35 protein-coding genes and 1 pseudogene (1 of these 36 only partly in view) are annotated in these 44,382 nt (G+C 70.7%); 15 read left to right on the plus strand and 21 right to left on the minus strand.

Features of this window, described 5'->3' with window-relative positions; translation table 11 throughout:
* The 5 genes from AB0O28_RS26225 to AB0O28_RS26245 all read left to right on the plus strand — a co-directional run.
* Nucleotides 1-1,012, plus strand: partial view of a cellulose binding domain-containing protein gene (locus AB0O28_RS26225; RefSeq protein ID WP_363644498.1) — the 3' portion only. Its footprint begins 494 nt before the window's first position; 1,012 of the gene's 1,506 nt are visible here — the last part of the coding sequence; its start codon lies off the left edge, out of view; its stop codon occupies nt 1,010-1,012.
* Between the two features lie 9 nt (nt 1,013-1,021).
* On the plus strand, nt 1,022-2,494 hold the full coding sequence (locus tag AB0O28_RS26230) for a cellulose binding domain-containing protein (RefSeq protein ID WP_363644500.1): 1,473 nt from the start codon (nt 1,022-1,024) through the stop codon (nt 2,492-2,494).
* Nucleotides 2,495-2,556: 62 nt separating this feature from the next.
* Nucleotides 2,557-2,820 (plus strand): hypothetical protein, encoded by a 264-nt coding sequence (locus AB0O28_RS26235; RefSeq protein ID WP_363644502.1) that lies wholly within the window; start codon nt 2,557-2,559, stop codon nt 2,818-2,820.
* Nucleotides 2,821-3,061: 241 nt separating this feature from the next.
* On the plus strand, nt 3,062-3,304 hold the full coding sequence (locus tag AB0O28_RS26240) for a hypothetical protein (RefSeq protein ID WP_363644504.1): 243 nt from the start codon (nt 3,062-3,064) through the stop codon (nt 3,302-3,304).
* A 248-nt stretch (nt 3,305-3,552) separates the two neighbouring features.
* Nucleotides 3,553-6,552, plus strand: coding sequence for an N-6 DNA methylase (locus AB0O28_RS26245; protein ID WP_363644506.1), 3,000 nt, complete (start codon nt 3,553-3,555; stop codon nt 6,550-6,552).
* Between the two features lie 62 nt (nt 6,553-6,614).
* Here the strand turns inward: AB0O28_RS26245 and AB0O28_RS26250 are convergent, their stop codons facing one another.
* Complete coding sequence (locus AB0O28_RS26250; protein ID WP_363644508.1) at nt 6,615-7,313, minus strand: AraC family transcriptional regulator; 699 nt, start codon at nt 7,311-7,313, stop codon at nt 6,615-6,617.
* A 300-nt stretch (nt 7,314-7,613) separates the two neighbouring features.
* Between AB0O28_RS26250 and AB0O28_RS26255 the strand changes: the two genes are divergently transcribed.
* A complete protein-coding gene (locus AB0O28_RS26255; RefSeq protein ID WP_363644510.1) occupies nt 7,614-8,282 on the plus strand; it encodes an alpha/beta hydrolase family protein in 669 nt (222 codons plus the stop codon).
* A gap of 48 nt (nt 8,283-8,330) precedes the next feature.
* Here the strand turns inward: AB0O28_RS26255 and AB0O28_RS26260 are convergent, their stop codons facing one another.
* Nucleotides 8,331-8,894, minus strand: a complete 564-nt coding sequence (locus AB0O28_RS26260) for a carboxymuconolactone decarboxylase family protein (RefSeq protein WP_363644512.1) — start codon at nt 8,892-8,894, stop codon at nt 8,331-8,333.
* 166 nt (nt 8,895-9,060) lie between these two features.
* On the opposite strand from AB0O28_RS26260, the gene AB0O28_RS26265 reads away from it, so the two are divergent.
* Complete coding sequence (locus tag AB0O28_RS26265; RefSeq protein WP_363644514.1) at nt 9,061-9,186, plus strand: hypothetical protein; 126 nt, start codon at nt 9,061-9,063, stop codon at nt 9,184-9,186.
* Between the two features lie 10 nt (nt 9,187-9,196).
* Here the strand turns inward: AB0O28_RS26265 and AB0O28_RS26270 are convergent, their stop codons facing one another.
* The 5 genes from AB0O28_RS26270 to AB0O28_RS26290 all read right to left on the minus strand — a co-directional run bounded on the left by AB0O28_RS26270 (nt 9,197) and on the right by AB0O28_RS26290 (nt 14,501).
* On the minus strand, nt 9,197-10,402 hold the full coding sequence (locus AB0O28_RS26270) for a cytochrome P450 (protein ID WP_363644516.1): 1,206 nt from the start codon (nt 10,400-10,402) through the stop codon (nt 9,197-9,199).
* A gap of 267 nt (nt 10,403-10,669) precedes the next feature.
* Complete coding sequence (locus AB0O28_RS26275; protein ID WP_363644518.1) at nt 10,670-11,284, minus strand: hypothetical protein; 615 nt, start codon at nt 11,282-11,284, stop codon at nt 10,670-10,672.
* Between the two features lie 183 nt (nt 11,285-11,467).
* Complete coding sequence (locus AB0O28_RS26280) at nt 11,468-12,007, minus strand: helix-turn-helix domain-containing protein (protein ID WP_363644520.1); 540 nt, start codon at nt 12,005-12,007, stop codon at nt 11,468-11,470.
* Between the two features lie 131 nt (nt 12,008-12,138).
* Nucleotides 12,139-12,495 carry a nucleotide pyrophosphohydrolase gene (locus AB0O28_RS26285; protein WP_363644522.1) on the minus strand — a complete coding sequence of 119 codons (357 nt, stop codon included), beginning with the start codon at nt 12,493-12,495 and terminating at the stop codon, nt 12,139-12,141.
* An 11-nt stretch (nt 12,496-12,506) separates the two neighbouring features.
* Nucleotides 12,507-14,501 (minus strand): N-6 DNA methylase, encoded by a 1,995-nt coding sequence (locus AB0O28_RS26290; protein ID WP_363644524.1) that lies wholly within the window; start codon nt 14,499-14,501, stop codon nt 12,507-12,509.
* Between the two features lie 146 nt (nt 14,502-14,647).
* Between AB0O28_RS26290 and AB0O28_RS26295 the strand changes: the two genes are divergently transcribed.
* Entirely contained in the window at nt 14,648-15,127 is a 480-nt protein-coding gene (locus AB0O28_RS26295; protein WP_363644526.1) for a hypothetical protein, read from the plus strand.
* A gap of 311 nt (nt 15,128-15,438) precedes the next feature.
* Here the strand turns inward: AB0O28_RS26295 and treZ are convergent, their stop codons facing one another.
* The 3 genes from treZ to glgX form a co-directional block, all read right to left on the minus strand.
* Complete coding sequence (gene treZ, locus AB0O28_RS26300) at nt 15,439-17,136, minus strand: malto-oligosyltrehalose trehalohydrolase (protein WP_363644528.1); 1,698 nt, start codon at nt 17,134-17,136, stop codon at nt 15,439-15,441.
* Nucleotides 17,137-17,164: 28 nt separating this feature from the next.
* Entirely contained in the window at nt 17,165-19,363 is a 2,199-nt protein-coding gene (gene treY / locus AB0O28_RS26305) for a malto-oligosyltrehalose synthase (protein ID WP_363644530.1), read from the minus strand.
* A gap of 201 nt (nt 19,364-19,564) precedes the next feature.
* On the minus strand, nt 19,565-21,718 hold the full coding sequence (gene glgX, locus AB0O28_RS26310) for a glycogen debranching protein GlgX (protein ID WP_363644532.1): 2,154 nt from the start codon (nt 21,716-21,718) through the stop codon (nt 19,565-19,567).
* A 208-nt stretch (nt 21,719-21,926) separates the two neighbouring features.
* Here glgX and AB0O28_RS26315 point away from each other — a divergent pair.
* Nucleotides 21,927-23,129: pseudogene (locus tag AB0O28_RS26315) on the plus strand (RNA-guided endonuclease TnpB family protein).
* A gap of 227 nt (nt 23,130-23,356) precedes the next feature.
* Here AB0O28_RS26315 and AB0O28_RS26320 read toward each other — a convergent pair.
* Nucleotides 23,357-24,133 carry an MBL fold metallo-hydrolase gene (locus tag AB0O28_RS26320; RefSeq protein WP_363644534.1) on the minus strand — a complete coding sequence of 259 codons (777 nt, stop codon included), beginning with the start codon at nt 24,131-24,133 and terminating at the stop codon, nt 23,357-23,359.
* 85 nt (nt 24,134-24,218) lie between these two features.
* Nucleotides 24,219-24,590 (minus strand): helix-turn-helix domain-containing protein, encoded by a 372-nt coding sequence (locus AB0O28_RS26325; protein ID WP_363644536.1) that lies wholly within the window; start codon nt 24,588-24,590, stop codon nt 24,219-24,221.
* 76 nt (nt 24,591-24,666) lie between these two features.
* Between AB0O28_RS26325 and AB0O28_RS26330 the strand changes: the two genes are divergently transcribed.
* Both AB0O28_RS26330 and AB0O28_RS26335 read left to right on the plus strand, forming a co-directional pair.
* Nucleotides 24,667-25,527 (plus strand): SDR family oxidoreductase, encoded by an 861-nt coding sequence (locus AB0O28_RS26330; RefSeq protein ID WP_363644538.1) that lies wholly within the window; start codon nt 24,667-24,669, stop codon nt 25,525-25,527.
* Nucleotides 25,528-25,672: 145 nt separating this feature from the next.
* Nucleotides 25,673-26,278 carry a hypothetical protein gene (locus tag AB0O28_RS26335; RefSeq protein WP_363644540.1) on the plus strand — a complete coding sequence of 202 codons (606 nt, stop codon included), beginning with the start codon at nt 25,673-25,675 and terminating at the stop codon, nt 26,276-26,278.
* Nucleotides 26,279-26,281: 3 nt separating this feature from the next.
* Here AB0O28_RS26335 and AB0O28_RS26340 read toward each other — a convergent pair whose 3' ends face one another.
* From AB0O28_RS26340 to AB0O28_RS26350, 3 genes are all read right to left on the minus strand, one after another.
* Nucleotides 26,282-29,623 (minus strand): BTAD domain-containing putative transcriptional regulator, encoded by a 3,342-nt coding sequence (locus AB0O28_RS26340; protein WP_363644542.1) that lies wholly within the window; start codon nt 29,621-29,623, stop codon nt 26,282-26,284.
* 76 nt (nt 29,624-29,699) lie between these two features.
* Nucleotides 29,700-31,025: a HAMP domain-containing sensor histidine kinase gene (locus tag AB0O28_RS26345; protein WP_363644544.1), complete on the minus strand. Its 1,326-nt coding sequence runs from the start codon at nt 31,023-31,025 to the stop codon at nt 29,700-29,702.
* 24 nt (nt 31,026-31,049) lie between these two features.
* Nucleotides 31,050-31,733 (minus strand): response regulator transcription factor, encoded by a 684-nt coding sequence (locus AB0O28_RS26350; protein WP_363644546.1) that lies wholly within the window; start codon nt 31,731-31,733, stop codon nt 31,050-31,052.
* Between the two features lie 157 nt (nt 31,734-31,890).
* Between AB0O28_RS26350 and AB0O28_RS26355 the strand changes: the two genes are divergently transcribed.
* Nucleotides 31,891-32,520 carry a hypothetical protein gene (locus AB0O28_RS26355; RefSeq protein ID WP_363644548.1) on the plus strand — a complete coding sequence of 210 codons (630 nt, stop codon included), beginning with the start codon at nt 31,891-31,893 and terminating at the stop codon, nt 32,518-32,520.
* Between the two features lie 140 nt (nt 32,521-32,660).
* Here AB0O28_RS26355 and AB0O28_RS26360 read toward each other — a convergent pair whose 3' ends face one another.
* Nucleotides 32,661-33,377, minus strand: coding sequence for a DUF305 domain-containing protein (locus tag AB0O28_RS26360; RefSeq protein ID WP_363644550.1), 717 nt, complete (start codon nt 33,375-33,377; stop codon nt 32,661-32,663).
* 390 nt (nt 33,378-33,767) lie between these two features.
* Here AB0O28_RS26360 and AB0O28_RS26365 point away from each other — a divergent pair, with 390 nt between their 5' ends.
* The 3 genes from AB0O28_RS26365 to mscL all read left to right on the plus strand — a co-directional run bounded on the left by AB0O28_RS26365 (nt 33,768) and on the right by mscL (nt 36,954).
* On the plus strand, nt 33,768-34,772 hold the full coding sequence (locus AB0O28_RS26365; protein WP_030510556.1) for a LacI family DNA-binding transcriptional regulator: 1,005 nt from the start codon (nt 33,768-33,770) through the stop codon (nt 34,770-34,772).
* Nucleotides 34,759-36,243 (plus strand): serine/threonine-protein kinase, encoded by a 1,485-nt coding sequence (locus AB0O28_RS26370; RefSeq protein WP_363644552.1) that lies wholly within the window; start codon nt 34,759-34,761, stop codon nt 36,241-36,243. The genes AB0O28_RS26365 and AB0O28_RS26370 overlap by 14 nt, the downstream gene beginning before the upstream one ends.
* 282 nt (nt 36,244-36,525) lie before the next feature.
* Nucleotides 36,526-36,954, plus strand: coding sequence for a large conductance mechanosensitive channel protein MscL (mscL, locus tag AB0O28_RS26375; protein ID WP_363644554.1), 429 nt, complete (start codon nt 36,526-36,528; stop codon nt 36,952-36,954).
* A 73-nt stretch (nt 36,955-37,027) separates the two neighbouring features.
* Here mscL and AB0O28_RS26380 read toward each other — a convergent pair whose 3' ends face one another.
* The 5 genes from AB0O28_RS26380 to AB0O28_RS26400 all read right to left on the minus strand — a co-directional run bounded on the left by AB0O28_RS26380 (nt 37,028) and on the right by AB0O28_RS26400 (nt 44,037).
* Nucleotides 37,028-39,010, minus strand: coding sequence for a glycosyl hydrolase family 28-related protein (locus tag AB0O28_RS26380; RefSeq protein WP_363644556.1), 1,983 nt, complete (start codon nt 39,008-39,010; stop codon nt 37,028-37,030).
* Nucleotides 39,007-40,575: a glycoside hydrolase family 13 protein gene (locus tag AB0O28_RS26385; RefSeq protein WP_363644558.1), complete on the minus strand. Its 1,569-nt coding sequence runs from the start codon at nt 40,573-40,575 to the stop codon at nt 39,007-39,009. The genes AB0O28_RS26380 and AB0O28_RS26385 overlap by 4 nt, the downstream gene beginning before the upstream one ends.
* 42 nt (nt 40,576-40,617) lie before the next feature.
* A complete protein-coding gene (locus AB0O28_RS26390; RefSeq protein WP_363644560.1) occupies nt 40,618-41,595 on the minus strand; it encodes a carbohydrate ABC transporter permease in 978 nt (325 codons plus the stop codon).
* An 11-nt stretch (nt 41,596-41,606) separates the two neighbouring features.
* Nucleotides 41,607-42,530, minus strand: a complete 924-nt coding sequence (locus AB0O28_RS26395; protein WP_363644562.1) for a sugar ABC transporter permease — start codon at nt 42,528-42,530, stop codon at nt 41,607-41,609.
* 127 nt (nt 42,531-42,657) lie between these two features.
* Nucleotides 42,658-44,037 (minus strand): extracellular solute-binding protein, encoded by a 1,380-nt coding sequence (locus tag AB0O28_RS26400; protein ID WP_363644564.1) that lies wholly within the window; start codon nt 44,035-44,037, stop codon nt 42,658-42,660.
* Nucleotides 44,038-44,382: the final 345 nt, after the last annotated feature.

Raw genomic sequence — 44,382 nt, forward strand, 5'->3', positions numbered from 1 at the left:
CACGCCGAGCCCCTCCAGCAGCCCCTCCAGCAGCCCTTCCGCGAGCCGGACACCGAGCCCCTCGCCCACTCCGGCCCCGCGCGGCGGCGACGGCAGCCCGTCCGACCCCGACATCACCTACGTCGGGCGGTGGGACACCGCATCGAGCACCGGGTACGTGCCGAACTGGACGGGCGCCTATCTCGTGACGGCGTTCACCGGGACCACGGTGAAGATCAAACAGCGCGACGCCGTCAACATGTACGTCAGCATCGACGGGGGCGCCGACGTGTTCTACGCCGGCGTCAAGGGCACCGTGAACCTGACCCCGGCCCCGCTGCCCGCCGGCACGCACACGCTGCGCGTGTCCTACCGCTCGGGGGACACGGTCTTCCAAGGGCTGGTGCTCGACCCGGGGGCGACCACCGTGGACCCGCGCCCGTCCACCAAGCTCATCGAGTTCGTCGGCGACTCCATCACCGCCGGATATCTCGATTCGAAGCTCGCGCTGTCGGCGTACGGCTGGGTCCTGGGCGAGAAGCTGCACGTCCGGCACACCCAGATCGCGCGCGCCGGCTACTGCCTCGTCGCGCAGGAGGGGTGTGTCGGGCAGAGCACGCAGTATTTCAAGCTCGGCAGCACCGGCGCCGCGGACTGGGACTTCTCCCGCTACACCGCCGACGCCGTCGTGATCAACCTCGGCACCAACGACATCGGCCACCACGTCACCGGCTCCGCCTTCCAGTCGGCCTACACCGCCTTCCTGCGTGCCATCCGGGCGAAGTACCCGAATGCGGCCCTGTTCGCGATGGAGACGTTCAAGCAGCGCTACGTCGCCGAGACCAAGGCGGCGGTGGCGGCGCGCAACGCCGCCGGCGACGCCAACGTCTACTACATCGGCACCGAGGGCTGGCTGACTCCGGGCGCCGACTACGCCGACGGCGACGGGCATCCCAGCGACGCCGGACACATCAAGATCGCCAACCGCCTCGCCCCCGTCATCGCCCCCAAGATCGGCGTCCCCGTCCCCTAGGGAGTGTCCGTGCCCTACCCGACTAGAGGGGCTCTTCGCTCCTCGCTCGCCGCCACACTGGCCGCGGCCCTCGCCGCGGTCTCGATCACCCTGCCTCCCCGTGCACATGCCGCCACCGGCGACGGCTCGCCGACCGATTCCAACATCTCCTTCACCGGGCGGTGGGACACCACCGACCCCACCGCGTACACGCCGCACTGGGCCGGCGCCTACCTCACCACCGGCTTCACCGGCACCACCGTGAAGCTCAGGCAGCGCAACACCATCGACCTGTACGCCAGCATCGACGGAGGGCCCTACACCTACTACACGAACGTGAGCGGCACGGTGAACCTGACCCCGGCACCGCTGAGAGCCGGCACCCACACCCTGCGCGTGTCCTACCGGGTCGTGGCGGGCTCCTATCACGGTGACGCCGTCTTCCGGGGGCTCGTCCTCGATCCCGGCGCCGGTACGGTCGCCCCGCCGGTTCCGCGCACGCTCATCGAGTTCGTCGGCGACTCCATCACCGTGGGCACGACGACGTCGAAGAACGCGCTCACCGCGTACGGCTGGCTCATCGGAGAGCGGCTGGGCGCGCGGCACACCCAGATCGCCCAGGGAGGAGCCTGCCTGGTCGCCACCGCCGACGGCTGCGTCGGCCTGGAGAAGCAGTTCGTCAAGCTCGACCCCAACACGTCCACCCCCGGCTGGGACTTCTCCCGCTACACCGCCGACGCCGTGGTGATCAACCTGGGCACCAACGACTCCGGTCATGGGGTTCACACACCGGAATTCCAGACCTCCTACACCAACCTGCTCCGGCAGGTGCGGGCGAAATACCCCAAGGCTGCCATCTTCGCGCTCGAGACCTTCAGCAAGCGGTTCGCCGCCCAGACGCAGGCGGCGGTCAAGACCGTCAACGACTCCGGCGACGCCGACGTGTACTACGTCAACACCGAGGGCTGGCTGACCAGCGCGGACCTCAGCGACTCCGTGCATCCCAACGACGCCGGTCATCGAGCGATCGCCGACCGCCTGGCCCCGATCATCGCGGCCAAGCTCGCCGGGGCCCCTTCGCCGTCGCCCAGTCCGTCACCCAGCCCGTCGCCCAGTCCGTCGCCCAGTCCGTCGCCCACCCCCACGCCTGCCCGGAGCCCCACGCCGACACCGGCCACGACGGGAAGCTGCACGGTGACCTACAGCGTCACCAACCAGTGGCAGGGCGGTTTCCAGGGCGATGTGACGATCGCGAACACCGGCGGCGCGGCGGTCGACGGCTGGAGGCTGACCTGGTCCTTCCCCAACGGACAGCAGATCAGCCAGGCATGGAACGGCGCCTACAGTCAGAGCGGGAGCACCGTGACCGTGACCGACGCCGGCTGGAACGCCGCCATCCCGGCCGGCGGCACGGCGACGTTCGGCTTCATCGCCGGTCAGTCCGGCACGAACGGCGAGCCGACCGCCTTCGCCCTCAACGGCACGCCCTGCGCCGTACGCTGACCACGACCTGCCGGGCGAGAGCGACGCCCGGCCAGGGAGCCGGCACCGTCGACGGGGCCGGCATGGGGCTTGCGCTCGCGCCGATCATGGCCACCGTCCTGTCCCGGGTCGCCCCGCGGGACGCCGGCAGCGCCGCGGGCGCCCTCACCACCGCGCAGCAGGTCGGCGGCGCGCTGGGCATCGGCATCATCGGCATCGTCTTCTACAACGCCCTGTCCGGCGGCGTCGCCGTGGCGTTCCAGCACGGGCTCGTCTACCTCATCGTCGTCACCCTGGCCATCGCCGCTCTCGTCCGATGGCTCCCGCGTGCCAGGGCCGCCGCCTGACCGCCTCACGTCCTGGGCGCCGGACCCATCGGTGGCGCGTCAGGGGGAATCTCAGGGTGATCCCGGACGACACGGTGATCGATCTGGCTAGAGTTACGGAAGATTGATCGCGAAGGCAGACGATTCCAGCTCCGGCTTCCGGACCGGTGAACAGCCCGATCGCGCGGGGCGGAACAAGCGCGGAAGCCTTCGACGAGGACCGGCAGTACGCGGGCATCACAACGCACTTTCAGGAGCAAGGGTGGCCAGTTCAGAACGGAAATTCAGCCACTTCGCGAACACGCGGCACAGAAACTGGAGGATCATCGGAGTCGCCGATTCGGTGGACGACCCCGGGGTGCGGTCGGTCGAGATCTTCCAGGGCCCGGACGGCAACGAACCGCGGCTGGTGCTTGACCCCGAGGATGTGCCCCAATTCGTCGCGGGCCTCATCGCCACGGTCATGCCCGGCGACCTGACGGCGGAAGCGGACTGGGAAGACTGAGCGACGTCATCGGGATTACGGCCCACGTGGTGAACAGGGGCCGGTCACAGCCGGATTTCGCACCGGTCGCCCGAAAGGAATCCCGGCGAGTGACCGCCCCGTCGCCGGATCGCCCGTAGCATGGTTTCTGCGACGGAGCACTGACCGCCGGCGCGAGAATAAGCACCCTTTTCGACGGTGATCTGTCATGGTAATTCTCGTTGGTGCCGTCTGATATCGCAGGACCCTTACACGACACCCTTCAGCGTTTGTCGGACCGAAGCCGCGCCAGAAGCGAAGCGAATATCCAGGCAGACATACGGCAGCTTCTCCTCATCGGTGGTCTCGGTCTCGCCGAGGACGACCTGGATGTCCACCTTGAAACCCGTGCGGGGCGAGGCCGGATCGACATCGAGGTCGGCTACACGGTCATCGAGGTCAAGAAAACCCTGACCAGTGCGGCAGTGGTGCGGGACGCGGAAGCGCAGTTGGGCGGCTACGTGGCCGCCCGCAGCCGGGAGACCGGCCAGCGTTACGTCGGCGTCCTCACCGACGGCAGCGAGTGGCGGGCCTACCAACTGCGCGACTCGGTGCTCACCGAGGCGTCCCGGTACGTCCTCAAGGCAGGACGCCCCGATCTGACCGCACTGCTCGGCTGGCTCGAAGGAGTGCTGGCCACTCGGCACGACATAGCGCCTACACCGTACGAGATCCGGGAGCGCCTGGGCGCCGGAAGCGTCTCCTACGACCTGGACTACGCCGCGCTCACGGCCCTCTACGAGGTCCACGGCGAAACCCCGACCGTCCAGCTCAAGCGCCGGCTCTGGTCCGACCTGCTCCGAGGCGCCTTCGGCACCCAGTTCACCGGCGACACCCGGCTCTTCCTCGAACACACGCTGCTGGTCAACAGCGCCGAGATCATCGCTCACCTCGTCCTGGGCATCGATGTGCTCGACCTGCAACCGGCCACGCTGCTGAGCGGCGGCCAGTTCCGCGACGCCCGCATCTCGGGTGTGGTCGAGCAGGACTTCTTCGACTGGGTGCTGGAGGTCCCGGGCGGTGAGGTGTTCATCCGGACGCTCGCCCGCCGTCTGGCCCGGTTCGACTGGCGCAAGGTCGAACACGACGTGCTCAAGGTCCTTTACGAGTCCATCATCGACTCCGGGACACGAGCACGGCTCGGTGAGTACTACACACCCGACTGGCTGGCCGAGCAGATGGTGGAGCAGGTGGTGGCGGACCCGCTCGAACAGCGCCTTCTCGATCCGGCGTGCGGCTCTGGAACGTTCCTGTTCCACGCCGTACGACGATTCCTGAACACCGCTGAACGGGCAGGCGTGCCGCTGCCCGAAGCTCTGGAGGCCGTGACGCGAAACGTCTGCGGGGTCGACCTCCATCCGGTGGCCGTCACGCTCGCCCGCGTCACTTACCTGCTCGCGATCGGCAAGGAACGTCTCCTCGCCGACAACCGCGGCAGCATCCACGTGCCCGTCTACCTCGGCGACAGCATCCAGTGGAGGCGGGAAGAGACGAACCTGTTCACCGATGGTGAGGTCATCATCCCCACGACGCCGCAGGCAGCCCAGATAGACGGCGACCGATTGCGGTTCCCCGAGGCCCTCCTCCACGACACGGCGAGCTTCGACAACCTCATCGAGGAGCTCGCCACGCTCGCGGCATCGCCACGCCGCCGTGGCAGGACACCTTCGCTCACGGCCCTTTTCAACCGCAGAGCCATTCCCGCGGAGCATCACGAGATCATCAGGGAGAGCTTCGGGCAACTGTGCCGGCTGCACGACGAGGGGCGTGACCACATCTGGAGCTACTACGTACGCAACCTGACTCGGCCCCGCTGGCTGACGCGGCCGGAGAATCGCGTCGACGTACTCATCGGCAACCCTCCGTGGCTGGCGTACCGGCGGATGCCGCCGGACATGCAGAAGAGGTTCCGCGAGCTGTGCGAGGGGCGCGGCCTGTGGCACGGCAAAGAGGTCGCCACGCACCAGGACCTGTCCGGTCTGTTCGTATCCCGGACGATCCAGCAGTTCCTCAAGGTCGGCGGGGTCTTCGCCTTCGTCCTGCCCAACGCGGCTCTCGACCGGGGTTACTTCGCCGGCTTCCGGTCCGGCCTCTATCCGGACGACTCCGAACTGACCGTCGTCGCCTTCACCCACTCCTGGGACCTGCGCAGGCTCCGGCCGCACTTCTTTCCGCGCGGCGCGGCCGTCGTCTTCGGCCGGCGTACGAAACCGGTGGACGGCGCGCGGCCCCTGCCCACCTCGACCCTCCGATGGAGGGGGAGGCTGCCGAAGCAGGGGCACACCTGGGAGGCCGTAGCTCCGTATCTGGCCTTCGAACCCGCCGACCTCGTTTCGAATGATCCGGCTGTGTTGGAGTCGCCCTACGAGCCCCGCTTCTTCCAGGGCGCGAGCATCGTCCCCCGGGTCCTCTTCCTGGTCGGGCGGAAGCCGACCGGCCCCCTCGGCCTGCCGTCCGGGCGGCGTGCTGTCAGGTCCGAGCGCAGCAGCAAGGAGAAGCCCCCGTGGAAGAACCTGCCGTCGCTGGACGGCGTGGTGGAAAGCGAGTTCGTCCGGTCTGTTCTCCTGGGGGAAAGCGTCCTGCCATACCGGCTGCTCCGGCCGCGAGAGGCCGTCCTCCCGCTCGATCACAATCAGCTGCTCGACGGCGAGCACCCGCGCATCGACCTCTACCCCGATCTCGCCCGCTGGTGGCGCCGAGCCGAAGCGGCCTGGCAGGAGCACCGATCGAGTGATCGGCTGAGCCTCGTCGAGCAGCTCGACTTCCGCCGGAAGCTCACCCAGCAACTCCCCGCCGCACCGCTTCGGCTCGTCTATGCCAAGGCGGGCATGCACGTCGCCGCCGCACTGGTCGACGACCCAAGGACGATCATCGATCACAAGCTGTACTGGGGAACGGTGACGAGCCCCGCTGAGGGCCACTATCTGTGCGCCATCCTCAACAGCCCGGCGTTGACCGCATTGGTCCGGCCTCTCATGTCGTACGGCAAGGACGAACGCGACATCGACAAGCACGTGTGGAAGCTGCCGATCCCGATCTACGATTCGGCGAACCAGGTTCACGTCCGGCTCTCCGAACTCGGGCGTCACGAGTCCGAAGCGGTGGCGGACCTGGACCTGGACGAGGGCGCCGACTTCGTCTCGCTCCGACGCCTCACCCGCAAAGCACTCGCGGCCGGACCGTACGCGGACGAGATCGAGGAACTGGTCCTCGGCCTGCTCGCTCAGTGATCGCCTCGGCTCGTCGAGGACGAACCTCCATACGCTCCGCACGACACCGGTGCGAGTACGAATCACCCCGAGGACCTGACCACCGTCGGGAGCCGAGGTGCCCGGGCGCTGGTCCGGCGACTGGTTCGGTAGCGGCCCGGGGTGGTTCCGATGATGCCGGTGAACGCCGCGATGAAGCCGCTGGGGTTGGCCCATCCGCATGCGTGGGCGGTCCGAGTGATGTCGTGGCCGTCGGCGAGGAGCACGAGCGCGTGGTAGATGCGTAGCTGCGTGCGCCATTCGTAGAAGGTCAAGCCCAGTTCGTCGCGGAACAGCCGGCTGAGGGTGCGTGTGCTGGCTCCGACCGTCTTCCCGAGCTCGGCCAGCGAGGAGTTGTCCGCCGGATTCTCGTGCAGCGTCCGGGCAATTGCTCGCAGTCGATCGTCCCGTGGCTCCGGCAGGTGCAGTGGCTGTTCGTGTGCTTCGCGTAGTTCATCGACGAGCACTCGAAGGAGGCGAGAGCGCGCGGAGCGGCTGTAGCCGGGCGCGGCGTCGTCGTAGTTGCGGGGGCCGGTCAGGGCGAGCAGGACCTCGCGGGCGAGCCCGGAGGCCAGGAACACGGCGGGATGGTCTGGGATGAGCCGGGCGACGGACGGCGCGAGAAAGACGATCCGCATATCGGTGTCGCCGTGGGCGCGGTGGTAGTGCGTGAACCCGGCGGGGGTCCAGGCGACCCGGTTGGCGGGCACGATCGACGTGCCGCGCTCGGTGTGAACCGCCAAGACGCCACTGGCTGCGTAAACCAGGTGTCCCCGTGCGTGCGACTGCACTGCGCTTGTTTCGCCGGATGGCCAGAGGTGGCGCCCGCCAGACGGCCACACATGTGACGTCTCACCGGTGATCCGGCGATGTTGGCGGCGAACAGGCATCAGTCGGCATTCTATCGGTGGCCGGCCTCACCTCGATCTTGTGACACTGCCTCCATGCGGAGTGGTCTTCAGCCGCGCAGAGCGCTCAGTCGAACCACATGTCGCCGGGGCGGCGTGCCTCGGCACCGCGGAGTGAAAGAGGAGGAGAAACGCATGGCGACGTTCGTCCTCGTGCCCGGCGGTTGGCACGGCTCCTGGTCGTTCGAGGCGGTGGTTCCGCTCTTGGAGCGTGCGGGTCATGCCGTTCACGCCTTGACACTTACAGGGCTGCGGTCGGACGACGACAACGCGACGGTCGCGACCGCCAACCTCGACACGCACGCCGACGATGTGTTGCGGCTCCTCGATCGCGCCCGCATCACCAGCGCGACGCTGGTCGGCCACAGCTACGGCGGGATGGTGATCGCCGCCGCCGCCGATCGCGCCGGCGGCCGGGTCTCACGGCTGGTGCATCTCGACGCCTACGTACCGCGCGATGGCGAGTCGTGCTGGTCGTCGACGACCGAGCGCTACCGGGAGGCGTTCGCCGCCGGCGCCGCGGCCACCGGCTACGCCGTCCGGCCGCCGGACGGCGGCGATCCCCGCCGCCGTCCTCATCCCCTCGCCTCGTTCCTGCAAACGATCCGGCTCACGGGCACGCTCGCCCAGGTCCCCCGCCGGGAGTTCGTCTACTGCTCGGGGTGGGAAGACCGGACGCCGTTCGCCGAGCTCCGCACCCGGCTCCACGCCGATCCCGAGTGGCAGGTCCACGACCTCCCGACCGGCCACGACGCGATGCACGAGGCCCCGGAGGCGGTCGCCGCACTACTGCTCGGAGCGTGACATCCTCCGGTTGACTCGTGGTGATGCCGTACCCCTGGCGGTGGAGCGTCAGTCTTTCCCGGGGACGGGGATCTCACAGCGTTCTTTGAAGCCCTGACTGGTGAGTCCGAGGGCGGCGTTGAGACGCGCTCGCTGGTTCTCCACCGCGACAATCGCGGTGAGCTCCACGACCTGGGGTTCGGTGAGGTCCCGGAGCAGGCCGCAGACCATCTCGTCGGTGACGGCCGGCGGGGTCTCGGTCATGGCCTCCGCGTAGGCGAGCACGCGGCGTTCGAGCTCGGTGAACAGATCGCTGTCCCGCCAGGCCGAGATCGCCTCGACCTTCTCTGCCGGGATTCCGTGGCTGACGCTCGCCCAATAGCCGTAGTCGATGCACCACGAGCACCCGATGCCGAAAGCGGCGGCCATGACGGCCAGTTCTTTCAGCTCCTGATCGACGGCGTTCCACCCGGCCGCGTTCTTCTCCAACTCGACGATGGTCGCCAGCACCTGCGGCTGGTGGGCCATCGCCCGCATCGGCTCGAGAGCGGCGCCCAGTCTCCGCTGGAAATGCCGCTCAATCCTTTCGAGGAGTTCCGTGGAAGGCGGGGTGAGGGAGATGCGCGCTGTCATTGTCGCTCCGCTCGTGCTGGGTTCCGGTATCGAAATGACTATCAGGCCAGACCGTCAGCTATCGACTGTATTGTTTCCCCATGACTGGGCTGGATTCCCAGGCAGACCTTCACATTCACCTGCAGGACGGGTATATGAGAAAACCCCGCAACGTCACACGTTCATCGTGAGCTATGGGGCGACCTGCACGGCCGGGGCCTCGCGATCGTCCAGGCGTTTCTCGCACCAGTGGGGCTGGGCCCTCACTCCGTACGGCAAGTCCGTCTGGTTCCAGCTCCGCGCCTGGCTCTGAGCGCGCTGTCTCACCAGGTCAGGGGTAGCCGCTCGAGACCGTGGAATGCCGTGCCGCTCCGCACCGGGACCTCGTCGGCCGCCACGGCGAGCCGCAGGCGCGGCAGGCGCGTCAGCAGCGCGGGCAGTGCCACGATCATCTCCAGGCGGGCGAGCTGCTGCCCCAGGCACTGGTGCGGCCCATAACCGAAGCTGAGCTGCCCGCCGGCATCGCGCCTGATGTCGAGCGCGCCGGGCGCGGGAAACCGGGCCGGGTCACGGTTGGCCGCGGCCAGGGACAGCGTCACCGACTGGCCTGCCCTGATCAGCCGGCCGTCGAGCTCCACATCCGCGCACGCCGCCCGCACCGGACCGATGCGCACAACGCTCAGGTAGCGCAGCAGCTCCTCGGTGGCGCCGGCGGCGAGAGACAGGTCCGCACGCAACGCGGCGAGCTGATCAGGGTGCCTCAGCAGCGCGAACGTTCCCAGAGCCAGCATGTCGGCCGTGGTCTCGTGCCCCGCCACGAGCAGGAACATGGCGATCGCGGCCGCCTCCTCGACGGTGAGGCGGTCCCGTTCGCCGCCGCCCGCGAGGACGCTGACGATGTCGTCGGCCGGATCGTCCCGCCGTCGAATCACCAGGTCGCGGGTGTAGTCGAGCAGGTCACGCATCGCCTCGCGCACCTGCTCCGGCGTGGAGTCGAGGCCGAGCAGCACAGTGGCGCACCGCTCAAATCGGGAGTGATCGTGGTACGGCACCCCGAGCAGCTCGCACAGCACCAGCGCGGGGACGGGCACGGCGAACTCACGCACGATGTCAGCCGGCGGTCCGAGGCGTTGCAGCGCGTCCAGCCGTTCGGTGGTGATCTGCCTGATCCTGGGCTCCAACCGCCTCATCCTGCGCAAGGTCAGCGGACCGGCCAGCCGTCGCCGGAACCGGGCATGCCCGGGTGGCTGGGCGATCGTGAGCAACCCCGGGATGTCCGCCAGGATCTCCTCGATGCCGCGCTCGTCCGCCGGCGGATGCAGCAGCGTCGGATCACCGCTGAACCTCGCGTCGGCGAGGACGGTGCGGGCGGCGGCGTATCCCGTCACCAGCCACCCCACGTGGCCGTCGGCGTACCGCAGCGGCCTGACCCGGTCCCCGTCCTCCCATCGCAGATGGTCGGCGGGCGGATCGAAGGCGTTCTCGCGGCCCAGCCGGATGGTCGCGGGGCTCGGCGCGGTATCGGTCATCGTGACTCCTCTCGCCGCGCAGGCGGGACACCGCCGGAACGCCGGCCGGCGATGCCGCTGAGACGACGCCGCCCGCCCGCGTTCCTTGGCCTCGGCGAAGGTGAAGGAACCGTCTCAATCGGTGGAGAACGCGCGGTGAAAGCCTGTGGTCACGCGGTCTCCCGGGGCGTACGCATTCGTACGTCGGCCTTCACCGTTTCTCCCATTCTGTCCGGCGGAGGCAGGCGTGAACCAATCCATGGCACGAGGGCCGCGAGGGCGGGCGATTCACGCCCGGAACGCCGGCCGTCCGCCCGCGCCTACGTCGCCGTGGTCAGCGAGGGTGCGTGGACAACCGGGCATGTAGCGCACCTCCGCCTCGGAGTCGGCGGAGGACAACCACAGACGGAACTCACCGTCGTCGACCTCGCCGTAGGCCCTGTTGACGCCGGGCAGCATGCTGCCGAGAGCGGTATCCGCGTCCCGGCCCGAACGCACGACCCGGCGCGGGTCGAGGTCCGTCCCCGATTCCCGGTGTTCCCCTTCCGCTTGGCCGCCGGAGTCGCGCTGGGATCGCAGGAGCATGAAGCCGCAGGGCTGATGGAATCGGCCCACGGCGGTGCCGTCGCGCGCGACCGTCAACCTGATCAGATGGCCGCCCCAGCCGGTCATCCAGGGCAGCACGATCGCTCCGCCCGGCCGGGTCCGCGCCACCCACGCGTGCGGCACCCTCCGCACGCCACACGTCACATGGACCCGGTCGTACGGCCCGCCCTCCGGCCACCCCTCCGCGCCGTCGCCCAGGACGAGCCGCAGCGAGTGGCCCGCACCCTTGAGGTTCCCGGCCGCCGCCTCGTGCAGGGCCGGGTCGATCTCGATGCTCATCGGCCATCTTTTTCTCATGTTTCCCACCGTCCGGATTAGGCCCGATTGGTGTCGCCCGATCACCGTCCGGCGTCTGCCATCGGCAGCCGTGATGGAGAGAACCGCTTTCGCCACGGCAAGGGTATGCGCGAAGCGGGACCCAACCAGCTATCGGAAACAGCCACTTCCCCGTGACGGAGGAATAGCCACCGGGCAAAAGGCTTACCCGGTCGCCTCGGCCTCTCCGGCCATCAGACCGTCCACCAGCAGGCTCAGGTATCGATCGACCAGCTCGGCCGGCCCGGCCGTCTGCCTGGCCGCCCACGCGACCGCGTTGGTGGTGGCCGGCAGCTCGCCCGCATTCAGATCCCGGCGCACCTGGCCGGACCGCTGTGCGCGCGCCAGCAGGTCGGCCGCGGCGGCACGAAGCCCCTCGCAGGAGGCATGCAGACGCGAGTCCGGATCGCGCAACGCCTCCATGACCGACGCGGGGAGCCCCTCGTACCGGGTCGAGGCGATCGCCAGCCGCCGCAGCCAGGAGACGAGCGCGCCGGCCGGGTCCGGCGCGTCAAGGGACTGCAGAGCCTGGGCACGCAGCGTGTCGAAGCCCTGGCCGAGCAGCGCTTCGAGCAATGCCTCGCGGCTGGGAAAGTGCCGGTACAGCGTGCCGATCCCCACACCGGCGCGGCGTGCCACCTCCCGCAGTGAAGCGTCCGTGCCCTGTTCGGCGAAGGTGGCCCGGGCGGCGGCCCGGCGGCTCACGCACGCCATCGTGCAGCGTCCATGGAAGCGCCGCCTGGTCGAGGATCTCGCCTTCGGTGTCGCCCACGAGATGTTCGGCATCTCCGCCGATCGGCTCCGGAGCTGACGCGGGACACGAGGCGGCATCGTCCTCACGAAGTCAGCGGGGGCGCCTTTCTGGCGGAGCCGCGATAGGTCTCGGCGTCATACCTGCGCTCGTTCTCGTCCAGCTTGGCGTTCGCGGCCTCGGCGAGGTCGACGCCCAGCGTGTCGGCCAGCCTGACCAGATACAACGTCACGTCCCCGAGCTCGGCGCGAACCCTGCGCAGGGCGTCCTCGTCGAGGTTCCGCGACTCCTCGGCCGTCAGCCACTGGAACTCCGCGACCAGTTCCCCCGCCTCGCCGGCGAGGGCCATCGCCAGGTTCTTGGGCGTGTGGAATCTCTCCCAGTCCCGGACGCGGACGAACTCACGCAACCGGGCGGCCAGATGCTCCAGTTCACCGCTCACGGCACCCGACCCTACTCACCCGGCCGTACCGCACCGTGGGTGAGGCCGTCGGCCACCAGTTGGGCCAGGTCCTCGCCGAGCGCCGCCGCTTCGCGCAGGGCCGACCGGAACTCCGCCAGGCGGCGGAACGCCTCGCCGTACCGGCGCTGCTCCTCCATCGGCAGCAGCGGCACCTCCGCACGCCGTACGTCCACCCGGTAGCGCGAGGACATGGAGGTGTAATGACGCATATTGACGGCCGCGCAGAGGAAACCGGCGAGGAAGTCGGGGTCGAGCACCTCGGGGTCCGGCCGTAGCAACGACAGGTAGGGGCCGAGCAGCGCGTCGCCCTTCGTCAGGACCCGCGCGACCGGGGCGGTCACGATCTGTGGCACCACGACGTCGCCGGGCCGCGTGAGGATCGGCTTCACCCCGGCGTGCTCCGGGGTGCCCGTGGCGGGGCGGCCGTCGAGCACGTCCTCGACCGTGAGCACAGGCGCCCCCCGCGAGGGCTCCTCTCCCGGCCGGGGCGGCGCCTGCTGCTCCAGGACGAGCATCCCGCGCCGCACCAGTTCCGGCAGCGGGACCAGGACGAGCTCCTCCGGCGGCGGTCCCCCCACCACGGGGATCAGCCCGGCGATGGTCCCGAACAGCTCGGCGAGCCGGGAGCGGGCCCCGGCGATGCGCTCCGGCGACAGGTCGTCGCCCGCGGTGGACAGATAACGGGCGGGGGTGAGGTCCACGTCCTCGTCGAGCAGGTCGACGAGCGGGACCGACCTGCTCACGCCCGGCTCGTCCAGCTCGCGCCCCTCGCCGAAGTCCCGCCACGCCTCGACGGCCACCCGGGCGTAGTCGTCCGGCCTGCCGGAGGTGTCGACCATCAGTACGTGACCCGGCGTGCCGCCGTCGGCCGCCTGGCACAGGATCCACAGCGTCAGGCCGACCGCCACGTTGGGCACGGTGCCCTGCGGGAGCGCGATGACCGCGCGCAACGCGCCGCGCCGCAGCAGCTGGGACCTGATCCGCCGCCCCGACCTGCGGGCGGCGACGGCCGGGGGCATGAGGAGCACGGCCACTCCGCCCGGGGCCAGGTGCGCGAGCGCGTGCTGCACCCAGGCCAGCTCGGGCTCCACGCGCGGCGGCAGGCCGTACTCCCACCGGGGATCGGCCGTCAGCTCCTCGTATCCCCAGTTGCGGTCGTTGAACGGCGGGTTGCACACCACCGCGTCCACCAGCTCGCAGGGGAAGGCGTCCGCGCGCAGGGAGTCGCCCGCTCTGACCCGCGCGTTGTCGCTGCGCAGCGCGAGCCGTACGGCGGTGAGCCGGGCGGCCACGGGATCGATGTCCTGGCCGAGCAGCCGGGCTCCCGGCGACCGCTCGAGGGCTCGGCCGAGGATGCTGCCGGAGCCGCAGGCCGGGTCGAGCACGGAGCCGAACCCGTCGCCCACGAGGTCGAGCGCGAGCGCGACGATCTCGGCGGGCGTGGAGTAGACGCGTCGGGTGTGCACCTCCAGGTAGCGCTCGCGCAGGAATTCGAAGGTGCCGCGGGCGCCGCGTCCGGCGGCCAGCCTGGCGATGGACCGGACCAGCGGCACCCGGGCCACCGGAACGGTCTCGGGAAACGCCTGCGTGCTGACGGTCTTCGCACACGTCGCACGCACCCGGGCCGGAAGTTCCCGCGCGAGAGTCTCGTCGTCGCGGGCCGAGAGCCCGTCCCAGTCGTCCGCCTCGTGCTGGACGTACACGAGGAAGGCCCCGAGGTCGGCGATCAGGTCGGCGAGGTCGTCGTCGTCGACGGTCGTGCGCAGATCCTGCCAGAGCCACTCGTCCGGGGGGAGTTCCCTGCCCTCCGCGTGGCCGCGCAACCACTCCCGGATCTCCGCCAGTGAGAACGCCGGGCTGGTGGACGTGCCTCCCACCGGCTCGGGAAAGTCGTCGTGCCGGCGCCGCCAGTTGCTGACCGCCGCACGTCCGACGCCGGCCAGACGGGCGATGTCCGCCGCGGTGACGTGTACGTCTCGCCGCACGCCGGTCCGCCTTCCGCCAGTTCTGTGATTCGACCGGACCATATCCGATGCCCCCGACACAGGCAACGTCCCGGCAAGGTCTGGTTGATTGCGTCAACACATGCTCTAATGGACGCCAAGAGCCGTCATGGAAGGGAGCCAGGATCGTGAGCACCCCTATCACGCGCCTCAGGTCGCTGCGCCGCGGACGCGCGATCCATCTCCTCGACGTGGAGAACCTGACCGGGACCGCCCTCCCGACGACCCATGACGTACGACAGGTGATGGGCGCCTACCAGCGCACGGTGCCGGTCGGGCCGCTGGACCAGTTCATCGTGGCGGTCAACCACAACGCCCTCGTCCCCGTGGGGATCGCGCTTCGCGGGGTGCAGCTGCTGGCCCGCTCGGGCCCGGACGGCGCCGACCGCGCCCTCGACGAGGCGGCCCGAACGGCGCGGGTGGACCTGCGGTTCGAGCGGGCGGTGATCGGGTCGGGCGACGGCTACTTCACCGACCTGGCCCTCTGGCTGGCGGGCCGCGGCCTGCACGTCACCGTCGTCTCCCAGCGCGCCTGCCTGAGCTGGCGGCTCTACACCGCGGTCCCCGACACTGTCACCTTCGAGTTGCCCGTCGCCCAGGCCGCCTGATCACGGCCCGAGCATCCGAAGGGGTATCTCGACCGGTTCTCCAGCGACTAGGGCGAAGTGGTCCCGCTCCGTGAGCTGTCCAGCCCGGGTGGCGGCCGCGTCACCTCCTACCGCAAGCAGGCCCGTGACGGGATCCTGCCGCCGGTCCTGCTGAGGTGGCCTGACCGCCTGCGTCATCGTGGACGGCCACGACCGGCTGGTCGCCGCCCTCGCCGAGGGCGCGGAGCCTCCGCTCCTGGCGCTGCTCCGTACCCACGACCGCCGGACGCATCCGTGGCTCTGACACGCACGCCCGGCATCCGCGGGTCGGCTCACACCTCCGCGATGGCCAGGGAGCGTCCCGGCAGGTCGAGAACGTCATCGGCCAGGCGGGCGGACTCGTCGGAGGCGAGCAGGAGCCGCGACGCGGCCAGCCGTACGGGAACCGCGCCGTCGGCGAAGTTGGCGGCGATCCGCAGCGAGCCCCGCTCGATCACCACGACGCGCCGGTCCTCGTCCACCTCCACCCGCACCCGGTCGAGCCGGGGATCGGTGAGGTCGGGGTGGGACCTGCGCAGCGCGATCAGGTCGCGGTACCAGCCCAGCAGCGAGGCGTGCTCGTCCTTCGACAGCTCCTCCCAGTCCAGCTTGGAGCGCAGGAACGTCTCCTCCTCGCCCGGCTCGGGGGCCTTCCAGTCATAGCCGAAGCCCTCGAACTCCTTCCTGCGCCGCTCGCCCTCGCCCTCCGCAAGGTGCGGCTCGAAGTGGTCGGTGAAGAAGTAGAACGGCGTGGTCGCCCCCCACTCCTCGCCCATGAACAGCATCGGCGTGAACGGCGAGGTCAGCAGCAGGCCGGAGGCGAGGCGGAGCTGGTCGGGCCGCATGCGGTCGCCCTCGGGCCGGTTGCCGATCTGGTCGTGGTTCTGCGCGCAGCAGACGAAGCGGTGGCCGGGAATCCCGGTCGCCGGCCTGCCGTGGGAACGGCCCCGGAACGACGAGTAGGTGCCGTCGTGGAAGTAGCCCGAGGTGAACACCTTGGCCAGGGACGACAGCGTGGCGAAGTCGCCGTAGTAGGCGTTGGTCTCCCCCGTGACGTTCGCGTGGATGGCGTGATGGACGTCGTCGTTCCAGCTCGCGTGCATGCCGAGGCCGCCGGCCTCGCGCGGGGTGACCATGCGGGGGTCGTTGAGATCGGACTCGGCGATGAGCGTCAGCGGGCGGCCCACGGCGGCGGACAGCGCGTCGACCTCGGCCGACAGCTCCTCCAGGAAGTGGACGGCGCGCTTGTCGTGCAGGGCGTGCACGGCGTCGAGGCGCAGCCCGTCGACGTGGTAGTCGCGCAGCCACTGCAGGGCGTTCTCGATGAAGTAACGCCGCACCTCGTCGGAGCCGGGCCCGTCGAGATTGACCGCGTCGCCCCAGTAGGACCCCTTCGCGTCGTGGAAGTAGGGCCCGAACTTGGCGAGGTAGTTGCCCGAAGGACCGAGGTGGTTGTAGACGACGTCGAGGATCACGCCGAGACCGGCCCGGTGGCAGGCGTTCACCAGGCTCTTCAGCCCGTCCGGCCCGCCGTACTCCTCGAAGACCGCGTAGAGCTCGACGCCGTCGTACCCCCAGTTGCGCTTCCCCGGCACGGGCGGCACCGGCATGATCTCGACGAAGTCGACGCCGAGGTCCACCAGGTGCTCCAGCCGATCGGCCACCCCCTGGAAGGTGCCCTCGGGCGAGAACGTCCCGACATGCAGCTCGTAGATCACCCCGCCGCGCAGGTCACGGCCGTGCCAGTCCTGGTCCGTCCAGGCGAACCTGTCGTGGTGGTAGACGCGGCTCGGGCCGTTCACCCCGTACGGCTGCCGCCGCGTCCGGGGATCGGGGAACGGCCCTTCGCCGTCCACGAAGAAGGCGTAGTCGAGGTCGTGCTCGTCGCCGGGGGCGGTCCACCGGCCGCCGTCGCCCCGCGACAGGTCGTGCCGGGCACCCCCGTATTCGACCTCGACCCGCGCCGCCTCGGGCGCCCACACCTCGAACATGCGCATCTCCCCCTATCGGACGAAGCCGTCAGCCTTCGAGAATCGCGACCGGATACGCGGACAGCAGGCCGGCCATCCGCACCTCACCGGTGTGCTCCGCGCCGGTGAGCAGGTCGCGCCAGCGCCCCGGCGGCAGCGTGATCGTCTCGCTGCCCCAGCCGCCCCTGCGCTCCAGCCCGACCGGCAGCCGGGTGGCGACCACGACGGCCGCCGTCCCCTGCCCGGGGACACCCCGCGTGAACGCGATCGCGTGCTCCCCCGCCTCGATCGGCGCGTACGGCGCCTCGGGGTCGAGCCGCTGCCGCAGGCCGAGCGCGGCGGCGGTGACACGGATCTTCTGGCCGTCCCAGCTGTCGTCGGGCTCGGCCAGCAGACGGCGGCGCCGCTCGAAGTCCACCGGCCGCCGGTTGTCCGGGTCGACCAGGGAGAAGTCGGTGATCTCGTTGCCCTGGTAGACGTCAGGGATACCCGGCATGAGGAGCTGGACGGCCTTCTGCCCCAGGGAGTTGACCCGGGCGTACCGGTCCACGACCTCGGTGAAGGAGGCGACGGAGTAGCCGCAGGCGTCGATGGCCCGCAGGGCGAAGTCCCTGATCCCGTCCTCGTACGCCGGGTCGGGGTTCAGCCAGGAGATGGACGTCTTGGCCTCACGCGCCGCCTTGAGGAGGTAGTCGGTGAAGCGGTCGACGGAGATCGGCCAGGCCGCCATCAGCGACTGCCAGGCCAGATAATCGAGCTTGGGGTCGAACGACACGGCCGCCGTCCAGGAGTCGACGGCCATCGCCCACTCCTCGGGCATCTCCGACAGCACGGCCAGCCGCGCGCGCACGTCCTCCGACCGTTTGGTGTCGTGGGTGGACAGCGTCGTCATCGTGCGCGGCGACAGGCCCGCGCAGAATTCGTGGAACTCGGCCGGCGACACCCCGAACCTGTCGGGCTCCCCGCCCACCTCGTTGAGGCAGGCCAGCGGATACCACCGGTAGAGCGCGGTGTCCTCCACGCCCTTGGCCATCACCGGCCCGCAGGTCTGCTGGAAGCGGACGACCGCCTCCGGCGGGCCGTACAGGACGAGGTCGGCCACCTTGGCCACCGCTGCGGGATCGGTCCTGGTGGCCGCCAGCCCGGCCGCCTCCCGGATGATCGCCTCCGCGTCGGCGGGCGGCTGCTCGCCCGGGTTCACGTACGCCCGGTAGACGGGCATCGCGGCCAGCAGCTCCACGACGGCCTCGCGCAGCGCGGGGTCGCCGAGGTCCTCGGTCAGCCGGTCGACCTCTCCCGCGAAGAACAGGTCGATGACGTGCTTCTTGGCGTCGTGCCGCACGGTCTCGTAGTCGTCGCGCACGCCGGTGTGCCGGCCGAACGTCTCGATGAGCGCGTCGCGGCCCGCCGGGTCGGCGAACAGCCGGGTGACCATGTTGAGCGCGTCGTACCCGGTGGTGCCGTCGCACGGCCAGTCGGAGGGCAGCCGTTCGCCGTCGATGAGGATCTTCTCCACCCACAGCGGCCCGGGCACGTGCGGGCGCAGCCGCCGCAGGTAGCCGCGGGGATCGGCCAGGCCGTCCGGGTGGTCGACGCGCAGCCCGTGGATCACCCCCTCCTCGATGAGGCGGAAGGTGACGGCGTGGGTGGCCTCGAAGACCTCAGGGTCCTCCACGCGCAGGCCCATCAGCGACGACACGTCGAAGAACCGCCGATAGCCGGGGCTCTCCCGCCAGTGGGCCAGCCGGTAGTGCTGGGCCTCCAGCAGCTCCGGCAGCGGCAGGTGCCCGGTGCCCGGCCTGATCGGGAACGCGTGGTCGTGGTAGCGCAGCACCTGACCGTCCACGCGCAGCGCCTCGTCGGCGTCGTCCCCGAGCAGCGGCAGCGTGACCGGCCACCGGAAGTCGAACCACCGGGAGGCCGGCGACCCGGGGCCGTCCCGCAGCGCCGCCCACAGCTGGGCGTTGTCCGACTCCGGCACCGGCACCGTCATGTGGTTGGGCACGATGTCGGACACCAGCGGCATGCCCTCGGCCGCCAGCGTCCGAAGGCCCTCCTCACCGCCGAACTCGTCGCGTACGCGGCCGTGGTCGGTCACGTCGTACCCGTGCTGGGAGTTCGGGCAGGCCTGGAGGATCGGCGACAGGTAGAGGTGGCCTGCCCCCAGCTCGCGGAGGTATCCGACGAGGCTCGCGGCCTGGGCGAACCCGAAGTCAGGCGTCAGCTGCACCCGATAGGTAGAAGTCACCGAACCGCCTTTCGCAGCGCGTTCCCGAGTGTTCATAGTGCACGGCACGAATGCGCCCCTGCCAGCACCGTGAGGGCCGGCAGGGGCGCCGGGCTGGAACCCCTCTTGCCCGGTGCCCGGCGGGCTAACACCCGAAGAGCACTTTATTGCGGCATAACCGCTGGTCAGCCCAACTGTTGGCCCACGGGGCCGGCGTACGGCTCACACGCGCCGCAGCACCCGCACCGAGCGCCCGTTCACGGGAACGGCCTCGCCGGCCCGGCACACGCGTGACTCGCTCAGCACCGGCATCGCCGTGTCCAGCTCGGTCGCCCACAACTCGCCGTAGTCGTCGGGGATCGTGAACTTGATGACCTCGTGGTGGGCGTTGAACAGCAGCAGGAACGAGTCGTCGCTGATCCGCCGGCCGCGCCGGTCGGGCTCGGTGATGGCGTCGCCGTTCAGGAACACCGCGAGCGCCTTGGCGTAGCCGTTCGTCCAGTCGGCGTCGGTCATCTCCGTGCCGGACGGCGTGAGCCAGGCGATGTCGCTCAGCTGGTCGTGCGATCCGCGTACGGGACGGCCGTAGAAGAAGCGGCGGCGGCGGAAGACAGGGTGGTCGCGGCGCAGCCGGGCGACGCGCCGGGTGAACTCGAGCAGCTGGCGCTTCTCCCGCGTCCCCGCGTCGTCCTTGGCACCGGAGTCCCTGGCGCCGGCCTCCAGGATCGCGCCCCAGTCGACCCAGCTGATCTCGTTGTCCTGGCAGTAGGAGTTGTTGTTGCCCTGCTGGGTGCGGCCGATCTCATCGCCGTGCGACAGCATCGGCACGCCCTGCGACAGGAACAGCGTGGCCAGGAAGTTGCGCTTCTGCCGCTCGCGGAGCTGGGCGACCGGCCCGGTGGCCGGGCCCTCCACCCCGCAGTTCCAGGAGCGGTTGTCGTCCGCGCCGTCGCGGTTGTCCTCGCCGTTGGCCTCGTTGTGCTTGCCGTTGTACGACACCAGGTCCTGCAGCGTGAAGCCGTCGTGGCAGGTGACGAAGTTGATCGACGCGGCGGGGCGGCGGCTGTCGTCCTGGTAGAGGTCGCTCGACCCGGTCAGGCGGCTGGCGAACTCCGGCAGCGCGGCGGGCTCGCCCCGCCACAGGTCGCGGATGGTGTCGCGGTATCGGCCGTTCCACTCGGTCCAGCGGGCCGGGAAGTTGCCGACCTGGTAGCCGCCGGGGCCGACGTCCCACGGCTCCGCGATGAGCTTGACCTGCGACAGCACCGGGTCCTGCTGGACGAGGTCGAAGAACGCGCTCAGCCGGTCGACCTCGTGCAGCTCACGGGCGAGCGAGGCCGCGAGGTCGAAGCGGAAGCCGTCCACGTGCATGTCGCGCACCCAGTAGCGCAGCGAGTCCATGATCAGCTGGAGTGCGTGCGGGCTGCGCATCAGCAGGCTGTTGCCGGTGCCGGTCGTGTCCATGTAGTACCGCCGGTCGTCCTCGACCAGCCGGTAGTAGTTGGCGTTGTCGATGCCCCGCATGGACAGCGTCGGGCCCAGGTGGTTGCCCTCCGAGGTGTGGTTGTAGACGACGTCGAGGATGACCTCGATGCCCGCCTCGTGCAGGGCCTTCACCATCGCCTTGAACTCCAGCACCTGCCCGCCGCGCTGCCCCGAGCTGGAGTAGGCGTTGTGCGGTGCGAAGAAGCCGATCGTGTTGTAGCCCCAGTAGTTGGACAGCCCCCGCTTCTCCAGCATGTGGTCGGTCACGAACTGGTGGACCGGCATGAGCTCGATCGCGGTGACGCCGAGCGAGAGCAGGTGATCGATGATCTCGGGGTGCCCCAGGGCGGCGTACGTGCCCCGGATCCGCTCGGGGATCTTCGGGTGGCTGATCGTCAGGCCGCGCACGTGGGCCTCGTAGATGACCGTGTCGTGGTACGGCGTGGCCGGCGGCCGGTCGTGCCCCCACCCGAAGAACGGGTTGACGACGATCGACCTCGGCACGTACGGCGCCGAGTCGCTGTCGTCCCGGCTGTCCGGCTCCCCGAAGCGGTAGCCGTACACCGCCTGGTCCCACTGCACCGAGCCCTCCACCGCCTTGGCGTACGGATCGAGCAGCAGCTTGTTGGGGTTGCAGCGCAGGCCCTCGGCGGGCGAGTAGGGCCCGTGGACGCGGTAGCCGTACCGCTGGCCCGGCCCCACCCCCGGCAGGTAGCAGTGCCAGACGAAGCCGTCCACCTCGGTCAGCGGGACGCGCTCCTCGTTGCCGTCGTCGTCGAACAGGCACAGCTCGACGCGCTCGGCCACCTCCGAGAAGAGCGCGAAGTTCGTGCCCGCGCCGTCGTACGTCGCTCCGAGCGGATAGGAATCCCCCGGCCAGATCTCCCTCATCGGACCTCCTCGCCCTCCGGCTCGGCGGTCATGCCGGGAAGGTCCCGGAGCCCACCGGCTCTATGGTCGCGCTCGCTCGCGGTCCGTCCCCTCGCGGAGACCCCGTCTGCGAGATCGTGGTATTGAGTGTCGTTCCCAGAGCGCGAAGCGTTCATCGACTTTGCTCCTTTCGCTGACCAAGAAAACGAAGGGACAGTAAAATCCGAACATGCGTACGGCCTACAAGATGCGGGTCTACCCCACCCCCGAACAAGCAACGGTGCTGAACCGCACGTTCGGCTGCGTACGCCTGGTCTGGAACACGGTCCTCGCATGGCGGCAGGCCCGCTACCCCACCTAGGGCGTGACAACCTCCTACGCCGAAACCGACCGGTACCTGACCAAGCTGAAACGCGGCGGCGAACACGACTTCCTGTACGAGGTGTCCTCGGTCCCGCTCCAGCAAGCTTTGCGGCACCAGTACACGGCGTTCGTGAGCTTCTTCGCCGGACGCACCAAATACCCGCGGTTCAAGTCCCGCCACGGCCGCCAGTCGGCCACCTACACGCGCAGCGCGTTCCGCTGGCGCGACCGGCAACTGTATCTGGCGAAGATGGACGCGCCGCTGAAACTCGTGTGGTCCTGGCCCCGCCTGGACCCGGCGACGATCAACCCTACGACCGTGACCATCACCCGTGACCCTGACGGCCGCTGGTACGCCTCCCTGGCTGTGGAGGAAGCCACCGAACCCGAGCCGCTTCCGGCAGGCGGGGCCTCGGTCGGCATCGACCTGGGCGTGAGCGACTTCGCCGTCCTGTCCACCGGGGAGAAGATCCCCAACCCGCGTCATCTGGACCGCAAGGCCAGGAACCTGGCCCGCTACCAGCGACGTACGGCCCGCAAGCAGCGCGGGTCGAACAACCGGGCCAAGGCCAGGGCGAAGGTCGCCCGCGCCCACGCCAAGGTCCGCGATGCCCGCGCCGACTTCCTGCACAAAACCAGCACCCGGCTGGTCCGCGACCACGACCTGCTCGTTATCGAAGACCTCAATGTCAAAGGCATGGTCCGCAACCGGCACCTCGCCCGGGCGATCTCCGATGCCGGGTGGGGCAAGTTCCGCCGCCAACTCGAATACAAGGCCGTCAAGCACGGCCGACTCCTGGTCGTGATCGACCGCTGGTACCCCTCGTCCAAGACGTGCAGCGCGTGCGGGCACCTGCTTGCCACCCTCAACCTTTCCACCCGGCACTGGATGTGCCCGGGCTGCGGCACCCGGCACGACCGGGACGTCAACGCCGCCAAGAACATTCTGGCCGCTGGTCGAGCGGTGTCCGCCTGTGGAGCTGACGTAAGTCCGCAAGGGTCCTCCCTTCGGCGGTCTGCAGTGAAGCAGGAAACCCAGCCCGTGAGGGGTGGAATCCCCTGCCATTAGGCGGAGGAGGAAGTCAAAAGACATCGTGCCTGCCCAGAAAAGGCTCCGACAGTCTCGCCACGTTAACTGCGTGTATGGCAACGGGGTGGACCGGCCATCGGCGGGCAAAGCACCCGTGACCTGGCCGGACTCGCCGGGCGCGGCCATGGGACGGCCTCCCGGCCGGATCGTGGCCGCGTCACCGTCCGTCATCGGCGCGCGTCACCGGCGAGGGTCATCGGCAGCGGTCACCGGCAAGGGGCCCCGGCGGGCGTCACCGGCGGGGCGGGCGGCGCCCCGGCGAGGCCGCGTACGGCGTCGATCACCCCGGCGACGCGGTCACCGGTCGCGGTGGGCCCGTGGGCCGAGGCGATCGCGATGATCTCCATGGCGGCGATCCGGTCGACGTGGCGGCCGAAAATCCGTGGGTCGAGCCAGTGGTGCCAGGGGCTGAGCGCGGCGGCGAAGGCGCGCACGGCCTCCAGGTGGTCGTCCGGGGGGAGCTCCCCGGCGTCCGCGGTCGCGGCCCGCGCCTCGGCGCCGAAGCAGTCGGCCGCCCAGTAGACGCCGCTGCGGTCGTCGTACAGCCCGCGGGTCGCCGGCGCGTCGTAGAACGGGGGCCGCACCGCGGTCAGCCGCCGGTCGCCCGCGTCGAACGACTCGTCGTCGGCGATCCATCGCGTACGGCCCGGCGGCGGCGCGAAGCCGCGACCCGGGCGCACGGGCGCCCCCGTGACCAGCGTCGCGGCCGGGCACATCTCCAGCGCGATCTCCAGGTTGCCCGCGTGGTCGGGGTCGTCGTGGCTCAGGAAGATCCACCGCACGTCCCGCGGCTCCACGACCGAGAAGACGTCCTCGACCCAGCGCTCGCGGTTCCCGGCGGCGCCGGTGTCCACGATCACCGGCTCGCGCCCGGTGATGACCATCGAGTTGGTGTGCGCGTAACCCGCCGCGGCGGGTTCGATCACCGGGACCAGCACCGCGTCGGGCGCGATCCGCCAGGGACCTGTCAGCTGTGTGTCCATGCCCCCAGGCTCGGCGGGCGGTCTTGTTCCGAACTTGGCGCGGGCTTGCCCGGGTCACCGTCGCGAGCGTCACCGTCCCGCGTGGTCACCGTCCCTCGTGGCGCTCCCGTGCGGCGACGACCTCGGGCATGCGCTCCTCCGTCCAGGCGAGGAGGGGAAGCAGGCGCTCGGCGGCCTCCCGGCCGAGGGGCGTGAGGCTGTATTCGACCCTGGGAGGGATCGTGTGCTCGGCCTCCCGCAGCACCATGCCGTCGCGTTCGAGTGCCTGAAGGGTCTGGGACAGCATCTTCTCGCTGACCCCGTCCACCCGGCGGCGCAGCGCGTTGAAGCGGTAGGGCCCCTCGTACAGGGCCGCCAGCGCCAGGATCGCCCACCGGCCGGTGATCGTCTCCAGCACCGTGCGCGAGGTGCACCTGCGCGAGAAGACGTCGGCGACGAGGTCCTCGAACTCCTCCATGGCCGTCAGCTTACGCTCCCGTAGTACTTTCTGATAGAAAGCACTAACTAAAGTAAAGCACTGCGGAGGAGAAACCATGATTGTCGTGACCGGAGCCACCGGGCACCTCGGCCGGCTGGTCGTCGAGGAGCTCGCCGCGCGCGTGCCCGCCTCGCGGATCGTCGCGGCGGTGCGCAGCCCGCAGAAGGCGGCCGACCTGGCCGAGCGGGGCATCGAGGTGCGCGAGGCCGACTACGACCGTCCCGCCACGCTGGGGCCGGCCTTCGAGGGAGCGACCAGGGTCCTGCTCATCTCCGGCAGCGAGCCGGGCCGGCGCGTCGACCAGCACAAGGCCGTGGTGGACGCGGCCCGGGCCGCGGGCGTCGAACTGCTCGCCTACACGAGCATCCCGCACGCCGAGACCACCCCGCTGGGCCTCGCGCCCGACCACAAGGCGACCGAGGAGCACATCCGCGCGAGCGGGCTGCCCTTCGCCTTCCTGCGCAACGGCTGGTATCACGAGAACTACGTCGCGGCGGCCCGGCAGGGCGCGCGGAGCGGTGTCATCGCGGGCAGCGTCCGCGACGGCCGCGTCGCCTCGGCGGCCCGCGCCGACTTCGCCGCCGCCGCGGCGGCGGTCCTGACCACCGAGGGACACCAGGGCGCGGTGTACGAGCTGACGGGCGACGTCGCCTGGACCATGCCCGAGTTGGCCGCCGTGGTCTCCGAGCTGGCCGGCACGCCGGTCGAGTATCGGGACCTGCCCGTCGCGGAGTACGCCAAGGCGCTGGAGGCGAGCGGCATGCCCGCACCGGTCGCGGCCCTGTTCGCGCAGGTCGACGCCGGTATCGCGGACGGCTGGCTCGGCGACACCCCCGGCGACCTGTCCCGTCTCATCGGCCGGCCGACCACGCCGCTGCGTGACACCCTCGCGGAAGCCCTGAAGAACGGCGAGTGACCGGCGGCGGCCGGGGACCCGCATGGCCCCGGTCGCCCACCGCCGTCGCCGTGCCGGGCAAGCGGTTCGCAAGTCATGTCGGCCCGCTGCAAGCGGCCGGTCGTACACCTGAGGCGTTCACCCCGTCCAGGAAAGGACCAGTCCGATGGGCCGCGCCTCCCGTTCCCCCCTCGGCCTCGCCACCGCTGTCGTCACCGCTGCCGGCGCCGCGGCCATCGCCTTCGCGGCCGGCGTCTCCCCCGCCGCCGCGGCCACCTGCGACCCCGCCCTCGTGGCCCCCTCCGGCAGCCTGGTCGGCGACCTGTGGCGGTCCAACGGCGGCGGGAACAGCGTGTACGGCTGCCCCATCACCAAGGAGTACGGCTTCGCCGGCAAGCGCGGTTCCTACCAGGAGTTCCGCAACGGCAAGATCGTTTGGTCGCCCGACCTCGGTGGAGGCGCCCTCGTCCGCGCCTACTCCGCGCAGGGCAAGGCCGTGTTCCGCTGGAGCGGCCTCGGCCGTGACTGGGACTTCTTCAACGTCCGCTGGAGCATGGACGGCGGTCCCGCCACCCAGGTGAAGGTCGGCAGGCTGACTCCGTGGAGCGGCGCCTACTCCATCGACCCCTACTGCGGGAACGGCGTCTGCAGCACCACCAACGGCCACGCGGTCGGCCGGATCGCCTTCGTCGTCCAGGGCTGCGATCGCGGCACCTTCGGCTCCGACTGCGGCCCGTGGAGCATCGCCACCTCCGTCAGGCTCGCCCACTGACCGTCACACGCGGGTCTGCAGGGCCAGGATCGGCTTCTCGTGCAGGGTGGCCCCCGAGTGGCGGACGAGGGCGAGCGCGTCCCGCAGGTGACGCCGCGCGGTCTCGCGGTCGTCGCGGGCGAGCGCCAGGCGGGCCAGGCACAGGTCGGTCACCGCCCAGCCGAGCAGGCGGCCCCGGTGTGGCAGGAGCAGCTCGCGCAGCGCGGACGCCGCGGCCGTGTCGCGCAACGCCAGGCATGCCTCGCTCAGCAGGTCGGGAATGAACCGGTAGGCGAAATCGCCCCGCACCCCGGCGAAGTCGTCGCGGGCCAGACCGGCGAAGACCTCCAGGGCCTCCTCCCTCCTGCCGAGGTCGAGCAGGGCCGCGCAGCGCAGCACCCGCCATCCCGGCTGGCCCGGCCGGCGCGCCAGCGCCTCCTCCGCCAGTGTCAGCGCCGCCGCCGCGTCACCCCGCATTCGCGCCGCGAGGCAGCGGAACACGCCGGCCCGGCTCTCGGCGTGGTCGCGGCCGAGCGCGCCCTCCGGATGGAGCCGGGCCGACTCCTCCGCCTCCTCCAGGGCGCGGCCGGGGTCACCGCGAAGGTAGGCGTGGATCGCCGACAGCCAGGCGCTGAGACTGAGCAGGGCGGGCTGCCGGATCCTGCGCGCGGTGTCCGACAGCCAGGTCAGCAGCCGGTACGCCCGCTCCAGCTCGCCCTGTTTGACCAGCTCGACGTGTTCGGCCTCGCGGGCCAGCCATTCGGCCACCAGGTCCCCGCTCCTGCGGGCCACCTCGGTCATCTCGTCGATGGCCGCCTGCCGCTCGGCGTGCCCGGCGACCCCGCGCGAGAGGATCTCGTACGCGCTCAGCGCGCGCAGCAGCGACCCGTCGTCGCCCCGCAGGCGGGCCTCCCGTACGGCCTCCGCCGCGAGCGCGACGCTCTCCTCTACCGGCCGGGTGAAACAGCCCGTGATGGCGAAGGCCGCCAGGAGCTGGGACCGCCACGGCGAGCCCTCCTCCTGGCTCCGCAGCGCCCGCTCGATCCGCCCGGTCAGCGCGCTGCCCGCGGCCCATTCCTCGTACATCGCCCACGACAGCGGATCGGAGAACCCGAGCGCGGCGCGGGCCAGCCGGTCGTCGTCCCCGAGAGCGTCGGCGATCTCGGCCGCCTCCTCCAGCGAGGCGTGGACCTGCGTGCTCATCCCGGCCGCCGACTGCGCCTCTGCGAGGCCGAGCAGCAGGTCGCATCGCAGCGCCCGGCTCCCGCTCGCGGCGGGCACCGGAAGCTGACCCGTGAGGGCGACGGCGTGCCGCAGGTGCTCGACGGCGTCCTCGTAGGCGAACTGGGCCATGGCGTGGGCGGCCGCCTGCCGGGCGTACTCGATCGCCTTGGCCGCCATGCCGGAGATGACCAGCCCCTCGCGGTAGTGGTGCGCCAGCTCCGCCAGGTGCGTGCCGCGCCGTTCGAGCACGGCCGCGATGGCGGCGTGCAGGCGGCGCCTGCGCAGCGGGGCGAGGCCGTCGCGCAGCACGTCGCGAACGATGTCGTGGGCGAACCGGTAGACGAGGTCGTGCTCGGTGAGCAGGCGCGCCCGGACGGCCGCGTCGAGCACGTCGAGCACCTCGTCGCGCGGCACGTCCATCACGTCGTGCACCACGTCGAGCAGGACGTCCAGCGGCGCGTCGCGGCCCAGCAGCGCCGCCGCCGACAGGACGCCGGGCGCGCCGGGAGGCATCGCCGCCATCCTGCCGCGCAGCACGTCGGCGACCGCGGCCGGCGCCTCGCCGCCGTCCAGGTGGACGAGTTCGCCGAGGAAGAAGGGGTTGCCGCCGGTCCGTCTCGCCACCTCCGCCGCCCGCGTGGCGTCCCCGCCCGCACGCCGCAGATACTCGGCGATGGCGTCCTCGCCGAGGCCGCCCAGTGTGATCCGCTCGACCTGCGGCAGCCGTACGAGCGTGGCGAGCGTTCGGGACAGCGGCCCGCCGACCTCCGTGTCGCGGTACGTCGCGATCACGGTCAGCCCGGGGCACGCCCGCGTGGTGGCGAGGAACTCCAGCAGGCGCAGGGACGAGGCGTCGGCCCACTGAAGGTCGTCGAGGACGACCAGCACTCTGCTCTGCGCCGCGGCGTGCTCCGCCACCAGGCGGGCGAACGCCTCATACAGCGCGAACTCCCCGGTCGCGCCGAGCACCTCGGCCAGTTCGCCGTGCCGTCCGGTCAGCTGCCGCGCGGCCTGGGCCCAGGGCCAGAACGGCGGCGCGCCCGTGCCGTCCCAGCAGCGGCCGAAGACCGCCACCGGCGCGTGCGCCGCGGCGTCCTCCGCCAGGCTGGTCTTGCCGATGCCCGGCTCGCCCGCCACGAGCACGATCCGCGTGCCGTCCGCGGCGACGGCGCGGCGCAGCACGTGTGATTCGGCGGACCGCCCGATGAGCGCGCCCTCCTGCCGTCCGGCGCCGCCCGTGTCCGTCCCGGCACCGGTGACGGAAGGCGCCGTCGCGGGGGCCGCGGCCGCGGAAGCCACGGTCATGGGGGCTGCGGTCTCGGGGGCCACGGTCTCGGGGGCCACGGTCTCGGGGGCGCGGGGAGCTGCGGGCGGGGGCCTCAGCGAGGGGTCCTGCTCCAGGATCCGCCGCTCCAGCTCCCGGGAGCCCGGGTCGGGGTCCAGGCCCAGCTCGCCGACGAGCAGCCGGCGGCCCTCGGCGAGCAGGGCGAGCGCGTCCGCCTGACGACCGGCCTGGTAGAGGGCGTGCGCGCCGAGCCGGCGCAGCCGCTCACGCAGGGGATGCGCCGTCACGAGCCTCGTCAGCTCGGGCACCAGCGCCCGCCCCGCCCCGAGCGCGAGCTCGGCCTGGGCCACGTCCTCGATGATCGAGAGCCTGAGCTCCGCGAGGTGGGCGATCTCGTCGCGCGCCCAGGGCTCGTCCTCGAACCCCGCCAGCGGCTCGCCCCGCCATTCGGCCAGGGCCAGGCGGAGCCGCTCGGCGGCTCCCGCGTGGTCGCCCGCCTCGAGCAGCCGCCTGCCCGCCGCGACGGCGGCCTCGGCGCGGCCCAGGTCCAAGCTTTCGGGTGGCAGCTCGAGCGCGTACCCGCCCGGCCTGCTCACCAGCACCGACGCCCTCGCCCTGCGCACCCGGCCGGGTTCGAGCACGCGCCGCAGCTTCGACACGTACGCCTGGACCGTGTTGACCGCCCCCGGCGGCGGCTCCTGCTCCCAGAGCGCGTCCACGATCCTGGCCATGCTCACCGGACGCGGCGCCGCCAGCACGCACAGAGCCAGGACCGCCCGTTGCTGGGACGGGCCGACGTCGAGCGGCGCCCCTCCGTCGTCGAGCACGACGACCGGGCCGAGCACGCGGAACTCCAACGCGATCTCCTCCGGTTGCGGTCCCCCGAATGTATCCCGCCCCGGTCGGTATTTTCGGACGATCTACGACAAAGGGTCAGTGACGGGAACCGCGGGCGCGGGCGCGCCTCAGCAGACCGCGACGCGGGCTCGCGGCCCGGCCGTCGGTACGCAGCCACACGTTGACGCCGGTCCCTCCGAGCGCCGACGGCTCGACGCGCACCCCGCCGCCCGTCGACTCGGCCAGGCGCCGGGCGATGTCGAGGCCGAGCCCGGTGGAGCCGGCCCCGCTGTTGCCCCGCCGCAGCGCCTTCTCCGGATCGGGGATGCCCGGGCCCGCGTCCGCGACGAGGATGCCCACCATGCCGCTCCCCCGGTGCAGGGTGACGCGGAAGGCCGTGCCCTGCGGCGTGTGACGGAAGACGTTGCCGAGCAGCGCGTCGACCGCCGCACCGAGATCGGCCGCGGCGACCGGCACCGGACTGGGCTCGTCCGCGCCGACGAGCTGCCACGGCCGCGCCTGGTCCTCGGCCAGCGCCGACCAGAAGGCGAGCCGTTCCCGCAGCACGAGCGCGGCGTCGCAGCGTGCCGGTGCGGGCCGGGACGGCCGACGGGCGGCCTCGATGATCTCGTCCACGGCCTGTTCGAGCCGGTCGATGGCGAGCCTGCGCTGCTCGGCCTCGGGACCGGTGCCGCCGAGGTTGAGCCGCAGCGCGGTCAGCGGGGTGCGCAGCCGGTGCGACAGGTCGGCGGCGAGTTCGCGCTCGGCCGCGAGCAGTGCCGCCACCTGGTCGGCCATCGTGTTGAACGCGCGTCCCGCGGCCACCAGCTCGGGCGGGCCGTCCGGGACGATGCGCACCGTCAGGTCTCCCGCCCCGAGTGCCGCCGCCGCCTGCCCGAGGCGGCGGGCCGCCCGGACCACCCGGGCCCCGAGCCGGTCGGCCACCACCACCGACCCCACCACGAGGGTGACCGCGACGCCGGTCAGCACGGCCCAGGAGGTGGACACGCCCTTCCTCGCGTCGGCCTCGGGCGCGTACACCTCGATGACGGCCCGCCGCCCGCCGCCCAGCGCGACCGGCCTGAGCAGCACGTATCCCTTGCCGACCGGCACGGTCCTGGCGCTCTCGGCCGCGCTCGCGACGTCGGCGGGCGCGACCCGGGACCGGCCCACCGTACGCCCGCCGGGAAAGTGGACGGCCAGGCGCGAGGCTCCCGCCGGGGTGCTGGCCAGCGCGCGCTCCAGCGCGGCCGCGTCGTCGGTCACCACGAGGGCGGGCACGATCGTGGCGGCCTGGCGTTCGGCGTCCGCGAGCGCGCGGCTCTCGGCGATCTCCTTAACCGCCACGGCCAGCGGGATGAGGAAGGCCAGCGCGACCATCGCCGTCACGGCCACCGCGACCAGGGCCAGGCTCCGTCTCACCGCCGCTCCCGTCCGGCCCGGGACTCAGTCCCCGGGAGGGGGACTGAGGCGTACGCCGACACCCCGCACGGTGTGCAGATATCGGGGGTGGGAGGCGCTCTCGCCGAGCTTGCGCCGCAGCCAGGACAGGTGGACGTCGATCGTCTGGTCGTCCCCGTACGACTGCCGCCACACCTCGGCCAGCAACTCCCTGCGGGAGATCACCCGATCGGGACGGGCGGCGAGGTAGGCCAGCAGGTCGAACTCCCTGCGGGTGAGATCGAGGGGCGCTCCGTCCAGGCGGGCCTCCCTGCGGTCGGCGTCGACGACCAGGCCGCCGACCCTCGCGACCGACGAGGGCGCCCCGGGCCTGGCCCGGCGCAGCACGGCCTCAAGGCGGGCGTTGAGGTGGTCGCCGGAGAAGGGCTTGACCAGATAGTCGTCCGCGCCGCCGCGCAGCAGGCGGACGATCTCCGCCTCGTCGTCCCGCGCGGTCGCCACGATGACCGGTACGTCGGAGATCGCCCGGAGCATCTTCAGCGCCTCCGCGCCGTCGAGATCGGGCAGCCCCAGGTCGAGGACGACCACGTCGGGAGCGGCGTGGGCGATCTCCCGCAGGGCGTCGAGCGCGCGGCCCGCGCTGCGGACCGCGTGGCTGCGCCCGGTCAGGTCACGGATGATCGCGGACCGGACGAACTCATCGTCCTCAACCACCAGAACGGTCGCCATGGGGAAGAAACGTACACTCCCTCCTGGTACGGCGTCCCGGGAAGAGCGACCCGAAACACGGGGATTCGCGGCGATTTAAGGCAGGCAAAAATCCATAAGAGGTGTCCGAAAAAGGACCGGGCGACCTTTACAGATCGCGAGATAGAGTGAGCGGCCCATGAGAAGGGCCGCAGGTTACTTGGTCGCCTGGTGCGGGGCCACCGCGCTCGCCGTCGGTGTGTCCTGGCTCGGCGTGCGCGACGTGCTGCGCAGCGCGATCCTGGACGAGGCGCCTCTCGCCCCGGTGGTCGCCGTCGCCGCGCCCCTGTCCACCTCCCCCGACGCCCCCGCCCCGCCGGCCACCCCGGACGGCGAGGCCTCCGGCGGCCCGTCCGGGAAGCCGTCCGGAAAACCGTCCCCCTCAGACGCGACGCCCGGCCATCCGTCGCCCTCCCGGGCCCGGGCCACCGTCACGCCGCCGCGGACCGCGCGGACCTTCCCGGAACCGCGCCCGCCCCGCTCCACTCGGCCGGCGGAATCGATGGAGCCCTCGCTCACCACCCGGCCGCGCGAGGCCGCGGGCGGGGAGAGCCTGCACACGTTCACGCTGAAGGGCGGCAGGGCGACGATCGCGGTGACCTCCGGGGACTGCCGAGTGGTGACGGCGACCCCGAACGACGGCTACGAGGTCAAGGTCTGGGAGACCGACCAGTGGCTGCGGGTCGCCTTCCTCCGGGACGCCCATGAGTCGTCCGCGTTCTGCACCTGGAACGCCCTGCCGCCCAGGCTCGACACGTACGAGAACTGAGCGGGCCGGGTCCGCAAACTCCGGTGGGCCCGCTCCGGGAGCGGCTCGGTCCGGGAGCGGCTCAGCTGAGGAGAGCTCGGCCCGGGAGCCGCTCGGTCCGGAAGCGGCAACGGCCCAGGAGTGGGCACAGCGCAGGAGCGCTAATCCAGGAGGGCGCGGTACTTCTTCAGCTCCTTGACCTCGGCGCTCAGGGAGGTGGCGGTGGCGACGGCCAGCGCCTTGGCTCCCGGGAACGCGCCTTCCGCCTGCTCGGTCCGGGCGAGCTTGATCGCGCCGTTGTCGTGCTCGATCATCAGCGTCACGTACTTCCGGTCGAAGCGCGGGCCGTTCAGCTTGGCGAGCGCCTCGATCTCGTCCCGGGTCTGCGTGCCCGGCATCGCGTGGTCGCGCGGCAGCGGCTCGGCGCCCCACAGGCCGAGCCAGCCCTGGAAGGTGCGTATGTCGGCGTCGCGGGCCGTGGCGACCTTCGCCGCGAGCTGACCGACCCACGGGTCACCCGCCCGCGTCTGCGCGAGCCTGGCCATCTCCAGCGCCTGGAGGTGGTGCGGGATCATCTGCCGGGCGAACGCCACGTCGGCGGCGTTGGCCCCGCCGGTCGGCTGCGCCGCGCCGGTCCCGCCCGGGGTGGGAGTGAGCGCGGCGTCCGGGGTCTGCCCGGCGTCGGGGGTCGTGGCGGCGCCGGGAGTGAGCGCCGCACCGGGGGTGGGCGCGGCCTCGATGGTGGTGGGGGGCGGGGCCTCGGCCGATACCGCGGGTGCGGGCGATGCGGCCTCGCCCGCCGGGTCCGGCGCGCCGCATCCGGCGAGCAGGGCCACCGCGAGCACGCCCGTTAACGCGCCCGTCACACGAGCCGTCACGACAGGGAGCCGGCGCATACTGGTCGTCACAGGAGGGCCTTTCCGGTTCTGGCTCGGGGACGGACTCGAGGGCCCGATGCCGGGCGCGATCGGATCCGTCCGGGATCCCTTCGCCGCAGGACCCTACCGCCGGGGAGCCGTTCCGGCCGCCCCCACATGGCATTTCGGCACATTTACGGTGATTATCGGACAAGCTGGGCATCTCATGTCAAAATCCCCATTCCCTTCCATCGACCACCCCCGTGCTCTAGCCTCCAACTGTGCCAAACGGGAGCGAAACTCTACGAAAGGTTTCACACCGAGGAAACCTCTGTTGACACGAGCGAAACAGTGATACTTTCGCTTGGGAGCGCTCCCAAGCCGTGTGAACCTTCGGGCCGAGGAGACCGGATGGCCGATCTTCCCACCCTCGCAGAGGTAGCCGCCGCAGCCGGCGTCTCCCCGGCAACAGCTTCCCGGGTCTTGACCGGCTCGGTACGCGTGACCACGTCGACCCGTCGACAGGTCCACGACGCCATGTCGCGTCTGGGCTATGTACGACGCCGCGCCCCCAGGGGATCCGCGGGCAGACGGGCCGAGCAGATCATCGCCGCGGTCGTCTGCGAGCACAGTCCACGCCTTTTCACCGAGCCGTTCTACGCCAGGCTCCTGTCCGCCTGCGAGGAGGTACTGACGACGCACGGGGTCCCGATGGTCGTGATGACCGCGACCCCTGCGACCGCCTCCATCGCCGCTCCCCCGCTGGTCGCGGGCGCCGTCGACGGTGTCCTTCTGATCGGCGCACGGGCGCGGCACCCCCTCGCGGTCACGCTGGCGGCCTCGGGCGTCCCGGTGCGCTGTGCCGGGCGGCCGCCAGACGGCATCGACCTCCCGTTCGTCGACATGGACAACCGTGACGGCGGACGGCAGGCGGCCGAGCACCTGCTGCTCAACAACCGCAAGCACATCGCCACGATCGCCGGGCCGCCGACCCTGCCGGCCGCCCGCGACCGGCTGGAGGGCTTCCGGCAGACGCTCCGCGACGCCGGCGTGCTCGACATGCCCGTGGCGTACGGCGACTTCACCCATGCGTCCGGCGCGCACGCCATGCAGTGGCTGCTGCAACGGGCGCCGCACCTCGACGCCGTGTTCGCGGCGTCGGACGTGATGGCGGCCGGGGCGATGCAGACACTGCGCCGAGCCGGGCGGAAGGTGCCGGACGACGTGGCCGTCATCGGATACGACGACGCGCCCGTGGCCAGGCACACCTCGCCGACGCTGACCACTGTCCGGCAGCCCGTCGAGGAAATGGCCACGCTCGCCGCACGACTGCTTCTCATGACACTCGGGGACGGGGACAATCCCAAGGGCAATCCGGTGCTGCCCACGGAACTGGTGGTTCGTGAATCGGCCTGAGCTTCAAGAAGGCGACGTCCTGACCCGTCGTTATCTGCTCCAGGAGCGCATAGCGACGGGCGGGATGTCGGTCATCTGGCGTGCCTTCGACCAGTCACTTCAGCGCATGGTCGCGATCAAGGTGCTGGACGGCTCGCTCGACGACGACAACCCCGGACGGGAACTCATGCGGCGGGAGGCGAGGGCCACCGCCCGGCTGATCCATCCCGACGCGATCGAGGTCTACGACTACGGCGAGACGGTCACGAACGGCGGCAGGCTGGCGTCCTTCGTGGTCATGCGCCTGCTTGAGGGCCGGTCGCTGGCCGACCGGATCATCGAGGGCCCCCTGCCCTGGGCCGAAGCGGTGGATATCGCCGCCGGGCTGGCGAAGGTGCTGGCCGCGGCGCACGATCGGGGCATCGTCCACCGGGACGTCACCCCGGAGAACGTGCTGCTCGCCGACGACGGGCCCAAGCTGCTCGATTTCGGGATCGCCGCGTTCATCGGCGAGGCCGACGACCAGCTGGTCGCCGACTTCGGCACACCGCCGTACGTCGCGCCGGAGCGGCTGAAAGGGACGACGGCCGACCCCGCCGTGGACGTCTACGCGCTCGGCGTGCTGCTGTTCGAGATGCTCACGGGCGCCCTGCCGTACCCGGAGAAGACCTGGGAGGGGATCGAGGCGGCACGGCGGGAAGGACCGCCGCCGGCCCCCGAAGGGGTGCCGGGCCTGCCGCAGGAGGTCGCCGACCTGTGCCGGCGCTGCCTGTGCCCCGACCCCGTGGACCGGCCGACCGCACGGGCGGTGGCCGCCGCCCTGATCGCGGTGAAGAAGCCGCCCGGCCCGCGCGGGGCGGGGTGGGGTGCCGCCGCCGTCGGGGCCGCCGCCCTCGGCGGCATTCTGTGGATCAGTCAGACGGGCGGCCCCGAGGTCGGAGCCGTCGCGGTCCTGCCCAGCCCGTCGGCCGCGTACGCGCAGGCCAGCGCCTCGCCACCGCCACGGGTCGAAGCCGTCACCGAGCCCGTCACCCGGCCCCGGCACACGGTCGCGCCCGTCGCGGACCCCGTACGCACAGCGCGGCACCGCCCCACAGCCACTCCCTCCCACAGCGTCAAGGTCGTCAAGAAGGACCGGCACGCGGAGGACACCGTCAGGCGGCCGAAGACCTCGGCCACCGGCAGATCCGACGTGGCGCCGCTCCCCCTGGCCGCCACGGCCGCGCCGCCTCCGCGGATCGACACCGCGGTCCGGCAGTTCAACCTGCTCGTGGACGGCTCCGAGGCCACCAACGACATCGACGACGACGTCGCCCTGGACCTCAAGCAGGTGCTGCGCAACGCCGTCGACAACGGCCAGGGGCTGTCCGCCATACGCACCAAGGTCGAAGTCCGGTACCGCGAGGGACGGCTGCCGCTCGTGTTGAAGGGGGAACTGCTGGCCGCGCTCGACCGGGTCGAAGCCGCCCTGGCCCAGGCCAGCGACACCTGAAGTGGGAGCGCTCCCAGAACAACCGTCTGTTGAGTTGGGTCAAGACCGAAAGTCCGGCCGCGGTCCGTTAAGCGGCCACATCGGGACCGAAATAATAGTCTAGTGCGGGGCCGGCCGACGATGCCCAGCCCCGGCAGCCCCACACCGGTCTCACCGCTGCTCTGTGCGCCGGCCGCCGGGTGAGGCGAATATCCCGTCCTGTGCCATTGATCGCTCCGGCTCCGGACCGGTTCCCTCCCCCACGCCCTTGCATAGGAGAGGCAAACCGGATAGCCGTTGCCCATGAGCGGATTCAAGAAGTTCCTCTTACGAGGCAACCTGGTGGAGCTCGCCGTCGCCGTCGTCGTGGGCGCGACGTTCAGCGGGCTCATCCAGGCCCTCGTACAGGACCTGATCACCCCCCTGATCGCGGCCATCACCGGCGGGAAGCAACCCGACTTCTCCAGCTACAAGTTCACCGTCAACGGCGCGGTGTTCAAGTACGGCGACTTCATCAACCACATGCTGACGTTCCTGATCGTCGCCGCCGTGGTCTACTGGCTGGTCGTCCTGCCGATGACCCGGTTCCTGAGCCTCTTCGACACCAAGAAGGAGGCCACCGAGAAGAAGTGTCCCGAGTGCCTGTCGGACATCCCCGTCGACGCCCGCCGCTGCGCCTTCTGCACAGTTGAGCTGTCCATCGTTCCCGCCGCCGAAAGGCCCCCTGCCTGAGACTTCTCACAGCAAGGACTCCCAGCCCCGGATGAGGCAGGGAGTCCAGTGGATCAATTGCAGCCGGGGGGCGTCACCATTGGGACGGGGCGGGCGGGGGGACGACCGGGGGGCGGTCGTCGCAGGTGATGGTGTTGGGCAGCATCCAGGGGACGAGCCAGCCGCCGTCGTTGCCGCCGAGGTCGGTCAGGGAGAACTCCGACCCGGAGGGCGGGAAGTTGAAGGCCCCGCAGTTGTTGACGCCCACCGCGCCGACGTTGCGGGCGTCCACGTTCTCGAAGGACGCCGAGCCCTTCACGCGGGCGCTGACCACGGAGGTGCCCGTGCCGTCGACCCGGATGTCCCTGAAGCGGACCTTCGGGATCGCGTACAGGTCCTTCACCGACCACTCGCTGACCAGCATGATCGCGTTGTAGGTGCTGTCCAGGTAGTGGTCGCCGCTGACCTCGATGTCCGCGTCGATGTCCTTCTCCAGGGCGTAGAACCAGATGGCCCCCAGGCCGATCTTCCAGTTCAGCTCGAACGTGCCGGCCCGTACGGTCGTGTTGCCGCTGATGCGGAGCCTGCCCGCGAACGGCTCGGCGCCGAACCGGGAGCCGACCTGGATGGCGCTGCCCTCCCTGATCGGGTCGGCGATCAGATTGTTCGCGACCGTGTTGTCCGTGCCGCCGTAGATCGCGATGCCGTTGGCCAGCACGGGTGTCTGCACGGTGTTGTGGTCGACCGTGTTGCCCGCGTCGGCGGTCTTGTCGGACCACAGGGCGATGGCGTCGTCACCGGTGTTGCGGAAGAAGTTGCCCGACACGACGGAGCCCGTCACGCCGGTGTGGAAGTTGAGCCCGTCGGCGATCTGGTCGGCGATGACATTATTGGTGATCTTGAGGTTGCGCATCGGGCCGTCGAACCACATGCCGACCTTGGTGTGGTGGATGTAGAGCCCGTCGATGGTCGAGTCGCTCATCGCGCCGCCGACGCCGTTGACCTGGTCGGTGTCGATCCGCTCGCGGACGTCGCCCTCGATGGCGAAGCCGGACAGGTGGACGCCCCGGCTGCCGCCCGCCGAGGCGTCCTTGCCGTAGAAGCCGACGCCGGTGTGCACCGAGCCGTCCGGTGCCGGGGTGTCCAGGTCGGCCTGGCGGCCCTTGATGATCGTGTACCAGCTGCCGGCACCCGTGATCGTCACGTCGTCCACGACGATGTGACGGTTCACCTGATAGGTGCCCGGCGGGATATAGACCTTCAAGTGTGTACGCTTCGCGAAGGCGACGGCCTTGTCGATCGCCCCGGCGGAGTCGCGCCTGCCGGTGGGGTCGGCGCCGAAGGCCAGCACGTTCGCCGCGAGGACCTCCACCCGCGGCGGGCCGACGAGGTGCGAGTCGAGCAGGTCGACGACGGTCCACGTGGCGTTGCTCCGGGCCGGGACCGTCAGCCGCACGGTGTCACCCGCCCGGTACGTCCGGCCGAGCAGGAGGCGCTGCTCGTCGTAGAAGTGGTTCGGGCGGAACGGCTTGGTGATCTCCGGGGCCGGCGTGGTGGCGTCCGGCACGCAGGAGCACTCGGTGATCCACCAGTCCGGGTGCAGCAGCCCCGCGTTCGGATCGTTCGAGAACGGATACTGGTTGTAGAGCCAGGCGTACTGCGACGTGAGGGTCATGGTGGCCCGCTTGTGGCCGTTGACCGCGACGTCGAGCGGCGCGGTGATGCCGCCGCCCCCGGGAGCGTCCGGGATGCTGTAGCGCACCGTGATCGCGTTGGCCGCCTTGGGCAGGGTGAACTCGACGTACTGCCCGGGGGCCAGCCTGACCGCCTTGCGGCCGGACGCCTCCGCGGGAAGCGTGTACGCGTCGCGGCCGGGGCCGATGACCGTGCCGTCGGTGGAGGCGTTCTCCGCCTCCTGCTCGGCGAAGTCGACGCCGGCCCCGCGCCCGGCGACGAGCGCCGGGTCGAGGGCGGCCCGCGTCACGACGGGAGCCTTCGCCGAGGCCGAGGCGGACGCGGGCGTCTGTAAGACCACGAGCCCGGTGACGGCCAGCGCCGCCGCCAGCAGGATCCTCATCGGTCCTCCATGATCCAGACGGCGGTGTCGGACGGGAGCAGATCGCCGTCGACCGGGCCGCTGGCCAGCACCACCGGACCCGTCTCAGGGAGCGCGACCGGCTCGGCGCCGAGGTTGACCAGGCAGACCAGGCCGGAGTCGCGGCGGAACGCGATCACCTCGTCCCCGTACGGCAGCCAGGTCAGCGTGCCGTCGCCGAGCAGCTCGCGCCGCAGACGCAGGGCCGAGCGGTAGAGGCAGAGCATCGAGCCCGGATCGGCCTCCTGGGCCTCCACCGTGAGGTCGCGCCAGCCGGCCGGTTGCGGCAGCCAGGGCTCGCCGGTGCTGTAGCCGAAGGGCGGCTCGGTGCCGGACCACGGCAGTGGCACCCGGCAGCCGTCGCGGCCGCGGACCGTGTGGCCGGAACGCTCCCACATCGGGTCGTCGAGGAGCTCCTCGGGGAGGTCCTCGACCTCGTTCAGGCCGAGCTCCTCCCCCTGGTAGACGTAGACGCTGCCGGGCAGGGCCATCGCCAGCAACGCCGCCGCCCTCGCCCGGCGTCGGCCGAGCTCCAGGTCGGACGGCATGCCGTCCCGGCGCTCGGCGTTGTCCCAGGACGTGACGGCCCGGCCGTACCGGGTGACGGGACGGGCGACGTCGTGATTGGACAACACCCAGGTCGCGGGCGCGCCGATCGGCACGTGGGTCGCGAGGGTCAGGTCGATGCTGCCGCGCAGCGCGGCCGGTTCCCACGCGCTCGACAGGAAGTCGAAGTTGAACGCGGTATGGAGCTCGTCGGGGCGCAGATAGTTGGCGAACCGCTCCTGGTCGGGCAGCCACACCTCCCCGATGAGGATGCGCCCGCCGTAGGAGTCGGACACCCGCCGCCACTCGCGGTAGATCTCGTGGACGCCGTCGTGGTCGGTGTACGACTCCTCCACACTGTCGAGGTCCTTGACGAGGACGGCCGCGGAGTCGATGCGGACGCCGTCCACGCCCCGGTCGAACCAGAACCGCAGCACGTCCAGGAACTCCTGACGCACGGCCGGGTTGTTCCAGTTGAAGTCGGGCTGCTCGGGGGCGAACAGGTGCAGGTACCACTCGCCGTCCGGTACCCGCGTCCACGCGGGACCGCCGAAGATCGACTGCCAGCCGTTCGGCGGGCCGTCGCCGACGCCGGGGCGGAACCAGAACCGCTCCCGGGCCTCCGAACCGGGACCGGCCTCCAGGGCCTCCTGGAACCAGGCGTGCTGGTCGGACGCGTGATTGGGGACGACGTCGACGATCGTACGGATGCCCAGGCCGTGGGCTTCCTCGATCAGCTTCTCCGCCTCGGCCAGGGTGCCGAAGACCGGCTCGATGCTGCGATAGTCGGCGACGTCGTAGCCCCCGTCGGCCATGGGAGAGGGATACCACGGGTTCAGCCAGATGGCGTCGACGCCGAGGTCGGCCAGGTACGGCAGGCGTGACCGCAGCCCCGCCAGGTCGCCCGTCCCGTCGCCGTTCCCGTCGGCGAAGCTGCGCAGGTAGACCTGGTAGATCGCGGCCCCGCGCCACCAATCGGGGGTCGAGGTGTTGCCGGGCATGCTGAATACAACTCCTTACGGGGTGATGGCGACAGAGGGTTTTCAGCCCTTGAGGCTGCCGGCCGTGAGACCGGCCATGATGTGCCGCTGGAAGAGGAAGAAGACGACGATGGTCGGGATACTCGCGATCACCAGGGAGGCGACCAGCACGTTCTGCGGCATCTGCGAGGAGAGCGAGGCGATGCCGATGCTCACCGACATCTTGTCGCTGTCCGGCAGGACCAGCAGGGGCCAGACGAAGTCGCGCCAGACGTTGACGACGGTGAGGATCGAGACCACCCCGAGGATGGGCCGGGAGATCGGGATCACCACCGACCACAGGATGCGGCCCGGCGACGCGCCGTCGATCTCGGCGGCTTCGAGCAGCTCCCTGGGGATGGAGTCGAAGAAGCGCTTGAGCAGGAAGACGTTGAAGCCGTTGGCCGCGGCCGGCAGCCAGATCGCCCACGGGGTGTTGAGCAGGTTCCACCCGAAGATCGGCACTTCCTTCACCGTGAGGTACGCCGGGAGCATGATGACCATGGGCGGGATCATCAGCGTCGACAGCATCAGGGCCAGCACGACCTTGCCGAGCACCGGACGGAGCTTCGACAGGGCGTACGCCGCCGAGACGTCCACCGCGAGTGTCAGCAGCCAGGCGCCGCCGGCGTACAGGGCCGTGTTGCCGAGCAGCGTGCCGAGGTCCAGCAGATCCCACGCCTCCAGGTAGCCGTCCAGGGAGAAGTGCGACGGCAGGAAGGTCGGCGGAATCGCGTTGAGTTCCTCGGTGGACTTCATCGCGCCCGTGACCATCCAGTAGAGCGGGAAGACGAACGCGGCGGTGAAGCTCACCACCACGATCACCAGCACGATCCAGTAGATGATCCGGCCGCGGGTCGTGTTGAGCTGGTGCGGCGAGACGGCGGTGCGGAACTGCGTGTCGAACGGCTTGCGGGGCCGCCGCCCGCCGCCGCCCCCGTGGCGGACGGGGACGGTGGGCGTCCCGGCAGAGCGGTCGGGCACGACAGTGGTGTTGGACATGATCGCTTCCCTCACACCGTGTTGTCGCGCGAGACGCGCAGGTAGATCGCGGAGAACACCATCAGCACGATCATGAGCATCAGGCCGAGCGCGTTGCCCGCGTTGAGATTGCCGAAGTTGAAGGCGTACTGGTACATGAGGTAGACGACGCTGACCGTGGCGTTCTCCGGTCCGCCGCCGGTGAGCAGGTAGGGCTCGATGAAGACCTGCATCGTCGCCACGATCTGCAAGAGGAGCATCACCAGCAGGATCAGCTTGGTCTGCGGGATGGTGACGTGCCAGATGCGCTTCAGCAGGCCGGCGCCGTCGAGCTCCGCGGCCTCGTACAGCTCGCTCGGGATGGTCTGCAGGGCCGCGAGGTAGATCAGCGTGCCGCTGCCCATGTTCGTCCAGGTGGAGACGATGACCAGCGAGATCAGCGCGGTGCTCGTCGAGTTGAGCCACTGCAGGCCCGGCAGGTGAACCAGGCCGAGGACCTGGTTGAACAGCCCGTAGTCGGGGTTGTAGAACCACTGGAACAGCAGCACGCTCACCGCGGGCGGCAGCATGACCGGCAGGTAGACGACGAAGCGCAGGTAGGCGCGCGCGTGCCGGAGCTCGTTGAGGACGATCGCGGTGACGAAGGGGATCCCGTAGCCGCACAGCAGGGCGAGCAGGGTGAACACCGCGGTGTTCATCCAGGCCGGCCCGAACGCGGGGTCGTTGATTACGGTACGGAAGTTCTCCAGCCCCACCCACTTCGGTGGGTCCACGAAGTTGGTCTTCTGGAAGCTGAGAATGACCTCCCGGATCATCGGATACCAGGAGAAGAACGCGAAACAAATCAGAGCGCCGCACAGGAAGCCGTAGGCGGTCACGTTGCGCCGCACGGCGCGCCGCAGTCTCGTCGGCTGCCGCCGCCTGCCGCCCGCTGCCGGGATGCTCGCTGTGGTCATCGTTGTGAATCCGATCTCGACGTGTGTGGCCCGGAACGCGCCCCGGACGCGATCCGCCGGGGCGCCGGCCGCGCGCGGATCACACCCGCGGGCGACGCCCCGGACCAGTGCCGGATTATCAGGGCCGTCAGCCCTTCGAGGCCAGCAGGGAGTTGACCTTCGACTCGGCGTCGGACAGGAGCTGATCGATGTTCGCGTCCTTGCGGGTCAGCACGGCCGACATCGGAGTGTCGAGGATCTTGTAGATCTCCTGGGCGTACGGCCCCGGCTCGGCCTTCGGCGGGATGCCCTTGGAGCCCTCCACCCATCCGGCGAACTGCCCGGCGTCGATGTTGGCGTTCGCCTTGCGCAGGTCGTTCACGGCCTGACCGGACGGCGTGTCCGCGCCGTACAGGTCGGGGTACGGCTGGCCGACGGTCAGGTTCGCGCCCTTGGCCCGCACGTAGTCGAACTGACCCTTGCCGGGGGTGAGGAACTTGTACTCGATCCACTTGAGGCCGGCCTTGATCTGCTCCGGCGTGGCCTTCGGGTTGATCATGTAGCCGGCGCCGCCATTGAACAGCGCCTTGGCCTCGGGCTGGGCCGTGATGGCGTAGTTCTCGAACTTGCCGCCGAAGTCGTTGCGCAGCGAGATGAGCACATCGGGCGCACCCAGCATCATGCCCATCTTGCCGCCGGCCATGGCCTTCATCAGGGCCGGCCAGTCGATGTACAGCTGGGAGCCCATGCTGTTGTCGGCCCACCGCATCTGGTGGAGGTTCTCCAGCACGGCCTTGCCCTCGGGGGTGTTGAAGGCGGCCTTCTTGCCGTCGTCGGTGATGACCGATCCGCCGCGGCCGTAGATGGATGCGGTGAAGTGCCAGCCGCCGACGTTGTTCCCGCTGTACTCGCCGTACCCGACATAGCCGGGCCCGAGTGCGGCGATCTTCTTCGCGGCGGCCTGCACCTCTGCCCACGTCTTGGGCGGACTGTTCGGGTCGAGCCCGGCCTTGGTGAAGACCTCTTTGTTGTAGACGAGGCCCATGCCGTAGCCGTCGGTCGGCAGACCGTAGACCTTGCCGTCCTTCTTGAAGAGGTCGATCGAGCTGTTGTAGTCCTGGAACGTCTTGATCTCGTTGACGTACGGCGTGATGTCGGCGGCCTGGCCGCTCTCGATCAGGCGGCCGACGTTGGGAAAGTTGACGTAGAACACCGTCTCGAGCTCGCCGCTGGCCAGCTTGGGCTCGAAGGTGCGCGGGTCGTAGCAGGGGAAGGCGTCGGTGACCTTCGACACCTTGATGGTGGGGTTCAGCTTCTGAAAGGCCGCAAGGTCTTCCTCGAAGGTCGCGCGCTCCGCCTTGTTCGTCTTCGGCGGCTCGCAGTTGACCGAGATCGACACCGGCCCCGCGCCGCCGGGCGCCGCACTGGCCTTGTCGCCGCCGTTGCCGCTGTCGTCGGTGCCGCACGCCGCGGCCGTTGCAATGGCAAGTCCCGAGACCAGCAGTATCGAGAGCTTGTGGGATTTCATCCTCGTTCCCTTCTGGAACCGCGCACCACGACCCGTCGAAGCACACGGCTCGGGGGCCGGCTGGAGCGCCCCGATCCGCTCGGTTGCGAGAAACATACAGAGGCATGCAGGACTGAGCAATAGTCCATCATTAACTCTGCAAAAAAGTGACAGTGACCGGTCTATCGCGGGCATGGGGCTGGTACCGCATGGGCGGGAGTACCGTGACGCGCTCAAGGGCGGGCGGGTGCTCCGGCCGGCCGTGATAGTGGCGGTCAGGTGAGCCGCGCGGGCGCGGCCATCGCGGGCGCGGTGGTACATGGCACGGTCTTACGCCGGCCTCCGCACCCGCCCGCCCCCGGCGCT

The sequence above is a fragment of the Microbispora sp. NPDC088329 genome (genome assembly GCF_040685655.1).
Classification (GTDB): domain Bacteria; phylum Actinomycetota; class Actinomycetes; order Streptosporangiales; family Streptosporangiaceae; genus Microbispora.

What these genes read in the sequence shown, in the direction of transcription:
- AB0O28_RS26235 (WP_363644502.1), top strand. Translation starts at nt 2,557, where the DNA reads ATGGGGCTTGCGCTCGCGCCGATCATGGCCACCGTCCTGTCCCGGGTC.
- AB0O28_RS26255 (WP_363644510.1), top strand. Translation starts at nt 7,614, where the DNA reads ATGGCGACGTTCGTCCTCGTGCCCGGCGGTTGGCACGGCTCCTGGTCG.
- AB0O28_RS26260 (WP_363644512.1), bottom strand. Translation starts at nt 8,894, where the DNA reads ATGACAGCGCGCATCTCCCTCACCCCGCCTTCCACGGAACTCCTCGAA.
- AB0O28_RS26270 (WP_363644516.1), bottom strand. Translation starts at nt 10,402, where the DNA reads ATGACCGATACCGCGCCGAGCCCCGCGACCATCCGGCTGGGCCGCGAG.
- AB0O28_RS26275 (WP_363644518.1), bottom strand. Translation starts at nt 11,284, where the DNA reads ATGAGAAAAAGATGGCCGATGAGCATCGAGATCGACCCGGCCCTGCAC.
- treZ (WP_363644528.1), bottom strand. Translation starts at nt 17,136, where the DNA reads ATGTTCGAGGTGTGGGCGCCCGAGGCGGCGCGGGTCGAGGTCGAATAC.
- glgX (WP_363644532.1), bottom strand. Translation starts at nt 21,718, where the DNA reads ATGAGGGAGATCTGGCCGGGGGATTCCTATCCGCTCGGAGCGACGTAC.
- AB0O28_RS26320 (WP_363644534.1), bottom strand. Translation starts at nt 24,133, where the DNA reads ATGGACACACAGCTGACAGGTCCCTGGCGGATCGCGCCCGACGCGGTG.
- AB0O28_RS26325 (WP_363644536.1), bottom strand. Translation starts at nt 24,590, where the DNA reads ATGGAGGAGTTCGAGGACCTCGTCGCCGACGTCTTCTCGCGCAGGTGC.
- AB0O28_RS26330 (WP_363644538.1), top strand. Translation starts at nt 24,667, where the DNA reads ATGATTGTCGTGACCGGAGCCACCGGGCACCTCGGCCGGCTGGTCGTC.
- AB0O28_RS26335 (WP_363644540.1), top strand. Translation starts at nt 25,673, where the DNA reads ATGGGCCGCGCCTCCCGTTCCCCCCTCGGCCTCGCCACCGCTGTCGTC.
- AB0O28_RS26350 (WP_363644546.1), bottom strand. Translation starts at nt 31,733, where the DNA reads ATGGCGACCGTTCTGGTGGTTGAGGACGATGAGTTCGTCCGGTCCGCG.
- AB0O28_RS26355 (WP_363644548.1), top strand. Translation starts at nt 31,891, where the DNA reads ATGAGAAGGGCCGCAGGTTACTTGGTCGCCTGGTGCGGGGCCACCGCG.
- AB0O28_RS26365 (WP_030510556.1), top strand. Translation starts at nt 33,768, where the DNA reads ATGGCCGATCTTCCCACCCTCGCAGAGGTAGCCGCCGCAGCCGGCGTC.
- mscL (WP_363644554.1), top strand. Translation starts at nt 36,526, where the DNA reads ATGAGCGGATTCAAGAAGTTCCTCTTACGAGGCAACCTGGTGGAGCTC.
- AB0O28_RS26380 (WP_363644556.1), bottom strand. Translation starts at nt 39,010, where the DNA reads ATGAGGATCCTGCTGGCGGCGGCGCTGGCCGTCACCGGGCTCGTGGTC.
- AB0O28_RS26385 (WP_363644558.1), bottom strand. Translation starts at nt 40,575, where the DNA reads ATGCCCGGCAACACCTCGACCCCCGATTGGTGGCGCGGGGCCGCGATC.
- AB0O28_RS26390 (WP_363644560.1), bottom strand. Translation starts at nt 41,595, where the DNA reads ATGTCCAACACCACTGTCGTGCCCGACCGCTCTGCCGGGACGCCCACC.
- AB0O28_RS26395 (WP_363644562.1), bottom strand. Translation starts at nt 42,530, where the DNA reads ATGACCACAGCGAGCATCCCGGCAGCGGGCGGCAGGCGGCGGCAGCCG.
- AB0O28_RS26400 (WP_363644564.1), bottom strand. Translation starts at nt 44,037, where the DNA reads ATGAAATCCCACAAGCTCTCGATACTGCTGGTCTCGGGACTTGCCATT.